At 54.6% G+C, this 56,758-nt stretch carries 54 protein-coding genes (2 of these 54 only partly in view); 34 read left to right on the forward strand and 20 right to left on the reverse strand.

Translation table 11 applies throughout. The features are described 5' to 3' along the window. Window positions 1–866 carry the 5' portion of a glycine C-acetyltransferase gene (locus GVJ63_RS20370; protein ID WP_010672085.1) on the reverse strand. It extends 331 nt beyond the left edge of the window, so only the first 866 of its 1,197 coding nucleotides appear in the window; it begins with the start codon at window positions 864–866; the stop codon falls past the left edge of the window. A 230-nt stretch (window positions 867–1,096) separates the two neighbouring features. On the opposite strand from GVJ63_RS20370, the gene rfaD reads away from it, so the two are divergent. From rfaD to coaD, 11 genes are all read left to right on the forward strand, one after another. Further along, the gene (gene rfaD / locus GVJ63_RS20375; RefSeq protein ID WP_010258257.1) at window positions 1,097–2,029 is read left to right on the forward strand and encodes an ADP-glyceromanno-heptose 6-epimerase; all 933 of its coding nucleotides are present in this window, start codon (window positions 1,097–1,099) and stop codon (window positions 2,027–2,029) included. Window positions 2,030–2,046: 17 nt separating this feature from the next. Then, a complete protein-coding gene (gene rfaF, locus GVJ63_RS20380; protein WP_010258260.1) occupies window positions 2,047–3,102 on the forward strand; it encodes an ADP-heptose--LPS heptosyltransferase RfaF in 1,056 nt (351 codons plus the stop codon). Further along, window positions 3,090–4,067: a lipopolysaccharide heptosyltransferase RfaC gene (rfaC, locus tag GVJ63_RS20385; protein WP_159227303.1), complete on the forward strand. Its 978-nt coding sequence runs from the start codon at window positions 3,090–3,092 to the stop codon at window positions 4,065–4,067. Before rfaF ends, rfaC begins: the two co-directional genes overlap by 13 nt. Beyond that, window positions 4,064–5,140, forward strand: a complete 1,077-nt coding sequence (locus GVJ63_RS20390; RefSeq protein ID WP_010258264.1) for a glycosyltransferase family 9 protein — start codon at window positions 4,064–4,066, stop codon at window positions 5,138–5,140. The genes rfaC and GVJ63_RS20390 overlap by 4 nt, the downstream gene beginning before the upstream one ends. Window positions 5,141–5,149: 9 nt before the next feature. After that, a complete protein-coding gene (locus GVJ63_RS20395; protein ID WP_064690985.1) occupies window positions 5,150–6,154 on the forward strand; it encodes a glycosyltransferase family 8 protein in 1,005 nt (334 codons plus the stop codon). Window positions 6,155–6,481: 327 nt separating this feature from the next. After that, window positions 6,482–7,468 (forward strand): glycosyltransferase, encoded by a 987-nt coding sequence (locus GVJ63_RS20400; RefSeq protein WP_191914759.1) that lies wholly within the window; start codon window positions 6,482–6,484, stop codon window positions 7,466–7,468. A gap of 73 nt (window positions 7,469–7,541) precedes the next feature. Further along, window positions 7,542–8,618, forward strand: a complete 1,077-nt coding sequence (rfaQ, locus tag GVJ63_RS20405; RefSeq protein ID WP_010672090.1) for a putative lipopolysaccharide heptosyltransferase III — start codon at window positions 7,542–7,544, stop codon at window positions 8,616–8,618. Next, window positions 8,611–9,744 (forward strand): glycosyltransferase family 4 protein, encoded by a 1,134-nt coding sequence (locus GVJ63_RS20410; protein WP_010672091.1) that lies wholly within the window; start codon window positions 8,611–8,613, stop codon window positions 9,742–9,744. The genes rfaQ and GVJ63_RS20410 overlap by 8 nt, the downstream gene beginning before the upstream one ends. Before the next feature lie 92 nt (window positions 9,745–9,836). Continuing rightward, a complete protein-coding gene (gene waaA / locus GVJ63_RS20415; protein WP_159227304.1) occupies window positions 9,837–11,111 on the forward strand; it encodes a lipid IV(A) 3-deoxy-D-manno-octulosonic acid transferase in 1,275 nt (424 codons plus the stop codon). Further along, window positions 11,111–11,887, forward strand: coding sequence for a glycosyltransferase family 2 protein (locus GVJ63_RS20420; protein ID WP_033773160.1), 777 nt, complete (start codon window positions 11,111–11,113; stop codon window positions 11,885–11,887). Before waaA ends, GVJ63_RS20420 begins: the two co-directional genes overlap by 1 nt. After that, the gene (gene coaD / locus GVJ63_RS20425) at window positions 11,884–12,363 is read left to right on the forward strand and encodes a pantetheine-phosphate adenylyltransferase (RefSeq protein ID WP_010258279.1); all 480 of its coding nucleotides are present in this window, start codon (window positions 11,884–11,886) and stop codon (window positions 12,361–12,363) included. The genes GVJ63_RS20420 and coaD overlap by 4 nt, the downstream gene beginning before the upstream one ends. Here the strand turns inward: coaD and mutM are convergent. The 4 genes from mutM to radC form a co-directional block, all read right to left on the reverse strand. Beyond that, complete coding sequence (gene mutM / locus GVJ63_RS20430) at window positions 12,360–13,169, reverse strand: bifunctional DNA-formamidopyrimidine glycosylase/DNA-(apurinic or apyrimidinic site) lyase (RefSeq protein WP_031591878.1); 810 nt, start codon at window positions 13,167–13,169, stop codon at window positions 12,360–12,362. The genes coaD and mutM overlap by 4 nt on opposite strands. A gap of 69 nt (window positions 13,170–13,238) precedes the next feature. Continuing rightward, window positions 13,239–13,406 carry a 50S ribosomal protein L33 gene (rpmG, locus tag GVJ63_RS20435; protein WP_003024094.1) on the reverse strand — a complete coding sequence of 56 codons (168 nt, stop codon included), beginning with the start codon at window positions 13,404–13,406 and terminating at the stop codon, window positions 13,239–13,241. A gap of 19 nt (window positions 13,407–13,425) precedes the next feature. Beyond that, complete coding sequence (rpmB, locus tag GVJ63_RS20440) at window positions 13,426–13,662, reverse strand: 50S ribosomal protein L28 (RefSeq protein WP_006121249.1); 237 nt, start codon at window positions 13,660–13,662, stop codon at window positions 13,426–13,428. Window positions 13,663–13,903: 241 nt separating this feature from the next. Continuing rightward, window positions 13,904–14,560 (reverse strand): DNA repair protein RadC, encoded by a 657-nt coding sequence (radC, locus tag GVJ63_RS20445; protein ID WP_010258361.1) that lies wholly within the window; start codon window positions 14,558–14,560, stop codon window positions 13,904–13,906. Between the two features lie 180 nt (window positions 14,561–14,740). Between radC and coaBC the strand changes: the two genes are divergently transcribed. The 3 genes from coaBC (at window position 14,741) to slmA (ending at window position 17,114) form a co-directional block, all read left to right on the forward strand. Beyond that, on the forward strand, window positions 14,741–15,961 hold the full coding sequence (coaBC, locus tag GVJ63_RS20450) for a bifunctional phosphopantothenoylcysteine decarboxylase/phosphopantothenate--cysteine ligase CoaBC (protein ID WP_060681328.1): 1,221 nt from the start codon (window positions 14,741–14,743) through the stop codon (window positions 15,959–15,961). After that, window positions 15,939–16,397 (forward strand): dUTP diphosphatase, encoded by a 459-nt coding sequence (dut, locus tag GVJ63_RS20455; RefSeq protein ID WP_159227305.1) that lies wholly within the window; start codon window positions 15,939–15,941, stop codon window positions 16,395–16,397. The genes coaBC and dut overlap by 23 nt, the downstream gene beginning before the upstream one ends. A 120-nt stretch (window positions 16,398–16,517) precedes the next feature. Further along, window positions 16,518–17,114 carry a nucleoid occlusion factor SlmA gene (gene slmA, locus GVJ63_RS20460; protein WP_010258372.1) on the forward strand — a complete coding sequence of 199 codons (597 nt, stop codon included), beginning with the start codon at window positions 16,518–16,520 and terminating at the stop codon, window positions 17,112–17,114. Window positions 17,115–17,149: 35 nt separating this feature from the next. On the opposite strand, the gene pyrE is transcribed toward slmA, so the two are convergent. After that, complete coding sequence (pyrE, locus tag GVJ63_RS20465) at window positions 17,150–17,791, reverse strand: orotate phosphoribosyltransferase (protein WP_031591887.1); 642 nt, start codon at window positions 17,789–17,791, stop codon at window positions 17,150–17,152. 49 nt (window positions 17,792–17,840) lie between these two features. Continuing rightward, entirely contained in the window at window positions 17,841–18,557 is a 717-nt protein-coding gene (gene rph / locus GVJ63_RS20470; protein ID WP_010258378.1) for a ribonuclease PH, read from the reverse strand. A gap of 150 nt (window positions 18,558–18,707) precedes the next feature. Between rph and GVJ63_RS20475 the strand changes: the two genes are divergently transcribed. Continuing rightward, window positions 18,708–19,892, forward strand: a complete 1,185-nt coding sequence (locus tag GVJ63_RS20475) for a NupC/NupG family nucleoside CNT transporter (RefSeq protein ID WP_010258380.1) — start codon at window positions 18,708–18,710, stop codon at window positions 19,890–19,892. 38 nt (window positions 19,893–19,930) lie between these two features. Here GVJ63_RS20475 and GVJ63_RS20480 read toward each other — a convergent pair whose 3' ends face one another. Further along, window positions 19,931–20,356, reverse strand: a complete 426-nt coding sequence (locus tag GVJ63_RS20480) for a DUF3574 domain-containing protein (protein ID WP_010672099.1) — start codon at window positions 20,354–20,356, stop codon at window positions 19,931–19,933. A gap of 155 nt (window positions 20,357–20,511) precedes the next feature. Between GVJ63_RS20480 and GVJ63_RS20485 the strand changes: the two genes are divergently transcribed. From GVJ63_RS20485 to GVJ63_RS20515, 7 genes are all read left to right on the forward strand, one after another. Then, complete coding sequence (locus tag GVJ63_RS20485; RefSeq protein ID WP_010258384.1) at window positions 20,512–21,375, forward strand: YicC/YloC family endoribonuclease; 864 nt, start codon at window positions 20,512–20,514, stop codon at window positions 21,373–21,375. Window positions 21,376–21,798: 423 nt separating this feature from the next. Continuing rightward, the gene (gene lpxP, locus GVJ63_RS20490; protein WP_010258386.1) at window positions 21,799–22,722 is read left to right on the forward strand and encodes a kdo(2)-lipid IV(A) palmitoleoyltransferase; all 924 of its coding nucleotides are present in this window, start codon (window positions 21,799–21,801) and stop codon (window positions 22,720–22,722) included. Window positions 22,723–22,956: 234 nt separating this feature from the next. Next, window positions 22,957–24,099: an alanine racemase gene (locus tag GVJ63_RS20495; RefSeq protein ID WP_061902121.1), complete on the forward strand. Its 1,143-nt coding sequence runs from the start codon at window positions 22,957–22,959 to the stop codon at window positions 24,097–24,099. Window positions 24,100–24,235: 136 nt separating this feature from the next. Then, complete coding sequence (locus GVJ63_RS20500; RefSeq protein ID WP_010258391.1) at window positions 24,236–24,631, forward strand: hypothetical protein; 396 nt, start codon at window positions 24,236–24,238, stop codon at window positions 24,629–24,631. Between the two features lie 434 nt (window positions 24,632–25,065). Next, window positions 25,066–25,266: a hypothetical protein gene (locus GVJ63_RS20505; RefSeq protein ID WP_010258393.1), complete on the forward strand. Its 201-nt coding sequence runs from the start codon at window positions 25,066–25,068 to the stop codon at window positions 25,264–25,266. A gap of 146 nt (window positions 25,267–25,412) precedes the next feature. After that, a complete protein-coding gene (locus GVJ63_RS20510; RefSeq protein WP_010258395.1) occupies window positions 25,413–26,057 on the forward strand; it encodes an oligosaccharide flippase family protein in 645 nt (214 codons plus the stop codon). A gap of 433 nt (window positions 26,058–26,490) precedes the next feature. Then, the gene (locus GVJ63_RS20515) at window positions 26,491–27,108 is read left to right on the forward strand and encodes a trimeric intracellular cation channel family protein (protein WP_010258398.1); all 618 of its coding nucleotides are present in this window, start codon (window positions 26,491–26,493) and stop codon (window positions 27,106–27,108) included. Here the strand turns inward: GVJ63_RS20515 and ligB are convergent. After that, entirely contained in the window at window positions 27,046–28,797 is a 1,752-nt protein-coding gene (gene ligB, locus GVJ63_RS20520) for an NAD-dependent DNA ligase LigB (RefSeq protein WP_159227306.1), read from the reverse strand. The genes GVJ63_RS20515 and ligB overlap by 63 nt on opposite strands. Window positions 28,798–29,036: 239 nt before the next feature. Here ligB and gmk point away from each other — a divergent pair, with 239 nt between their 5' ends. From gmk to GVJ63_RS20555, 7 genes are all read left to right on the forward strand, one after another. Next, complete coding sequence (gene gmk / locus GVJ63_RS20525) at window positions 29,037–29,660, forward strand: guanylate kinase (RefSeq protein ID WP_010258405.1); 624 nt, start codon at window positions 29,037–29,039, stop codon at window positions 29,658–29,660. Window positions 29,661–29,714: 54 nt separating this feature from the next. After that, a complete protein-coding gene (rpoZ, locus tag GVJ63_RS20530; protein ID WP_003851346.1) occupies window positions 29,715–29,990 on the forward strand; it encodes a DNA-directed RNA polymerase subunit omega in 276 nt (91 codons plus the stop codon). Between the two features lie 20 nt (window positions 29,991–30,010). Further along, window positions 30,011–32,119 carry a bifunctional GTP diphosphokinase/guanosine-3',5'-bis pyrophosphate 3'-pyrophosphohydrolase gene (spoT, locus tag GVJ63_RS20535; RefSeq protein ID WP_010258411.1) on the forward strand — a complete coding sequence of 703 codons (2,109 nt, stop codon included), beginning with the start codon at window positions 30,011–30,013 and terminating at the stop codon, window positions 32,117–32,119. Between the two features lie 2 nt (window positions 32,120–32,121). Beyond that, window positions 32,122–32,820 carry a tRNA (guanosine(18)-2'-O)-methyltransferase TrmH gene (trmH, locus tag GVJ63_RS20540; RefSeq protein WP_069025535.1) on the forward strand — a complete coding sequence of 233 codons (699 nt, stop codon included), beginning with the start codon at window positions 32,122–32,124 and terminating at the stop codon, window positions 32,818–32,820. Then, complete coding sequence (recG, locus tag GVJ63_RS20545) at window positions 32,817–34,895, forward strand: ATP-dependent DNA helicase RecG (RefSeq protein WP_159227307.1); 2,079 nt, start codon at window positions 32,817–32,819, stop codon at window positions 34,893–34,895. The genes trmH and recG overlap by 4 nt, the downstream gene beginning before the upstream one ends. A 103-nt stretch (window positions 34,896–34,998) precedes the next feature. Continuing rightward, entirely contained in the window at window positions 34,999–36,372 is a 1,374-nt protein-coding gene (locus GVJ63_RS20550) for an NCS2 family protein (protein ID WP_033773170.1), read from the forward strand. Window positions 36,373–36,490: 118 nt separating this feature from the next. Continuing rightward, complete coding sequence (locus GVJ63_RS20555) at window positions 36,491–38,170, forward strand: AsmA family protein (protein ID WP_022624891.1); 1,680 nt, start codon at window positions 36,491–36,493, stop codon at window positions 38,168–38,170. A gap of 34 nt (window positions 38,171–38,204) precedes the next feature. Here GVJ63_RS20555 and fabY read toward each other — a convergent pair whose 3' ends face one another. From fabY to typA, 5 genes are all read right to left on the reverse strand, one after another. Beyond that, window positions 38,205–39,152 (reverse strand): fatty acid biosynthesis protein FabY, encoded by a 948-nt coding sequence (fabY, locus tag GVJ63_RS20560; protein WP_010258423.1) that lies wholly within the window; start codon window positions 39,150–39,152, stop codon window positions 38,205–38,207. Between the two features lie 56 nt (window positions 39,153–39,208). Further along, a complete protein-coding gene (gene dtd, locus GVJ63_RS20565) occupies window positions 39,209–39,646 on the reverse strand; it encodes a D-aminoacyl-tRNA deacylase (protein WP_022624890.1) in 438 nt (145 codons plus the stop codon). Next, window positions 39,643–40,512: a virulence factor BrkB family protein gene (locus tag GVJ63_RS20570; protein WP_010672108.1), complete on the reverse strand. Its 870-nt coding sequence runs from the start codon at window positions 40,510–40,512 to the stop codon at window positions 39,643–39,645. Before GVJ63_RS20570 ends, dtd begins: the two co-directional genes overlap by 4 nt. 3 nt (window positions 40,513–40,515) lie before the next feature. Continuing rightward, window positions 40,516–41,112, reverse strand: coding sequence for a glucose-1-phosphatase (gene yihX / locus GVJ63_RS20575; RefSeq protein ID WP_159227308.1), 597 nt, complete (start codon window positions 41,110–41,112; stop codon window positions 40,516–40,518). Window positions 41,113–41,322: 210 nt separating this feature from the next. Then, window positions 41,323–43,146, reverse strand: a complete 1,824-nt coding sequence (gene typA / locus GVJ63_RS20580; protein ID WP_010258429.1) for a ribosome-dependent GTPase TypA — start codon at window positions 43,144–43,146, stop codon at window positions 41,323–41,325. Window positions 43,147–43,584: 438 nt separating this feature from the next. Here typA and glnA point away from each other — a divergent pair, with 438 nt between their 5' ends. The 3 genes from glnA to glnG all read left to right on the forward strand — a co-directional run bounded on the left by glnA (window position 43,585) and on the right by glnG (window position 47,600). Then, entirely contained in the window at window positions 43,585–44,994 is a 1,410-nt protein-coding gene (gene glnA / locus GVJ63_RS20585) for a glutamate--ammonia ligase (RefSeq protein ID WP_159227309.1), read from the forward strand. 139 nt (window positions 44,995–45,133) lie between these two features. Then, window positions 45,134–46,183 carry a nitrogen regulation protein NR(II) gene (gene glnL, locus GVJ63_RS20590; protein WP_008926971.1) on the forward strand — a complete coding sequence of 350 codons (1,050 nt, stop codon included), beginning with the start codon at window positions 45,134–45,136 and terminating at the stop codon, window positions 46,181–46,183. Window positions 46,184–46,190: 7 nt separating this feature from the next. Beyond that, window positions 46,191–47,600, forward strand: a complete 1,410-nt coding sequence (glnG, locus tag GVJ63_RS20595) for a nitrogen regulation protein NR(I) (protein ID WP_010258440.1) — start codon at window positions 46,191–46,193, stop codon at window positions 47,598–47,600. A gap of 44 nt (window positions 47,601–47,644) precedes the next feature. Here the strand turns inward: glnG and hemN are convergent, their stop codons facing one another. Both hemN and yihI read right to left on the reverse strand, forming a co-directional pair. Next, window positions 47,645–49,018: an oxygen-independent coproporphyrinogen III oxidase gene (gene hemN, locus GVJ63_RS20600; RefSeq protein ID WP_052271766.1), complete on the reverse strand. Its 1,374-nt coding sequence runs from the start codon at window positions 49,016–49,018 to the stop codon at window positions 47,645–47,647. Window positions 49,019–49,251: 233 nt separating this feature from the next. Continuing rightward, window positions 49,252–49,776, reverse strand: coding sequence for a Der GTPase-activating protein YihI (gene yihI, locus GVJ63_RS20605; protein ID WP_010258445.1), 525 nt, complete (start codon window positions 49,774–49,776; stop codon window positions 49,252–49,254). A gap of 551 nt (window positions 49,777–50,327) precedes the next feature. Between yihI and yihA the strand changes: the two genes are divergently transcribed. Beyond that, window positions 50,328–50,963 carry a ribosome biogenesis GTP-binding protein YihA/YsxC gene (yihA, locus tag GVJ63_RS20610; protein ID WP_010258448.1) on the forward strand — a complete coding sequence of 212 codons (636 nt, stop codon included), beginning with the start codon at window positions 50,328–50,330 and terminating at the stop codon, window positions 50,961–50,963. A gap of 417 nt (window positions 50,964–51,380) precedes the next feature. On the opposite strand, the gene polA is transcribed toward yihA, so the two are convergent. From polA to GVJ63_RS20630, 4 genes are all read right to left on the reverse strand, one after another. Beyond that, a complete protein-coding gene (polA, locus tag GVJ63_RS20615; RefSeq protein ID WP_159227310.1) occupies window positions 51,381–54,167 on the reverse strand; it encodes a DNA polymerase I in 2,787 nt (928 codons plus the stop codon). A gap of 378 nt (window positions 54,168–54,545) precedes the next feature. Next, window positions 54,546–55,175 (reverse strand): thiol:disulfide interchange protein DsbA, encoded by a 630-nt coding sequence (dsbA, locus tag GVJ63_RS20620; protein WP_159227311.1) that lies wholly within the window; start codon window positions 55,173–55,175, stop codon window positions 54,546–54,548. A 26-nt stretch (window positions 55,176–55,201) separates the two neighbouring features. Further along, window positions 55,202–56,188 carry a serine/threonine protein kinase gene (locus tag GVJ63_RS20625; protein ID WP_159227312.1) on the reverse strand — a complete coding sequence of 329 codons (987 nt, stop codon included), beginning with the start codon at window positions 56,186–56,188 and terminating at the stop codon, window positions 55,202–55,204. Window positions 56,189–56,233: 45 nt separating this feature from the next. Beyond that, on the reverse strand, window positions 56,234–56,509 hold the full coding sequence (locus tag GVJ63_RS20630) for a YihD family protein (protein ID WP_003850728.1): 276 nt from the start codon (window positions 56,507–56,509) through the stop codon (window positions 56,234–56,236). A 44-nt stretch (window positions 56,510–56,553) separates the two neighbouring features. Here GVJ63_RS20630 and mobA point away from each other — a divergent pair, with 44 nt between their 5' ends. Beyond that, window positions 56,554–56,758: the 5' end (the start) of a molybdenum cofactor guanylyltransferase MobA gene (gene mobA, locus GVJ63_RS20635; protein ID WP_010258463.1), read on the forward strand. The gene runs 401 nt beyond the window's last position; the window shows 205 of its 606 coding nt (coding positions 1–205); the start codon lies at window positions 56,554–56,556; its stop codon lies off the right edge, out of view.

The raw sequence follows: 56,758 nt of genomic DNA on the forward strand, positions 1-56,758 counted from the left end.
AGCACCCGCAGCGAGGCGGCAACAATGGCCGGGGCCAGCGAGTTAGAGAACAGATAGGGACGGGAACGCTGGCGCAGCCACTCCACCACTTCTGCTTTTGCGGCGGTGTAGCCACCGGAGGCGCCACCCAGCGCTTTACCCAGCGTGCCGGTAATGATGTCGACCCGGCCCATCACATCGCAATATTCATGGGTTCCGCGTCCGGCGTTCCCGACAAAGCCCACCGCATGGGAATCATCCACCATCACCAGCGCAGAGAACTCGTCGGCCAGATCGCAGATAGCGGGCAGATTCGCAATCACCCCATCCATTGAGAAGACCCCATCGGTGGCGATCAGAATATGACGCGCGCCTTTATCGCGCGCTTCCTGCAAGCAGGCGCGCAGCTGCGCCATATCGTTATTGGCATAGCGGTAACGCTGCGCTTTGCACAGCCGGACGCCATCGATAATGGAAGCGTGGTTCAGTGCATCAGAGATGACGGCATCCTGCGCATCGAGCAGGGTTTCAAACAGACCGCCATTGGCATCGAAACAGGAGGAGTAAAGAATGGCATCCTCCATGCCGAGAAAGTCTGCCAGCCGCTTTTCCAGCTGCTTATGACTATCCTGCGTGCCGCAAATAAAGCGCACCGACGCCATACCAAAACCATGCGAATCCATCCCCTCTTTCGCCGCCTGAATCAGCGCCGGATGGTTCGCTAAACCTAAGTAGTTATTGGCACAGAAGTTAATCACCGCCGGGTTATCGCCAACCGCGATCTCCGTCTGCTGGGCAGAGGTGATGATCCGCTCCTGTTTAAACAGTCCTTCCTGACGTGCATCATCAAGTTGCTGACGAAGTTGTTGATAAAATTGCGCAGGCATCATTGCTCTCCTCAGATGGCAAAAATCTGGCATATCTTACTGAACAGGCCGCTTCTTCACGATAAATCGCCCAACAGAATGTCATTTTTGCAGCATAGTTCACGCCACAAGGATGTACGCACAAAGCGTTACAGAGTCATCTGGCTGTCTGCACCCTGATGAAATGTTATGATGTGAGGTATTCGTGTGTGAAACCTCCTGTTTCACCCCACAACGTTGAAGGTAACAACATGATTATCGTAACTGGCGGCGCAGGAATGATTGGCAGCAACATCGTCAAAGCGCTGAACGATCGCGGTCACACCGACATTCTGGTGGTGGATAATCTGAAGGATGGCACCAAGTTTGCCAATTTAGTCGACCTGGATATCGTCGATTACATGGACAAAGAAGAGTTCCTGATGAGCGTGATGGCGGGCGATGATTTAGGCCCGATCGAAGCGGTGTTCCATCAGGGCGCCTGCTCCTCCACCACCGAGTGGGATGGCAAGTACATGATGGAGAACAACTATCAGTACTCCAAAGAGCTGCTGCACTTCTGTCTTGAGCGCGAGATCCCGTTCCTCTACGCCTCTTCCGCAGCGACCTACGGCGGACGCAACGAGAATTTCATTGAAGAGCGTCAGTATGAGCAGCCGCTTAATGTGTATGGCTACTCCAAGATGCTGTTCGACCATTACGTCCGTCAGATGCTGCCGGAAGCGAACTCGCCGGTATGCGGCTTCCGCTATTTCAACGTCTATGGACCGCGTGAAGGCCACAAGGGCAGCATGGCAAGCGTGGCCTTCCATCTGAACACGCAGATCAGCAACGATGAAAATCCAAAACTGTTTGAAGGCAGCGACGGCTTTAAACGTGATTTCATCCACGTTGATGATGTTGCGGAAGTGAACCTGTGGTGCTGGGAAAATGGCGTCTCCGGGATTTACAACTGTGGCACAGGCCGCGCCGAGTCCTTCCAGGAAGTGGCTGACGCAGTACTGAAGTTCCACCAGAAAGGTCAGATCGAGTACATCCCGTTCCCGGAAAAACTCAAAGGACGGTACCAGGCCTATACTCAGGCCGATCTCACTAAGCTGCGTGCCGCCGGCTACGACAAGCCATTTAAAACGGTGGCGCAGGGCGTCGCTGACTATATGGTCTGGCTGAACCGTAACGCATAAAGGAAGCTGCTCCGGCGATGAAAATTCTGGTAATCGGCCCGTCGTGGGTCGGCGATATGATGATGTCGCAAAGTCTCTATCGCACCCTCAAGGCCGAACATCCCGATGCGGTGATTGACGTGATGGCACCTGCATGGTGCCGTCCGTTGTTGTCACGCATGCCGGAGGTGAATCAGGCGCTGGCGATGCCGCTTGGGCATGGCGCACTGGAAATCGGTGAGCGTCGCCGGTTGGGCAAAGTGCTGCGCGCCAGTCACTACGACCGCGCTTATGTGCTGCCTAACTCCTTCAAGTCGGCGCTGGTCCCCTTCTTTGCCGGAATAAAACGCCGCGTCGGCTGGCGCGGTGAAATGCGCTATGGCCTGCTGAATGATTTGCGCGTGCTGGATAAAGCCGCATTTCCACTGATGGTTGAGCGCTACGTTGCGCTGGGCTACGACACACCTGTTGCGTCGGCGGCGCAGCTGCCCCAGCCGCTGTTGTGGCCAAAACTGCAGGTTGAAGAGCAGGAAAAAATTGAAACGGCCGCACAGTTTCAGCTCGCCGCGACCCGTCCGGTCATCGGTTTTTGTCCGGGCGCTGAATTTGGTCCGGCCAAACGCTGGCCGCACTATCACTACGCCACGCTGGCCCGCCAGTTGATTGCTGAAGGCTTTCAGATCGTGCTGTTTGGCTCCGCCAAAGATCGCCCGACCGGCGAAGAGATTATCGCGGCGCTGCCCGAAGAGGCTCGCGGCCACTGCCGTAATCTGGCGGGTGAAACCCAGCTGGAACAGGCGGTGATTCTGCTGGCACAATGCCGTGCCGTGGTCAGCAACGACTCCGGCCTGATGCATATCGCCGCGGCGCTGGATCGTCCACTGGTGGCGCTCTATGGACCAAGCAGTCCTGACTTTACGCCGCCGCTGGCAAAGCAGGCGCGAATTATTCGCCTGATTACCGGCTATCACAAAGTGCGCAAAGGCGATGCCGAACAGGGCTATCACCAGAGCCTGATCGATATTCAGCCTGAACGTGTACATCAGACGCTGAGCGAACTGCTCGCGCCACAGGAGGTGCCATGCACGTCCTGATTGTTAAAACTTCGTCAATGGGCGATGTGCTGCATTCGCTCCCGGCACTGACCGATGCAATGCATGCCATTCCCGGCATCCGTTTCGACTGGGTAGTGGAAGAGAATTTCGCACAGATTCCTGGCTGGCATCCCGCAGTAGATAAGGTGTTACCGGTTGCGATTCGCCGCTGGCGCAAACACTGGTTTGGCAGTCAGCAGCGTGAAGAGCGCGTGCTGTTTAAGCGCGCGTTACAGTCACGTGAGTACGATATCGTGATTGATGCACAGGGCCTGATCAAAAGTGCCGCGCTGGTCACCCGCTTATCGAAAGGGGTGAAACATGGGCAGGACAGCCGTAGCGCGCGTGAGCCGTTCGCCAGCTGGTGGTATGACATCCGCCATGAGGTCAGTAAGCGACAGCACGCGGTTGAGCGGACGCGCGAACTGTTCGCCAAAAGCCTGGGCTATGAAAAGCCGCAAAGTCAGGGTGACTACGCGATTGCCGGACACTTTCTGCATCATCTGCCCGCTGACGCACATCATTACCTGGTCTTTCTGCATGCCACAACGCGTGACAACAAGCACTGGCCGGAATCACACTGGCGACAGCTGATTGAGCAGATGCAGCCCAGCGGGTTGCGGGTGAAATTGCCCTGGGGTGCTGAACATGAGCATCAGCGTGCGCAGCGCCTTGCAGAAGGATTTGAGCATGTCGATGTACTGCCTAAGCTGACGCTGGAAGCGATAGCACAACAGCTGGCGGGCGCACGCGCGGTGGTCTCAGTGGACACCGGATTGAGCCATCTGACGGCGGCACTGGATCGCCCCAACCTCACGCTGTATGGTCCGACCGATCCTGGATTGATTGGCGGTTACGGGCAGAACCAACAGGCACTGAGCGCCTCGAATCATAATCTGGCAGAGCTGACTGCTGACACGGTGGCAGAGAAACTGCGGGCCGTTATTACGGAAAACATGCCATGAACTATGTGCTGATCTACCTGCTGTTGCTGCCTTTCCGGGCCATAATGCGGCTGTTTTACCGGCCAACCGGACGCAGCCTGATCATCCAGACGGCAAAGATTGGTGATTTTATTAATATCACCCCGATGCTGCGCGCACTGGGTCAGTCTGAGTTGCTGATCAGCAAAGCGGTGGAGCCGCTGGCGCGTCACGATGACACGGTCAGCCGCTATTTCCTGATTGAAGAGGCGAAGCGCAGCTTTTTTGCCAAACTGAAGCTCGCGTTCACTCTGATGAACCGCTATGACAACGTCTATCTGGTGCAGCCAAACAGCGTGAACCTGTTTTTCGCCGCGCTCTGCAACGCACCGAACAAGCAGTTTCTGCGCACCTATGTGCGTAAGTCCTACCATAAGACCTTCTATCGCAGCGCCAGCGGTATTGTCGACCACACCAAAACGGATTTAACGCTCGACAGCTACCTGAAGCTGATTAATCGTGACTACCGCTACACCGATTTCCCTAAGCATGCGACCTCACCGCTCTGGCAGCCGCCTGCGCCGCCCGCCGCGCTGCTTAATCCGCGCAGCGGTATTAAAATTGGCATCAGTATTTCTGCCGGTAACCGGGCTAAAACCATTCCTGCCAGCATCTGGCAGCAGCTGATGGCGTCGCTGGCTGACCTGCCCTGCACCTTTTATGTGTTTGGCCCACCGGCTGAGCAGCCGTGGCTGGATGAGTTACTGAGCCTGACCGGCCCGAAAGACAATATCGTCAGTCTGATTGGTGAGCTAAAACTGGAAGAGGTTCCGTGGGCCATTGCACAGATGGATTTCTACATCTCCTCTGACTCTGGCAATGCTTATATTGCGGATGCGCAGCAGATACCGGTGATCATGCTTTATGGCCCGTGTGAAGTCCGGGAACAGCGTCCGGTCAATAACGTTTTGTTTATCGGACCGGATAATATTGCTGCGTCGACGTTCGTTTTTGCCACCCGTTTTCAGTTTGATCAGCCTGCTGAAAAATTATTCGGGCTGGATCACGATAAACTGACTAGAATACAAACGTTTATTACTCATAATCTGGAATAGTGAAGCGTAATGGCAATTACCCCTCTTGCTGAGGCCGTTCAGCAAAGTCAGCTGCTGGTTAACACGCTTGCTGACACGGATGATAATCCGGTTCATGTTGCGTTTGGCATCAACTACGCCTACGCGCGTGGCCTGGGCATTACGTTGTTTTCACTTCTCAGCCATCATCCTGATACCGCTTTCCACGCCCATGTTTTTTCAGACTCGCTTTGCGAAGAGGATGTGGAAAAACTGCGTTCACTGGCCACGGGTCATCGTCTGGCGATCACGCTGCATATCTTTAACCGTGCCTGGGTTGATCAGTTGCCTGCAGTCGGACGCTATCCCAAAAGTATCCACTACCGTTTCCTGATCCCGGAAACCGTGGCGAGCTACAGCGATCGGGTGATCTATATTGATGCTGACACCCTGGTGGTGGGCGACTACTCTCCCCTGTTCACGCTGGATATCACTGATTACACGCTGGCGGCCTGTAATGACACACCGCGAGCGCGACATAACCAGTGCGCAAGGCTGGGGCTGAAGCATCACCACTATTTCAACTCCGGTTTTATGCTGATTAATATTCCACGCTGGCTCGAAAGGCAGACCACCGCGCGCATTACCGACGTGCTGGTAACGCGGGGCGCAGAGTTTGGTTTTCCCGATCAGGATGCGCTGAATATCGTGCTGGAGGATGAGGTCCTGATCCTGCCAGACCGCTATAACCACATTTATGACATCATCGCCAATAAAGTCTGGGATCACTCGGACGTGCCTGAAGAGACGGTGATGATTCACTACACCGGTAAATGCAAACCCTGGCATGCATGGGCTGGCAGCGATCTTTCCCAGCGCTACTACAGCTATTACCAGCGCTCCCCCTGGGCTTCACAACCGCTTGATACGCCAAAGCATTATAAAGAGATGAAGCGATTCGCCCGCGTAAAGTGGCATCAGAAACAGTATGCTGAAAGCCTGAGCTGGATGATGAAGTATGTCAGTCTCAAGTTTTTTAAGCAGAGTGAGCAATAGCACACTCAGGTTTATCAGATTGATACGGGCGCTGTTATTTCAGCGCCTGACTTTCCCGCCATTTATCCCGCCAGCTGTTTGCCACGACCTCTGTAATAACGGCGCTGACAGCAAGCCAGCATAATAATCTGTTTACCTGCACGGCCACATTGCGTAAAAAAAGCGCATATAGCGCATTATTATTGTCGGGCGTGGTTTTTAGTAAAGCAGGGATGCAACATCGTTTTATAATTGTGAACTCCCTGATTTCACTCTGCTGATTTGGAAATGATTTATGACGAGGCAACGCCTTTTCGCAGTGAATACAATGCTGGTGCAGATATTGTCATGAGTACTTCTCCTCTGCTGAGTATCATTACCCCGATGTACAATGCGGGCAGCATGTTTGATGAGTTCATGCAGTCACTGCTGGCGCAGACGCTGACTCTGCTTGAGATCATTATCGTCGATGACGGTTCAACCGATGGCTCAGGCGAGCGCGCCGATCAGTATGCACAGCAGCATTCTCACATTCGTGTGATACATCAGGAAAATGGCGGCGTCTCGCGCGCCCGCAACGCCGGACTGGCGATTGCCCGCGGGAAATATGTCACCTTCCCTGATGCGGATGACACCATGCAACCCGATATGTATCAGACGCTGGTGACGCTGGCGGAGGCAGATAATCTGGATGCGGCACAGTGCAACGCCGAGTGGTTTTTCAAACACAGCCAGCGGGTAAAGCCGCTGATTCCGCTGGATCGCCTGCGCAGCACGCCGGTGCTGAGCGGTGCCGACTGGCTGAATACCGCGCTAAAAACCCATCGTTATATGCATGTGGTCTGGCTGGGCATCTATCGCCGGGAACTGATTGAGCAGCATCAGTTGCAGTTTGAACCCGGCCTGCATCATCAGGATATTCCCTGGACCACCGAGTTTATGCTGCTGGCAAAACGCGTGCGTTATACCGAAGCGGTACTCTATCGCTACTATATGCACGACGCCTCAATCAGCAATCGCAAACGTACCGGCGAGCGCAACGTAGAGTATCAGCGTCACTACATGAAGATTGCGCGACTGCTGGAAGAGCTCAATGACCGCTATCGTGACCGCGTGAAGATCTACCCGTCGTTTCACTATCAGGTGACCCATGAAGCGCTCAGCGTTTGCCACAGTGTAAGACGTGAGCCTGACGCCCGCGCACGCCAGGCAATCATTGCCGAGCTGTTCGCCACCCGGACACACCTGCGCATGTTACGCAACGCCCGGGGAATTAAGCAGTGGTATCAGTTGCTGTTGTGGCTGGCCCGGCTCTATCGCTGGCGTGATAAATAACCTTTGAGGCTGGCTTTATCCTAAAAAGGGTTTGCCCTACAATCGGTTCACTGAATTCTGAGAACTCTTGTTTATGGCCAGCCTGACTCCAGCAAACATCTCTCCAAAAAATATATTACTGATTAAGCTGCGCCATCATGGTGACATGCTGCTCACAACACCCGCCATCAATGCGCTTCATGAGCGTTATCCGCAGGCCAGCATCGACGTGTTGCTCTATCAGGAGACGCGTCCGATGCTGGAAGCGCATCCGGCTATCCGCCATTTGCACGTCATCGATCGTAAATGGAAGCAGGAGGGCACCTGGCGCAAGCTGGGCCATGAGCGTGCATTAATTCGCGCCATACGTGACGCACATTATGATCTGGTGATTAATCTGGCCGATCAGTGGCGGGCTGCCCTGATTACGCGGCTCTCTGCGGCACCCGTTCGCATCGGTTTTGCCTATAAAAAACGTGATAACGTCCTGTGGCGATGGTGTCACAATCAGCTGGTCTCCACACACAATCACAGCAAGCTGCATACCGTTGAGCAGAATATGTCGGCGCTGGCACCCCTCGGCATCAGCAGCGACGGCGCACGTGTCTCAATGCACTACAGCGACGCTGACCAGCAAATTGTGCTGACCCGACTGGCAGAACACCAGGTAACCGCGCCCTATATTGTGGTGCAGCCGACCTCACGCTGGGGCTTTAAATGCTGGGAAGAGGAGAGCGTTGCTGCCACGCTCGATCAGCTGGCGCAGCCGGGCCGCAAAGTGGTGCTGACCGCCGGGCCGGACAAACAGGAGCTGGCAATGATCAACCGCATTCGGGCACTGTGTGCGTCGCCGGATGTGGTTTCGCTGGCCGGTCAGTTTACTCTGCCGCAGCTGGCGGCGCTTATCGATCATGCCCGGCTGTTTATTGGTGTCGACTCTGCACCAATGCACATGGCCGCCGCACTTGAAACGCCCTGTATTGCGCTGTTTGGCCCGACCAAGCTGCAGCACTGGCGGCCATGGGGCGACAATAATCATGTCATCTGGGCGGGGGATTATGGCCCGCTGCCCTCACCCGATTCCATCGACACCAAAACAGACCAGCGTTATCTGTCGGCCATTCCGGTGAAGGATGTGGTCGCGGCAGCGAGGAGCTATCTGAATGAGTAAGTTACGGCTGGCGATTGTCCGGCAGAAATATCGTCCGGATGGCGGTGCCGAGCGTTTTATCTCGCGCGCGCTGGAAGCGCTGGGCAGCGAGCAGCTCGATCTCAACATCATTACCCGCAGCTGGCAGGGCACACCCAATCCTGACTGGCATCTGCATATCTGTAATCCTGCAAAGCTGGGCCGGGTATCCCGTGAGCGCGGTTTTGCCCTTGCAGCACGCGCCTGCTGGGAGCGCGAAAAGTTCGATATTGTGCAAAGCCACGAGCGCATCGCGGGCTGTGATATTTTTCGCGCGGGTGATGGTGTTCATCGCGTCTGGCTGGAACAGCGCGCCCGCATCGTCTCATCGTGGCAACGACTGAGTGCTGTGCTCAGCCCTTATCATCGCTATGTCCTGCAGGCGGAAGCGGAGATGTTTAACTCTCCGACGCTGAAAGCGGTGATCTGTAATTCTGAGATGGTAAAGCGCGATATCCTGCGCTGTTTCTCGCTCGACGCCGGAAAAATCCACGTTATTCATAATGCTATCGACGCCAGCCGTTTCCAGCCCGCCACGGAAGCAGCACGTCGCGCCACCCGTCAGCAGCTGGCGCTGCCCGATGCGGCCACCGTACTGATTTATGTCGGCTCCGGCTTCGAACGCAAGGGCTTGAAAGCGGCGATACAGGCGCTGGCTGCCAGCGACCGTTATCTGATTGTGGTGGGTCAGGATAAGCAACTGCAGCGTTATCAGCAGCTGGCAAATCAGCTTAACTGTCTGGACCGCCTGCGCTTTGTCGGCGTACAGCAGGATGTGCAGCCGTTCTATCACGCGGCTGATGGCCTGCTGCTGCCCACCCTCTACGATCCTTTTCCTAATGTGGTACTGGAGGCGATGGCCTGCGGCTTACCGGTGATTACCAGCACTGGCTGCGGTGGCGCAGAATTTATTACCGCTGGTCAGGAAGGCTTCGTCTGTGATGCGTTGGATATCAACGGGTTAAATCAGGCTGTTAATGCATTACCGGCGCTTTCCGTCGATTCACGAATGGGTGACGCGGCGCGGCGCAAAATTGAACCTTATGGTCCACAACGGCTGGCGCAGGCGCTGACTTCGCTTTATCAGCAGGTCCTGAGCAGCAACTGACAATGTGGGATGAGTGCATGCGGGGTTTCTGATAACATGCCGCCATCTGATTTTAATCTGCTTTTAGACGCGAATTTGCTGTAACGGTAACTATGACGACCTTTTACACCGCATTGCTCTACTTAATTCAGCCACTGATTTGGCTGCGCCTGTGGCTGCGCGGTCGTAAAGCGCCTGCCTATCGCAAACGCTGGGCAGAACGCTATGGCTATTGTGTCGGCAAAGTTAAGCCCGACGGCATTGTGCTGCACTCGGTCTCTGTGGGTGAAACCCTGGCCGCGATCCCGCTGGTGCGTGCTCTGCGTCATCGTTACCCGACCCTGCCGATTACCGTCACCACCATGACGCCTACCGGCTCTGAACGCGCGCAATCTGCATTTGGCAAAGATGTGCATCACGTCTATCTGCCTTATGATCTGCCGGGTTCGATTAATCGTTTTCTGGATACGGTCAACCCACGCCTGGTGATCATCATGGAAACCGAGCTGTGGCCGAATATTATCCGCATTCTGCACCAGCGTAATATTCCGCTGGTGATCGCCAATGCCCGCCTCTCGGCCCGATCGGCCAAAGGCTACCGCAAGCTGGGTAAATTCATGCGCCAGCTGTTGCAGAGCATCACGCTTATCGCGGCGCAGAATGCGGAAGATGGCGACCGTTTCCTGAGCCTGGGCCTGAAACGTTCTCAACTAACGATTACCGGCAGCCTGAAGTTTGATATTTCCGTGACGCCAGAACTGGCCGCCAGAGCGGTGACGCTGCGTCGTCAGTGGGCGCCGCGCCGTCCGGTGTGGATCGCCACCAGCACGCACGAAGGTGAAGAGGCCATTGTGCTGGATGCCCATCGCCGCCTGCTGCAGACCTTCCCGGATCTGCTGCTGATTCTGGTGCCCCGCCATCCCGAGCGTTTTAACGATGCCCGTGAACTGACGCAGGAACGCGGCTTCAGTTTTATCCTGCGCAGCAGCGGCGAGATCCCGTCTGGCTCAACGCAGGTGGTCATCGGAGATTCAATGGGCGAACTGATGCTGCTATACGGCATTGCCGATCTGGCCTTTGTCGGCGGCAGCCTGGTTGAACGGGGTGGACACAACCCGCTGGAGCCTGCTGCCCATGCGCTTCCGGTTCTGATGGGACCCCATATCTGGAACTTCAAAGATATCTGCAGCAAGTTGCAGGAAGGCCAGGGGCTGATCACCGTCACCGACGTGATTTCGCTGGAAAAAGAGGTCACCAACCTGTTACAGGATGATGATTACCGCCGTTATTACGGACGTCATGCGGTAGACGTGCTGCACCAGAATCAGGGTGCGCTACAGCGTCTGCTACAGTTACTCGAACCGCATCTGCCACCACGGGCCCACTAATGTCAGCACGCCAACGTCTTTCCGTGGTGATGATCGCCAAAAACGAAGCGGAACTGCTGCCTGAATGCCTGGCCTCGGTCAGCTGGGCCGATGAAATTATCGTGCTGGACTCAGGCAGCCATGACAACAGTGTCGAGATCGCCACGCAGGCTGGGGCGAAGGTCTACCTCAATGATGACTGGCAGGGCTATGGTATCCAGCGCCAGCGCGCGCAGCACTATGCCACCGGCGACATGATTCTGATGATCGATGCGGATGAACGCGTGACACCTGAACTGCGCGCCGCGATTGAGCAGGTGCTGGTCGCGCCACCCAGCCGTACGGTTTATAGCCTGGGCCGCAGTAATCTGTTTCTCGGCCGCTTTATGCGCCATAGCGGCTGGTATCCTGACCGCGTCATGCGACTCTACCCACGCACCTTCCGCTACAATGACAATCTGGTGCATGAATCACTGCAAAGTGACGGCGCGCCGGTGGTGGCATTACCCGGCGATCTGCAGCATCTGACCTGCCGCGATTTAATCGCCTTTCAGCGCAAGCAGCTGGCTTATGCCGAAGCCTGGGCTACGGAACGCCATCGGCGCGGTAAGCGTTGCAGCCTGTTTTCTCTGTTCAGCCATACGCTGGGCGCGTTTATGAAAACCCTGCTGCTGCGTGCCGGTTTTCTCGACGGAAAGCAGGGCTGGATTCTGGCGGTGGTCAATGCGCAATATACCTTCAATAAATATTCAGCCCTCTGGGCGCTGAATCATGCTTCGGCAAAAGGGCGAGTATGATCACGAAAGCCATCTATCCCGGAACGTTCGATCCTGTGACGCTCGGCCATCTCGACATCGTGACGCGGGCAGCGCAGATGTTTGATCAGGTCATTCTGGCCGTTGCCGCCAGCCCCAGCAAAAAACCAATGTTCAGCCTGGATGAGCGCGTGGCGCTGGCCGGTGAAGTGATAGCCCATCTGCCCAACGTTGAGGTGGTCGGATTCAGCGACCTGATGGCGAATTTCGCCCGTGACCAGCAGGCGAATGTGCTGGTTCGTGGCTTGCGTGCGGTGTCAGACTTTGAATATGAAATGCAGCTGGCGCAGATGAATCGTCACCTGCTGCCAACGCTGGAGAGTGTTTTCCTGATGCCGTCTGAAGGCTTCTCGTTTATCTCATCTTCGCTGGTCAAAGAGGTGGCGCGTCACGGCGGCGATGTTACCGCCTTCCTGCCCGCGCCGGTGCATCAGGCATTGCTGGCTAAACTGGCTTAATGCTGGCAGTTCGGGCACCAGTAGGTGCTGCGCTGCCCGTGTCTGCCGCTGACAATCGGCGTACCGCATGCCCGGCAGGGTTCGCCTGCCCGCCCATAAACCTGTAACTGCTGTGCAAAATAGCCGGGTTTACCGTCGCTCTGTAAGAAGTCACGCAGTGTGGTTCCGCCCTGCTCAATGGAGCGTAACAGCACCGCTTTGATGGTATTGACCAGCAGTTCCGCTTCGGCCTGCGACAGACTGCCGGCAGCACGATCGGGAATGATCCCGGCGGTAAACAGTGACTCGCTGGCGTAAATGTTGCCCACGCCCACCACCACTTTGTTATCCATCAGCCACTGCTTGATGAGCGTCCGCTTGCCGCGTGACTTCTCAAACAGGTAAGCGCCGTCAAACTCCTCGCTAAGCGGCTCCGGCCCGAGATGTGCCAGCACGCTGCTGCCCGCCAGATCGCTGCTCCAGAGCCATGCACCAAAGCGGCGCGGGTCGGTGTAGCGCAGCACTTTGCCGTTGCTCATGACCAGATCAACATGGTCATGCTTCGCCGCTGGCAGCTCTTCTGACAGCACGCGCAGGCTACCGGACATGCCAAGGTGGATAATGATCCAGCCATGCGGCAGCTCCAGCAGCAGATATTTCGCCCGGCGCTGCACACTGAGCACCGGCTGATCGCTCAGCGCCAGGATCTCCTGCGAAACAGGCCAGCGCAAACGTGAATTACGCACCACGGCGTGAAGGATGGTTTCACCGACCAAATGCGGTTCGATACCGCGACGGCTGGTTTCAACCTCTGGCAACTCTGGCATACCCTCTCCTCAGCGTTTTACACAAACAAAAAACCCGGCCGGAGCCGGGTTTTTAGCAGAACACTAAAATTACTTAATTTTAGCTTCTTTGTAGAGCACATGCTGACGTACAACCGGATCGAACTTTTTCAGTTCCAGCTTCTCTGGTTTAGTACGTTTGTTCTTCGTGGTGGTATAGAAGTGACCTGTACCAGCAGAGGAAACCAGCTTGATCTTCTCACGAATACCTTTAGCCATGATTCAGTTCCTTAGTACCTTAGTACTTCTCACCACGGGCACGCATATCGGCTAACACCGTATCAATGCCCTTTTTATCAATAATACGCATACCTTTAACAGATACACGCAGAGTAACGAAGCGCTTCTCGCTCTCAACCCAAAAACGGTGTGAGTGCAGGTTCGGAAGGAAACGGCGTTTCGTCGCGTTCATTGCGTGGGAACGGTTGTTACCCGTCACCGGACGCTTTCCAGTTACCTGGCAGACTCGTGACATGTCAATATCTCCAAAAATCAAATCAGCTCGAGCTTTAAAAATTAGGTTTGGGCCGCCTCGTCAGGCTTGCAGCCCGCCAGGCGAATTCCATGGAACCCGCTAAGCTGGCCTAACCGCCAAACCCGAGATTCTCAAAGGTGGCGTAGTATACGCCGCTCAGCCCAAGTGCTCAAGTCCCGAACAGATAAAGATCCCGAATGATCGGGCAAAAAGCCGCCACCTGGCGTGAAATTCCCCCCTGTCAGAGCCATCCCCGCTCGGCAAAGGAGACATATTCGCCATGCCCAATCACCAGATGATCGAGCAGACGGATGTCGAGTAGCTGGCAGGCTTCGCTGACTTTATGGGTCACTTCACGGTCTGCACGGCTCGGCTCCGCCATGCCCGACGGGTGATTATGCGCCAGTATCAGAGCGGCAGCATTGAGCTTCAGCGCTTCCCGGACGATCTCGCGGGGGTGAACTTCCACGCTGTTAATGGAACCAGAGAACATATTTTGTGCCCGTAGCACCCGATGCTGATTATCCAGAAACAGTGCCATAAAGATCTCACGCTCCTGATGGGCTAACAGACTTTGCAGATACTGGCGCGTGATTTGTGGATTTTCCATTGCGCTTTCGCGGGCCAGCTTACTGGCGAAAAAACGCTTCGCCAGTTCGGCAATCGCATGAAGTTGTGCCAGCTTGGCATCGCCGACCCCTTTAATTTCACCGAATGCCGCTTTGTCTGACGTCATGAGCTGATAAAGCGAGCCAAAACCGTCCAGCATCTGTCCGGCCAGCTCCAGGACGTTCTGTCCAGGCGATCCGGTACGGAGAAAAATGGCCAGTAGTTCGGTATCGCTGAGGGCATGCGCACCCAGCTTCCGGAGTTTTTCCCGTGGTCCCTTTATTTTCATGTCCGCTCTCCCTGAGATGAGCCTCAGCATGGCCCATCATGAAGAGTGCAGCTATCAGTGAAGCTGCAATCTACGAGACGGCTCGCAAACGCAGTCAGTGAAAAGGCGCATCCGCGCTTTTGTGATAAAGTCCGTGCATTCGCCGCCGCGAGCGGCAGAGAGCTTAGTGAGGCCAACATCATGATGGGATTAGCCGGCAAAAAAATTCTTCTTGGCGTGAGCGGCGGTATTGCTGCTTATAAAGCACCTGAGCTGGTGCGCCGCCTGCGCGATCGCGGTGCTGATGTCCGCGTGATGATGACAGAGGGTGCGAAAGCATTTATTACTCCGCTCAGCCTGCAGGCTGTCTCCGGCTATCCGGTATTTGACGATCTGCTTGATCCGGCAGCGGAGGCGGCGATGGGTCATATTGAACTGGCAAAATGGGCCGACCTTATTGTGCTGGCACCGGCCACTGCTGACCTGATTGCCCGTATTACTGCCGGTATGGCAAACGATCTGGTGACGACCGCCGTGTTAGCGACGGCCTCACCCGTGGCAGTGGTGCCCGCTATGAATCAGCAGATGTATCGTGCGGCGGTGACCCAGCATAACCTGCAGAGCCTGCAGGCGCGTGGCGTGCTGATTTGGGGACCGGACAGCGGCAGCCAGGCCTGCGGCGATGTCGGGCCGGGCCGGATGCTCGACCCGCTGGTGATTGTTGACCATGCGGTGCAGTGGGCCACGCCCGTCAACGATCTGCAACATCTCAACATTATGATTACCGCCGGCCCTACCCGTGAGGCGCTGGACCCGGTGCGCTACATCACTAACCACAGCTCCGGCAAAATGGGCTTTGCTATTGCCGACGCCGCCGCCAGACGCGGTGCACAGGTCACGCTGGTCAGCGGCCCGGTCAACCTGTCTGCGCCAGCGGGTGTGCGGCGAATTGATGTGACCAGCGCGCTGGAGATGCAGGCCGCCGTCATGAGTGAGATAGATAAACAACATATTTTCATTGCAAGCGCAGCCGTGGCAGACTACCGGGCAGCCGATATTGCGGCCGATAAAATCAAGAAACAGGGCGGCGATGATAACGTCACGCTGAACCTGGTAAAGAATCCCGATATTGTTGCCGGCGTCGCTGCACTTCAGGAAAACCGGCCGTTCGTCGTTGGATTTGCTGCTGAAACACAGAATGTGGAAGAATACGCCCGGCAAAAACGGGTGCGCAAGAATCTGGATCTGATCTGCGCTAACGACGTCGCTAAAGCCGGACAGGGGTTTAATAGCGACACCAATGCTCTTCACCTTTTTTGGCAGGATGGAGAAAAACGCTTACCGCTCAGCGATAAGTCTCTCCTTGGCCAACAATTAATAGACGAGATTGTCAGCCGTTATGATGAAAAAAATAGACGTTAAAATTCTGGATCCGCGCGTCGGCAAAGAGTTTCCACTGCCGACCTACGCGACTTCAGGTTCCGCTGGGTTAGATTTACGCGCCTGCATTGATGATGTTCTCGACATCGCACCAGGCATCACAACGCTGGTTCCGACCGGCCTGGCGATTCATATTGCCGACCCCGACCTGGCCGCTGTGATCCTGCCGCGCTCAGGCCTTGGCCATAAACATGGCATCGTGCTGGGCAACCTGGTGGGTCTGATTGACTCCGACTATCAGGGACAGCTGATGGTCTCGGTCTGGAATCGCGGCCAGGAAAGCTTCTCGCTGCAACCCGGCGATCGCATGGCACAACTGGTCTTTGTACCGGTGGTGCAGGCGGAATTTAACCTGGTCGAAGATTTCGACGCCAGCCTGCGCGGCGAAGGCGGCTTCGGCCACTCCGGTCGCCAGTAACCCGCATTACCGACTTTCACTTACGCCCGTTATTTTTTCCTCATCGCCACAGGACGCGTTCCTGTGGCAGATGCGTAGGTGTTGCCTGTTTTTAGGTGAATTTCAGGGGTCTTTAAGGTCATGGCAGAAAAAAAAGTCGCGAAGCGGAATCGTCGCGAAGAGATTTTGCAGGCGCTGGCGCAGATGCTGGAGTCGGGTGATGGCAGCCAGCGCATTACCACAGCCAAACTGGCAGCCACGGTGGGCGTTTCCGAAGCGGCGCTGTATCGTCACTTCCCGAGTAAGACACGAATGTTCGATAGCCTGATTGAGTTTATCGAAGACAGTCTGATTACCCGCATCAATCTGATCCTCAAGGATGAAAAAGAGACCATGACGCGTCTGCGTCTGATCGTGCAACTGATTCTGGGATTTGGTGAGCGTAATCCGGGACTGACGCGCATTCTGACCGGCCATGCATTGATGTTTGAGCAGGACCGACTGCAGGGACGCATCAATCAGCTGTTTGAGCGGATTGAAGTGCAGCTGCGACAGGTGATGCGGGAACGGAAAATGCGCGAGGGCGAAGCCTTTCAGGCTGATGAGGCGCTGCTGGCAAGTCAGTTGCTGGCTTTCTGTGAGGGTTTACTGTCACGGTATGTTCGTTCTGAATTTCGTTTCAGTCCTACCGCAGACTTTGAGGCTCGCTGGCCGCTGATTGCCGCCCAGCTGGCGTAAAGCGTAAAAGAAGGCGGGCATTGCGCCCGCCTCTGTTAAATCCCGTACGCTTTCTGATAGGCACGTACCTGGGCCAGATGATCAGCCATCTCAGGCTTCTCTTCCAGCCAGGCAATCAGATCTGCCAGCGTTATAATCGCGGTCACTTTGCAGCCGTAATCACGTTCCACTTCCTGAATCGCCGACATTTCTCCGCGTCCACGCTCCTGACGATCAAGCGAGACCAGCACGCCTGCCAGAGTGGCGTTGTGCGCACCGATAATATCCATCGACTCACGAATCGCGGTGCCTGCGGTGATCACATCGTCCACCAGCATCACTTTGCCCTGCAGCGGACTGCCAACCAGCAGGCCACCTTCGCCGTGATCTTTCGCTTCTTTACGGTTAAAGCAGTAAGGCACATCGCGGTCATGATGATCCGCCAGCGCCACCGCCGTGGTGGTGGCAATCGGAATGCCTTTATAGGCCGGGCCGAACAGCAGATCAAAATCAACAGCGCCATCCACCAGCGCCTGCGCGTAGAAGCGTCCCAGCAGCGCTAAATCCCGTCCGCTGTTAAACAGACCAGCATTAAAGAAATAGGGGCTTTTACGCCCGGACTTCAAAGTGAACTCACCGAACTTCAGCACCTGCTTGTTCAGGGCAAATTCAATAAACTGACGCTGCCAGGCTTTCATTTCTCACTCCTCAAATAAAGAAAAGGCGACTCTGAGGTCGCCTGTTACATCAATTTTCCAGCGCTGCTTTCTGCGCCTGAATTAATTCCTCAATTCCGCCCCGAGCCAGCGCCAGTAGCGTCAGCAACTCTTCATGGCTGAACGGTTCGCCTTCGGCAGTGCCCTGCACCTCGATCATGCGGCCATCTTCCAGCATCACGACGTTCATGTCGGTTTCTGCGGCTGAGTCTTCAACATACTCCAGATCGCACAGCGCTTCGCCTTTGACGATGCCCACTGAAATCGCCGCGACCATGCCCTTCATCGGGTTCGCTTTCAGTTTGCCGCTGGCCACCAGCTTGTTCAGCGCATCAGCCAGCGCCACGCAGGCTCCGGTGATTGATGCGGTGCGAGTGCCGCCATCGGCCTGGATCACGTCACAGTCGAGCGTAATAGTAAATTCACCCAGCGCTTTAAGATCAACCGCGGCGCGCAGTGAACGGGCGATCAGACGCTGAATCTCCAGCGTACGGCCGCCCTGCTTGCCTTTTGCGGCTTCACGCGCCATACGGCTGTGGGTCGAACGCGGCAGCATGCCATATTCGGCCGTTACCCAACCCTGGCCCTGGCCTTTGAGGAAACGCGGAACCCCTTCGTCTACCGAGGCAGTGCAAAGCACTTTCGTTTCGCCGAATTCCACCAGAACGGAACCCTCTGCGTGTTTGGTGTAATTGCGGGTCAATGTGACTGGACGCACCTGTTGTGCGCTACGGCCTGCTGGACGCATGGGTATTCTCCGGCTTGCTAATGATTGGCTGCGCATTATACGGACTTCCTTGTCCGCTGTCTCTTACGCTGGTCTGACGCAGGCATCAGATGAAATTCCCCGCCAGCTGTGGCTAAATGCGCGTTCCTTTCTCTCTGATAAAAAAGACATATGGCCACCATTCTTCATTTCCTGCTGGCGCTGGTGGTGATCTTCGCCCTTGCGCTGCTGGTCAGTCATGACCGTAAACAGATTCGTCTGCGCTTTATTGTTCAACTGATTGTGGTGGAAGCCGCGCTGGGTTGGTTCTTCCTTCACTCTGCCGGGGGTCTGGCGCTGGTCGGCTCGTTCGCCGGTTTCTTTGAGACGCTGCTGGGTTTTGCCGCACAAGGCACGGAGTTCGTGTTTGGCGGAATGAGTAAGCAGGGGCTGGCATTTATCTTCCTTGGCGTGCTCTGCCCGATTGTCTTTATTTCGGCACTGATCGGCATATTGCAGCACTGGCGCATCCTGCCGCTGCTGATCCGTATTTTCGGGACGCTGCTGTCGAAGATTAACGGCATGGGCAAACTGGAGTCGTTCAACGCCGTCAGCACGCTGATTCTTGGGCAGTCGGAAAACTTCATCGCTTATAAAGGGATTCTGGGTGATATCCCGCCGCGCCGGCTCTACACCATGGCGGCGACCGCGATGTCTACCGTTTCGCTGTCGATTGTCGGTGCTTATATGTCGATGATCGAACCGAAGTATGTGGTTGCGGCACTACTGCTTAACATGTTCAGCACCTTTATTATCCTGTCGATCATCAACCCGATGAAAAGCCAGGATGAGCAGCCTATCGCGCTGGATAAACTGCATGAAGAGCAGAGCTTCTTTGAGATGCTGGGTGAGTACATCCTGGCAGGCTTCAAAGTCGCGATGATTATTCTGGCCATGCTGATTGGCTTTATTGCCCTGATTGCTGCCGTCAACGCGCTGTTTGCGGCGGTGTTCGGCTACAGCTTCCAGCAGCTGCTCGGCTACCTGTTCTATCCTCTGGCCTGGCTGATTGGCATTCCCAAAGCCGATGCCCTGCAGGCGGCCAGCATCATGGCAACCAAACTGGTGGCGAATGAGTTTGTGGCGATGATTGAACTGCAGAAAGTCGCGGCGGGCATGAGTGCGCGTGGGCTGGGTATTCTGTCGGTGTTCCTGGTCTCGTTCGCTAACTTTGCCTCTATCGGCATTGTGGCGGGCGCAATAAAAGGACTGAATGAGAAACAGGGAAATGTAGTTTCCCGTTTTGGCTGGAAGCTGGTCTATGGCTCCACGCTGGTCAGTCTGCTCTCCGCAGCCTTTGCCGGTCTGTTTATCTGATTATTCAACGGGCGGCAGTTCTGCCGCCCGCTTTCGCCTTAGAATCCGACGCAGACGGGTGCATCCACCCGCATAACCGACTCCTGACCAAACCGTTTTTTATAGAGGCTGCGTAACGCCTCAATATCAACGTTGGTGGCGGGGTCGATCCCGTGGATCAGCATCAACGCCTTACTGTTCTCCCGTGCCAGCTGACCGTTCTCGCCCAGCCATTGCCCTTTGGCATCATAGACCGACAGGCCCGCTTTAAACCGTGGCGTGACCTCATTATCCACGAAGTTCATCCAGTCGAGTGAACTCACCCTGCCGCCATCAGGCTTGCTCAGTCCAAACCACAACGTGGTCTGCATCATCATGTCGCCACCCGCACAGATGGGTTGCGGTTTAGTGGGCGGCGAGTGGCGTGCCTGGCAACCTGCCAGCAGCAGAGCCATCACAACAGGAAGGGCAATAACGCGAGACATAGATCAGTCATCCTCACAAAGGGTCAATGGTCATCATAAGTGGCTGTCGCTGAAAGCGGAAATGGTTCGTTATTTTCCTGTGCGACGCTTATGCCTGTTATGCCGTGGCTCGCCTCGCTATACTTCACCCATCTTTCCGCAAATGAGTACCGCTTATGATCCGCAGTATGACCGCTTATGCCCGCAGCGAAGCCAAAGGCGAATGGGGCAGCGCCGCCTGGGAGCTGCGTTCCGTGAACCAGCGTTATCTGGAAACCTACATCCGCCTGCCGGAACAGTTTCGTGGGCTGGAGCCGGTTATCCGCGAGCGCATTCGCCAGCGTCTGACGCGCGGTAAAATTGAGTGCAACCTCCGTTATGATGCCGATCCCAGCGCACAGGGCGAACTGATGCTCAACGAAACGCTGGCGAAACAGCTGGTGCAGGCTGCCAACTGGGTAAAAATGCAGAGCGACGAAGGCGCGATTAATCCGCTGGATATTCTGCGCTGGCCGGGTGTGATGTCTGCGCAGGAACAGGATCTGGATGCCATCAACACCCAGTTGTTGCAGGCACTGGATGGTGCGCTTGATGACTTTATTGCGGCACGTGAAAGCGAAGGTACCGCCCTGAAAGCGATGATTGAGCAGCGTCTGGAAGGCGTCTCGCAGGAAGTCAGCAAAGTGCGCGCGCAGATGCCTGAGGTGATCAAATGGCAGCGTGAGCGGCTGGTCGCCAAACTGGAAGATGCTGAAGTCCAGCTGGAAAACAATCGCCTTGAGCAGGAACTGGTGATGATGGCGCAGCGTGTTGACGTTTCTGAAGAGCTGGATCGTCTGGATGCGCACGTTAAAGAGACTTACAACATCCTGAAAAAGAAAGAAGCAGTTGGCCGCCGTCTCGACTTTATGATGCAGGAGTTCAATCGTGAGTCGAACACGCTGGCTTCGAAGTCGATCAACGCCGAAATCACTACGTCAGCTATTGAACTGAAGGTGCTGATTGAGCAGATGCGCGAGCAGATTCAGAATATCGAGTAATTTCCACTCAACAAAGCGCTCGCAGTAGCGCTTTGTTCCCCTCTCAGGCGCTGTCAGCACTTAAAGAGTTAGCTCCTTCCGCGAATTGATCGCTTTTTCAGCGCGGCCAGCATCAGAATCAGGTAAAGATAAATAAATAATCATTTCCAGACTGTTCCTGAAACGGCCTCGCTTACAATTAAAGCTGCTTTCAGGCTTAGATTAAGCAGTTGAAAAATAATGATTTTATATGATTAATGTACTTTTATAGCCGGTATTAACTCCTCTCCATGAAACAGGTCAATCCTGTAGATGCCGGAGTTTCCCTTTCTTTGAAGGCACTTTTTGATAAAATGTTGGTCGAAATCAGTACAGCTGTACCGCCTTAAGACTCATGGAAGTGCTCTTTGTGCGATGCATCCCTCTATCCCATGAAGGTTGTTAATGAAAAACACCGGAAAATTTAGCAGTTCGCTGCTGCATCCGCGTTATTGGTTTACCTGGTTTGGCCTTGGCGTACTCTGGCTGCTGGTCCAGCTCCCCTATCCTGTTCTTATGCGTCTCGGTGCCGGTGCCGGCAAAATCTCTCGCCATTTCCTGCAGCGCCGCGAGCGTATTACCCGTCGTAACATCGAACTCTGCTTTCCGGGCATCAGCGAAGAAAAAACAGAACATATGATTGCCGGCAATTTTGCGTCGCTCGGGATGGCGCTGGCTGAAACCGGTGTTGCCTGGTTCTGGTCTGACCGTGCGGTAAGACGTCTGTTTAAAGTGTCGGGAATGGAAAACCTGCATGCCGCGCAGAAAGAAAAGCGAGGCGTGATGCTGATTGGTGTGCATTTCATGTCACTGGAGCTGGGCGGCCGCATCAGCGGACTCTGTCAGCCAATGATGGCGATGTATCGCCCACACAATAACCAGGCGATGGAGTATGTGCAGACCAAAGGGCGGATGCGCTCAAATAAAGCGATGATCGACCGTCGTGATCTACGCGGTATGGTTAATGCCCTGAAACAGGGTGAATCGGTCTGGTTTGCGCCTGACCAGGATTACGGCCCTAAAGGCAGCACCTTTGCGCCGCTGTTTGCGGTGGAAAAAGCCGCCACGACTAACGGGACTTTTGTTTTGTCGCGTCTGGCGAAGCCAGCGATGGTGCCGATTATGCTGATTCGTAATCCAGGAAATGATGGCTACCATTTGATCATCGAACCGATGCTGGAAAATTATCCTCATACGGACGAGGCTGCTGCTGCAGCTTATATGAACAAAGTGATCGAAAATCAGATCCTTCGCGCACCCGAACAGTACCTTTGGCTGCATCGTCGCTTCAAAACCCGGCCACCGGGTGAAAAGTCGCTCTACGTCTGAGTTAACTGATAAAGCAGGCCTCGTGCCTGCTTTGTTGTTTTAATCTGCTGAACGACATCTGCTTTACGTCCACTCTCTCATTCTCGTTTGCTATGCTCTTATACTGCCTCTGCCGTTATAGCTACCTCTACAGTTTCTGCTGTTCAGCACACCTGTCTGCGTCCGGCAGGCTGGTATCAAAGAGATAATTAAGGAATGATGAATCCTCTTACCTCGTCAATGCCGGACAATCTTATGGATATCAACGATACACAGCAGTGGCAGCGTCCGCTGATTGATGATCGCCTTACGCCCTATATTGAAGTGGATGCAGAGCGCCTGGAGCAGAACCTGCAGCATATGCAGCGCAAAGCCAGTGCGGCAGGCGTCGCGTTGCGACCCCATATCAAAACGCATAAAAGCGTCTGGATTGCGCAGCGTCAGATCGCGTCCGGTGCCCAGGGTGTTACCGTCTCTAAGCCCAGCGAAGGCATCAGCTTTATTCAGGGCGGTGTTCGTGATCTGCTATTAGCCTACCCGATTGTGCAACCGCAAAGCGTGGCTGAATTGCTGCGCCACGCCGTGCTTCATCAGGCAAAGCTCACCCTGATTGCGGACAGGCTGCAGGGCGTGGCGGCTATTGCTGATGCCTGCCAGCAGCAACCGGAATGCGACCTGGCGGTAGCGATTAAGGTGGATGTTGGATTACATCGGATAGGTGTCAATCCTGATACAGATGAAGCGGTGCTGATTGCTCAGGCGCTGCAGGACAAAGGGTTACGCTTTGCCGGATTAGTGTCACATGCTGGCCACGCTTATGGTGCCGGGAATGCCGCGGCCATTGCGGATGTCGCCCGGCAGGAAACGGCATTGATGCAGCGAGTACAGGCAAAACTGCAGGCGGCTGGTTTTACCGACTGCCCTCTCTCTGTAGGTTCAACGCCTACGGCGCTGGCAGCAGAGATTGCACCCTGCATTAATGAAATCCGGCCCGGAAACTATGCACTACTGGACCTTACCGCCTGCCGTCTCGGATTAAGTCACGTCGATCAGCTGGCAATGAGCGTCATTACCCGTGTCGTGGCGGTGAACGATCATTTCGCGATTGTGGATGCCGGGTCAAAAATGCTGAGTTCGGATAAAGGGCCACACGGCACCAATGCCAGCGGCTTTGGTGTGGCAGCCGACGAAGCGGGTCAGACTTATGAAGTGACAAAATTATCTGAGGAGCACGGTTTTCTGCTTTATCAGGATCGCCGCCCTGAAGTCGGCACGCTGCTGCGTATCTTCCCTAATCACAGTTGTGCCGTGATGGCGCAGTCGGACGGATTTGTTCTGCGGCACGCTAACGGCCATAGCGAAGATCATGTGGTTTCTGCGCGCGGCAATTTCATCTGAGTCAGTGGCAGACAGCATCATCCGTTGTCTGCCATTTGTACGAAACCCTTTCAACACCACACTTCTGCTGTTACAGCGTTTTAACAAGCCTGGCCTCATGCTTTAATGCTTTTTTAGCTTATTCACTGGAGGTTACATGCTCTCCTCTCGCACTCTGAGCCTGACGATTCCACGTCACTGGTTAGATCTTTATGAAACCATCTGGAAGCCAGAGTTTTTCCCAAAGTGGGCTTCCGGGCTGACGCACAGTGCGTTAGAACCCGATGGCAATCGCTGGCGTGCTAAAGGCCCCCAGGGCAATGTGAAGATCCGGTTCTCGCCACATAATCCGTTTGGGGTAATGGATCACTGGATTGATAGCGGCTCGGGAAAGGAGATCTACGTACCGATGCGCGTGATAGCAAACGAACAGGGCGCCGAGGTGATGGTAACGGTTTATCGCCAGCCATTTACTTCAGATGAGAAATTTAAGCAGGATATTGAATGGGTTAGCAACGATCTTGAGAAACTCAACCAGCTTCTTACACAATAAATCAATGACTTAGCGCGCCTTTTTCTCTGCATTTATCACTGGCCGTTAATGAAAAAAAATAGAAAAACTTTCGACGATAAAGCATAAAGCGCTTATCTGATTACTCATCATCCTTACGCATTTATCACCAACCCTGCTTAAGCATCGCTGCCAGGAAAAATCCTGGCAAAATCCTCTGAAAGGCAGGCGCCCCCCTCTGATTTCGGGCCTCCTTGTTTGCCGCACAAACAATTTCTGACTGACCCATACATTAATCATTAACAATCGTTTATTAGCAATCTGCTGAGGATTTAATATTTATCATGCATAAAGTGAAACCATTTATTTCTGCGGTCGCGTAATCAGACTTTTCTTATGGTGTTAAATTAAATAAAACAATGTATAAATCATTCCACACACAGCAATACCCATAATGATAAAGCAGGAAAAAAGTCATGGACCGCTCAACGTATCCTTTGTTATCAGAAAAAGAATGCGTTGAGATTGCCGCAAGGATGCTGGCAGGAGAATATAAAACTACAACAGGATTTATTCGTGATCTGGCGGAATTCTTATTCGCTGAAGGGAATTCCGCCATGACACGAAACAGCGATTTTACCAGGGATATCTTTTTTATCCAGGCATCATTTGATTGAATCCATAATAACATGGCAAGCCTGTAAAGCGTTTTCAGGACTTCGGCCGGAAAAATTGCACTAACTAACGGTGTTACAGCAACCTCTCCTTGCCGTTACACAACTATTTAATTCTCACAGAGTCGATGGACTCTAACGAGTATATTATGGCAATACGTGAAAGCAGTCTGAATGGCGCAAAATGGTCTCTGCTCTCTTCAATCAAAATTATTGGCATCGGCGTATTACAACTCTCGTTGCTGGCGCAGATTCTGCAGGCGAATGAGCTCAATCTGCTGGCGATCGCCGTGATAGCTTTACTGGCTATCGATACTCTGGCCGATCGGGGCTTCTCAAATACGCTGATCCGCCGCTCGATTCTCTCTATCAATGACCTCTCCACGATCTACTGGGGTAATATGTTGATGGGGGTCGCGGTGTTTGGTCTGTTATTTACTGGCAGCCACCTGCTGACCAGCCTTTTTGATCAACCTGAACTGGCATTAATGCTGCAGATGGTCTCAGTGGTGTTTATTATCATCCCACAGGGTCAGCATTACCGTGCGATATTACAGCGCGAAAAACAATATACCCGTATCGCTTTTGCTGAAACCTCCTCGGTATTAGCCGGACTTGCCGTCACCTTATTTACCGTCTGGCTGACCCCTTCAGTATTGTGTGCGATCTGGGGTTACCTGGCGATGGCATCCATTCGTATGCTGATTTACTGCTACTACGGTCGTTCATGGTTCCAGCCGGAATACCGTTTTAGCCTGAATGCATTTTCTAAAATTCGTGCAAGAAACAAATAATAAAATAAGTCTGTATGGTGGGCTCTGAGCATCCGAAACGATGCGTTGGCGTGCTGTTAACCAGCACGCCTTTTCTTTTTATTTAGTCTGTCGCAATATTTACCTGATCGATTCTTTTCCCGCAGCATCCAGCCCTTTTTTATCTCCTGTATAAACTGGTTTTCGACCAGCGGCTATCTGGCGATCGTCGTCAGTTCACCGCCCGCCCTGAGTGGGAAAACCCCACGCCGGAACGCGCAAACCCTCTGTACGTTGTTTCCTCTCAACTTTTTCAATCACCTGCCGCAGTCCCTTCGCAAAAAAGTCTTTCTATGATGACGCCAGCGCTGGCTGGTATAAACTGCGCTCATCCCGGACGCCGATCGCCAGAAAATCTTCGGCGCCGTCTCTCAAGCAATGCCGTAGTCTTGCCGCCGTCTTACTGGAGTCTGCTATGTTACTGACCGTTCTCTACATTATTGGTATTACTGCTGAAGCCATGACGGGTGCGCTGGCGGCGGGGCGTCGCAAAATGGATCTGTTCGGTGTCATCATTATCGCGTCCGTGACCGCCATTGGTGGCGGTTCGGTGCGCGACATCCTGCTGGGTCACTATCCGCTGGGCTGGGTGAAACATCCCGAATACATCATGATTGTTGCAGCGGCGGCGGTAGTGACCACTTTCCTGGCACCCCTGATGACGCATCTGCGCAAAGTGTTTCTGGTGCTCGATGCGTTAGGACTGGTGGTCTTTTCTATTATCGGCGCGCAGGTTGCGCTCGATTCAGGACACGCCATGATTATTGCCGCGATAAGTGCGGTCATTACCGGCGTCTTTGGCGGCGTACTGCGTGACATGTTCTGTAATCGCATTCCGCTGGTGTTTCAGAAGGAACTCTACGCCGGTATCGCTTTCGCCTCTGGCTGGATGTATATCCTGCTGCTGAAAACCACACTGGCGCATGAAGCGGTGATTATCATTACCCTGCTGTTCGGATTCTTCGCGCGTTTACTGGCGCTGCGCTTCCGTCTTGGTTTGCCGATTTTCAACTATCCCCATCCCGAGCATTGAGGATGCGGGAATTCCCTGCTGTCTCAGGAAAGCGATCAGCGCCTGCAGGCGGTCATCATGGAACTGCGTAACCAGGCGCTTTGCCAGCGCCGCCCCGACACCCGGTAAAGCTTGCCAGTCCCTGACATCCCGCTGCGTTAAGCTCTCCCACTGCTGATCGGGCAGCGCATTGAGGGCCTTCCGCGGCAGTGAAACACCTAAGGCATCCACCCAGCGACGAAGCGGCTGCTGACGGGTGAGATTAAAACGGTGCCAGAGCTGACCCGCCCGCTCCCGAGAGAGGCCCGTTGCGGCGGCGATCTGTTCCGGTGTTAACGTCAGCCAGCCGAACAGGTGCGTCATACTGCCGGTTTCCAGTAAGTGCAGCCAGGTGCTGCGCTCAACGCCAGGAATATTCAGCACCGTTTTCTGACTGAGCCAGCGTAATTTTGCCAGTAGCTGCTTCTGGCATTCAGCGCTGAAGGTGTAACAACTCAGCGGCGTGTAGCGCGACGCGTCGGGAGGCTGAGGATAGTGCCGCTCTGCCACGCGCCAGATCACCCGCTCCAGCCGGGGAATGCCCTGGCCTGCCAGACTCAGTGTGATGACATCTCCCGCCACGATATCGCTCTCCTGCCAGCGGCGCAGCGATCCAACATTGACCCGCCTGACCGTCTTATCATCCAGCTGTACCGGCTGCAGATTAAGTACCGCGGCTATCTTCCCGGTTCGGCCGACTGGAAAATCGACGGAGAGCACTTCAGCGCTGACTTCCGGAGGCTGATATTTCCAGGCAACGGCCCATGTTCCCTCTCCAGGCAGCCAGTTTTTGCCCACAGGTCGCAGGCTCTGATGAACGACGACACCGTCAGTGACAAAGGGCAGCTCAGCATGAAACCAGCGCTCCCGCCACGCTGCAACCTCCTCTTCGTCTTTAACGCTGTGGCTCCATTTTGCGGCAACGCCCAGTCCCCAGCGGCTGAGTTGCTGAAGGCGTTCCGTCATCGTGGCGGGGCCATCTGGCCAGGCCCAGATAAAAATATCGAGCGAGTCCAGCAGAGGAACCCGCTGCTTGCTCATCATGGCGCCTGCTACCTGTGAGCGCGCATTCCTGCCGCCATCAACCGCCTGCTGATGACCGGTCATCGACAGAAACAGCTCACCCTGTAGCACAACCTCTTCAAGTCCGGTCTCGATCTGCAGCGGAATCGCAGGGATCCAGGCGGCTTTAGCCAGCCACTCTTCACCGCGTAATCCATCACCACGACTCAACAGTGAAACCAGTCTGCCGTGGCGATAAACCAGGGAAATGGCAATGCCATCCACTTTCGGCTGCACCCAGAGATCGTGCCGCCCCTGCATCCAGTAAGCCAGGGCCAGCTTGTCGCGCATCTTTTTTACGCCCGTGTGGGCGACCGGATGCAGGTGCTCACCCTCACCCGGCAGTTGCGGTGCGTAAGCGGGCTGCAGAAGGTTAAAGCAGTGCTGCCAGTGATTCAGTCGCTGCTGCAGACTGTCATAATCGGCATCAGCCACCGGACTCTGCCCCTGACGATAGTAAGCATCATCCCAGTGCTGCAGCTGCTGTTGCAGACGACGGATCTCTTCTGACGCCCGGGTGGGAGTCCAGACCGGACAAAGGGCGCTATGCGCAGGCCATAGGACGATCCACAGAGCAGCCGCAAACAGCGGCCAGCCGAATCCTTTCATGATCTCTCTCCTGACGTTTTGCAGCATTCAATACCGGTGCTTCAGCGTCAGCCAGAGGTGATGTTCAGCTATGGAAGGGATGCCGTCGCAATCAGGGAATAATTACAGTCGTCCGACAGAGATTTGCGCGAAGATGCGCAAAAGTTGGGTGTTGCCGCTGCGCAAACGCTGCGTGGCGGCGGGAAGCTGTGTATACTGTGCAGGAAATCGACTCCGCTTTTAATCAATTCAAGAAAACCATGGCTCAAGGCACGCTCTATATTGTTTCTGCTCCCAGCGGCGCAGGTAAATCCAGCCTGATTCAGGCGCTGTTAAAGACCCAGCCGTTGTATGATACGCAGGTCTCTGTTTCGCACACGACGCGCGGTATGCGTCCGGGTGAAACCCATGGCGAACATTACTTTTTTGTTGAGAAGCATGAATTTGAGCAGATGATCGCGGAAGAGGCTTTCCTCGAACATGCCAAAGTTTTCGACAACTATTACGGTACCTCGCGCCATGCTATTGAGCAGGTGCTGGCAACCGGCGTTGACGTGTTTCTCGACATCGACTGGCAGGGTGCGCAGCAAATTCGCACCAAAATGCCTGGCGCACGCAGCATCTTTGTTTTGCCGCCTTCGAAAGAAGAGCTCGATCGCCGTCTGCGCGGTCGTGGCCAGGACAGCGAAGAGGTGATCACGCGTCGCATGGCTCAGGCGGTAGCGGAAATGAGCCACTACGCCGAGTATGACTATTTAATTGTGAATGATGATTTCGATCTGGCGCTGTCCGATCTGAAAACCATTATTCGCGCAGAACGTCTGCGTATGGCGCGTCAGAAGGCGCGTCACGATGCTTTAATCAGCAAACTGTTGGCAGTCTGAATACAGTTTCAGTATGATGCGCAGTCATTTCTTCATCTGTGGAGTAGCACACCTATGGCACGCGTAACCGTTCAGGACGCAGTAGAAAAAGTTGGTAATCGTTTTGACCTGGTGTTGGTCGCTGCACGTCGTGCACGTCAGATGCAGGTAGGCGGCAAAGATCCACTGGTTCCGGAAGAGAACGATAAACCTACCGTTATCGCCCTGCGCGAAATCGAAGAAGGTTTGGTCACCAATCAGATTTTAGATGTGCGTGATCGTCAGGAACAGCAAGAGCAGGAAGCCGCTGAGTTACAGGCCGTTACCGCTATCGCTGAAGGTCGTCGTTAACAGCCACCTGCAGGTCGCCCTTGTATCTGTTTGAAAGCCTCAATCAACTGATTGAAAAATACTTGCCAGAGGAGCAGATCAAGCGCCTCCAGCAAGCCTACCTTGTCGCACGTGATGCCCACGAGGGACAGACACGCTCCAGCGGTGAGCCTTATATCACCCATCCGGTTGCCGTGGCCTGTATTCTGGCGGAAATGAAGCTCGACCATGAAACTCTCATGGCCGCGCTGCTGCATGACGTGATCGAAGATACGCCTGCCACTTACCAGGACATGGAACAACTGTTCGGTAAAAGCGTGGCGGAACTGGTCGAAGGCGTTTCCAAGCTGGATAAGCTGAAATTCCGCGACAAGAAAGAAGCGCAGGCAGAGAACTTCCGCAAGATGATTATGGCGATGGTGCAGGATATCCGCGTCATTCTCATCAAGCTGGCTGACCGCACCCACAATATGCGCACTCTCGGCGCATTACGCCCGGACAAACGTCGCCGCATCGCGCTGGAAACGTTAGAGATTTACAGTCCGCTGGCGCACCGCCTGGGTATTCATCATCTTAAAACAGAGCTGGAAGAACTCGGTTTTGAGGCCCTCTATCCGAACCGTTATCGGGTCATTAAAGAGGTGGTGAAAGCCGCGCGCGGTAATCGTAAAGAGATGATCCAGAAGATTCTTTCTGAGATCGACGGCCGTTTGCAGGAAGCGGGCATTCCCTGCCGCGTCAGCGGGCGTGAAAAGCATCTTTACTCGATTTACCGCAAAATGACGCTGAAAGAGCAGCGTTTTCACTCGATCATGGATATCTATGCCTTTCGCGTCATCGTGAAAGATCTGGATACCTGCTATCGCGTTCTGGGCCAGATGCACAGTTTGTATAAACCGCGTCCGGGCCGCGTCAAAGATTATATCGCCATCCCCAAAGCGAACGGCTATCAATCGCTCCATACCTCAATGATTGGTCCGCATGGCGTGCCGGTCGAAGTACAGATTCGCACCGAGGATATGGATCAGATGGCGGAAATGGGGGTCGCTGCGCACTGGGCTTATAAACAGGCGGGCGAAAGTGGCACCACCGCACAGATTCGCGCTCAGCGCTGGCTGCAAAGCCTGCTGGAGCTGCAACAGAGTGCGGGCAGTTCGTTTGAATTTATTGAAAGCGTGAAGTCCGATCTCTTTCCCGATGAGATCTACGTCTTTACACCTGAAGGCCGTATTGTTGAACTGCCAACCGGTGCGACGCCGGTGGACTTCGCTTATGCGGTCCACACCGATATCGGCCATGCCTGCGTTGGCGCACGCGTTGACCGCCAGCCTTATCCGCTGTCGCAAACCCTGACCAGCGGTCAGACGATTGAGATCATCACCGCGCCTGGCGCCCGTCCTAACGCCGCCTGGCTCAACTTTGTCGTCAGCTCCAAAGCCCGCGCAAAAATTCGTCAGCTGCTGAAAAACCTCAAGCGCGAAGACTCCGTCAATCTGGGTCGCCGCCTGCTCAGCCATGCGCTGGGCGGCAGCCGTAAACTGGCTGAGATTCCGCCTGAGAATATCAGGCAGGAGCTGGATCGTATGAAGCTGACCTCGCTTGACGATCTGCTGGCAGAAATCGGTCTGGGCAATGCGATGAGCGTGGTGGTGGCGAAGAACCTGTTGCAGGCTGACAGCAACGCCATCAGCAGCAACAGCAAGCGCGGTAAACTGCCGATCAAAGGTGCAGATGGCGTGTTGATTACCTTCGCCAAATGCTGCCGTCCGATTCCCGGTGACCCGATTGTTGCCCATGTCAGTCCCGGCAAAGGGCTGGTGGTGCATCATGAATCCTGTCGGAATATTCGCGGCTACCAGAAAGAGCCTGAAAAATTCATGCCGGTCGAGTGGGATAAAGTCACCGAGCAGGAGTTCGTGGCGGAAATCAAAGTCGACATGTTTAACCATCAGGGCGCACTGGCTAACCTGACGGCGGCAATCAACACGGCCGGTTCCAATATTCAGAGCCTGAATACCGAAGAGCGTGATGGCCGCGTTTACAGCGCCTTTATCCGCCTGACCGCACGTGATCGCGTACATTTGGCGAATATCATGCGTAAAATTCGCGTGATGCCGGATGTGATCAAAGTCCATCGTAACCGTAATTAGGCATGAACGATCAACGATTTGCCCGGATTCAGGCGATGCTGGCACTGCGCCAGCACGATCTCACGGTCTGTATGGAGCAGGTGCATAAACCGCACAATGTTTCCGCAGTGATCCGCACGGCGGACGCCGTCGGCATCCACGAAGTGCACGCCGTCTGGCCGAGCCAGCGAATGCGCACTCAGGCTTCCGCATCTGCCGGAAGCAACAGTTGGGTTAAAGTGGTCACCCATCCCACCATCGGCGATGCTGTAAAAAAGCTCAAACAACAGAAGATGCAGGTTTTAGCGACCCATCTCTCTGCCGATGCCGTGGATTTCCGTGAGATCGATTATACCCTTCCGACCTGCATCCTGATGGGCCAGGAAAAAACCGGCATCACCGAAGAAGCGCTGGCGCTGGCCGATCGGCAGATCGTGATTCCTATGGTGGGTATGGTGCAGTCGCTGAATGTCTCTGTCGCCTGCGCGCTAATCCTCTATGAAGCCCAGCGGCAGCGACAGAACGCCGGTCTTTACCTGCGTGATTACAGCCTGCTGGATGAAGATGAACAGCAACGTCTGCTGTTCGAAGGCGGATTCCCGGTGCTGGCGCGGGTCGCAAAACAGAAAGGTCTGCCTTATCCGCGCATCAATGCGCAGGGTGAAGTCGAGGCCGATCCCAGCTGGTGGGCAACCATGCAGTCGACCGGTAAAAGAAGATGAAAGGCCGTCTGCTGGATGCCATCCCGCTCAGTACCCTGACCGGCGTCGGTGCCAGCCAGGCAGCTAAACTGGCCAAAATTGACCTGCACACCATTCAGGATCTCCTGCTCCATCTCCCGCTACGCTACGAAGATCGCACCCAACTCTATGCCATTGATGATCTGCTGCCCGGTATCTGGGCCACCGTAGAAGGCGAAGTGCTGCACACAGATATCACCTTTGGTCGCCGCCGGATGATGGTGTGCCAGATCAGCGATGGCAGCGGTGTGCTGACGATGCGCTTCTTCAATTTCAATGCCGGGATGAAGAACAACCTGTCGCCGGGCCGCCGCGTCACCGCCTATGGTGAGATTAAGCGCGGTCAGCGTGGCGCCGAGATTATTCATCCCGAATACCGCATCCAGGGCGAACAGAGCAATGTGACGCTGGAAGAGACCTTAACGCCGGTTTATCCCACCACCGAAGGCATCCGACAGGCCACGCTGCGTAATCTCACCGACCAGGCGCTGACGCTGCTGGAAAGCTGCCCGATTGCCGAGCTGCTGCCGAAGGAACTGAGCGGCGGCTTGATCAGCCTGCCTGATGCGCTGCGCACACTGCATCGTCCGCCGCCCGATCTCCGGCTCAGCGAGCTGGAAAGTGGCCGTCATCCTGCTCAACGCAGGCTGATTCTGGAAGAGCTGCTGGCGCACAACCTCAGCATGCTGGCGGTGCGCGCCGGTGCGCAGCGCTATTACGCGTTACCGATGCCGCCGCGACACAATCTCAGTGATCAACTGCTGGCCGCGCTGCCCTTCTCGCCAACGAATGCGCAGAAACGCGTGGTGGCGGAGATAGAGAAAGATCTGGCCAATGATTTCCCGATGATGCGGCTGGTGCAGGGCGACGTCGGCTCGGGCAAAACACTGGTTGCTGCGCTCTCTGCGCTGAACGTTATCGCCCATGGCAAACAGGTTGCGCTGATGGCGCCGACCGAACTGCTGGCTGAACAGCACGCCAGTAACTTCCGCCAGTGGTTTGCGCCACTGGGCATTGAAGTAGGCTGGCTGGCCGGGAAACAGAAAGGCAAAGCCCGCCAGGCCCAGCAGGAAGCGATAGCCAGCGGTCAGGTGGCGATGGTCGTGGGCACACACGCTCTGTTTCAGGAGCAGGTGCAGTTCAACGGCCTGGCGCTGGTCATTATTGATGAGCAGCACCGGTTCGGCGTCCACCAGCGACTGGCCTTGTGGGAAAAAGGCGAGGAGCAGGGTTTCCATCCGCATCAGCTGATCATGACCGCCACACCGATTCCGCGCACCCTGGCGATGACCGCGTATGCCGATCTCGATACCTCAACCATCGATGAGCTGCCGCCGGGTCGAACACCGGTGACGACCGTCGCCATCCCCGATACGCGACGCGAGGAAATTGTGGCGCGGGTTGAGCATGCCTGCCGCGAAGGTCGTCAGGCCTACTGGGTCTGCACGCTGATTGAAGAGTCGGAACTGCTGGAAGCCCAGGCGGCAGAAGCCAGCTGGGAATCCCTGAAAACCGCGCTGCCCGACTTAAATATCGGACTGGTGCATGGCCGTATGAAACCCGCGGAAAAACAGGCGGTGATGCAGGCGTTTAAAGCCAATGAACTGCAGCTGCTGGTAGCGACGACCGTGATTGAGGTCGGCGTGGACGTGCCGAATGCCAGCCTGATGATCATCGAAAACCCGGAGCGGTTAGGGCTGGCGCAGCTGCATCAGCTGCGGGGCCGTGTGGGTCGTGGTGCCGTGGCATCACACTGTGTACTGCTCTACAAAGCGCCGCTGAGCAAGACGGCGCAGAAGCGTTTACAGGTACTGCGCGACAGCAATGACGGCTTCGTCATTGCCCAGTTCGATCTGGAGATTCGCGGGCCGGGTGAACTACTGGGCACGCGTCAGACCGGCAATGCCGAATTTAAAGTGGCCGACCTGCTGCGCGATGCGGCGATGGTGCCCGAAGTTCAGCGTGTGGCGCGCCACATCCACCAGCACTATCCCGAACAGGCCAGCGCATTGATTGAACGCTGGCTGCCAGAGAACACCCGTTATACCAACGTCTGAACGCCCCCCTCTGATTCGGCTTTTTTATCCCTGCCGGGCAAACGATTGCTTTTAGCCTGCGGATGATTACAATCGCCACATTATTTTTTGGGAAGAACAGAAGATGTCCACTAATCCGCAGCCAGAACAGCCTTCCGCCACGCAAAGCGAACTGATTTATCGTCTTGAAGATCGTCCTCCCCTGCCACAAACGCTGTTTGCCGCCGGTCAGCATCTGCTGGCGATGTTTGTCGCGGTCATTACCCCCGCGATTCTGATTTGTCAGGCGTTAGGGCTGCCCGCAGAGGATACCCGGCACGTGATCAGCATGTCGCTGTTTGCATCGGGTGTGGCATCACTGCTGCAAATCAAAACATGGGGACCGGTGGGTTCGGGCCTGCTGTCGATTCAGGGCACCAGCTTCAACTTCGTTACGCCCTTGATTATGGGCGGCATGGCGCTAAAAAATGGCGGCGCTGACGTGCCCACCATGATGGCGGCGCTGTTTGGTACGCTGATGCTCGCCTCCTGTACCGAAATGGTGCTGTCACGCGTATTGCACCTGGCGCGCCGGATTATTACGCCGCTGGTTTCCGGTATCGTGGTGATGATTATCGGCCTGTCGCTGATTCAGGTAGGGCTGACCTCCATTGGCGGCGGTTTCAGCGCAATTAACGATCATACTTTTGGTGCGCCGAAAAATCTGATGCTGGCAGGAGCTGTGCTACTGGTGATCGTACTACTTAACCGGCAGAAGAACCCCTACCTGCGCGTTGCCTCCCTGGTCATTGCCATGGCGGTGGGCTATCTGCTGGCCTGGGCGATGGGCATGCTGCCTGCCGCCGGCATCCCCACCGATCAGCCGCTAATCGTGGTGCCGACCCCGCTCTATTACGGGCTGGGCTTCGACTGGAATCTGCTCATCCCGCTGATGCTGGTGTTTATGGTGACCTCTCTGGAGACCATCGGCGATATCACCGCCACCTCGGATGTGTCAGAGCAGCCGGTCAGCGGACCCCTCTATATGAAACGCCTGAAAGGCGGCGTGCTGGCGAATGGCCTCAACTCCTTTGTCTCCGCGCTGTTTAATACTTTCCCGAACTCCTGCTTCGGTCAGAACAATGGCGTGATCCAGTTGACCGGTGTTGCCAGCCGCTACGTCGGCTTTGTTGTCGCGCTGATGCTGATTGTGCTGGGGCTGTTCCCGGCGGTCAGCGGACTGGTGCAGATGATCCCTGAACCGGTACTCGGCGGCGCCACCATTGTGATGTTCGGCACCATCGCCGCTTCGGGTGTCCGCATTGTGTCACGCGAGCCGCTTAACCGCCGCGCCATCATGATTATTGCGTTGTCGCTGGCGGTGGGCCTGGGCGTTTCCCAGCAGCCGCTGATCCTGCAGTTTGCGCCTGACTGGCTGAAAACCCTGCTCTCTTCCGGTATTGCGGCGGGCGGCATTACCGCTATCGTACTCAACCTGATTTTTCCGCCAGAGAAGTAAGGCCAGAGGCAGGCTTCGGCCTGCCTGCTAATTATTCGGATTTACATCCAGGCTGTTGAGCTGTAACGGTAATTCAGGCATAACAACCTCTCACCGGATTTAACTCGGGAAGGATGCTATGAAATTTATTGGAAAGTTTTTCCTCACCTTACTTTTGCTGCTGCTTTTCACCCTGGTCGTGATCTATGTTCTGTTGCAGACACAGTGGGGTGCAGGCTGGTTTAGCCGTTGGGTGAGTGACAAAACCGAATGGCATCTCTCCCTGAGTAAAATTGAACACAATTTCTCCTCTCCCTCTCACATCATTCTGGATGACTTCAGCTTTGGTCACGATGGACAGCCTGCAGTTCTGGTGGCGAAACGGGTCGATCTCGGTCTGGCACTGATTCAGTTCAGCGATCCGCTGCATTTCAGCAGCCTTGAGCTGCGCGACGGAGAAGTGAATCTGGCCAATCTGGCGCCAGGCAGCGCGCTACCGATTCAGGCCGATCGCCTGCAACTCAACAATATGCGTATCGACAGTCCCAACAGCGCGTTACCGCTGTTTGCTCAGCAGGTTAATGGCGGCATTTTGCCGTGGAAACCCACTGCCCTTGATATGCTGGGTCGCGATGCCCGCTTCCAGATGAGCGCAGGCAGCATGACACTGAATAATGTGCCGGGTGAAAACGTACTGATCCAGGGCAGTGTTGCCCAGGGTCGGATGCGCTTTGACAATATTGGTGCCGACCTGGCGCGTGGCTCTATGACCGGCAACGGTGAGCGCGATGCCCAGGGCAACTGGAAAATTAATCAGCTGCGACTGAACGACATCCGTCTGCAGACCACCAGTAGCCTGAAAGATTTCCTGCATAGCCTGCAGGTTGTCCCCTCGATCGCCATTACGCGGCTCGACATGACCGATGCCCGCCTGCAGGGGCCTGACTGGGCGGTAACGGATCTGGATCTGACGCTGAGAAACGTTAACTGGCAGGGTGATGACTGGCAGAGTAACGATGGTTCGCTGGCGCTGAATGCCAGCAATTTTATCAACGGTGGATTCGAACTAAATGACCCCATCGTTAACCTGGACTTCTCACCGCAGGGCGTGGCGCTGACGCAGTTCAGTTCACGCTGGGCAAATGGGGTAATTCGGGCTGACGGTGACTGGTCGCGTAGCGATAAGCGCCTGACACTGAAAAACCTGGCGGTGGCGGGACTGGAATACACTCTGCCGCAGGACTGGCGCGATCGCTGGCAGGCGACACTGCCCGCGTGGCTGGATAGCGTAGAGGTGACGCGCTTCACCTCTAACCGAAACCTGATTATCGACATCAATCCGGCTTTTCCCTTCCAGCTGACCTCACTGGATGGATCCGGTGAAAACCTGCTGCTGGCGCAGCAGCACCAGTGGGGGATCTGGTCGGGTAAGCTCAGCCTGAACGCGGCAGAATCAACCTTTAATCGCACCGACCTGCGTCATCCGTCGATTGCGCTGAGCGCTGACCAGCAGCAGATTCAGGTTACGGAGCTGAGTGCGTTCAGTAATAAGGGTCTGCTCGAAGGGACGGCCACCGTAGGCCAGCAGCCAGCCCGTCCGCTGACGCTGCAACTGACAGGTCGTGCTGTACCGGTGAATGTGTTGCAGAACTGGGGATGGCCCGCGTTGCCGTTAACCGGTGACAGTAATATGCAGCTGCAGCTGAACGGTGCATTAACCGCAAATCAGCCGCTGCGCCCGACGGTTAATGGCAGTTTGTCGGTGACAACCGACAGTCAGCAACTGCAGCAGACCATGCAGGCTGGCGAGGTACGTTAACAACAGATCAGGGCCGCTGAAGCGGCCCTGATGATTAGTTGATACGCGCGCCGGACCCCCCCTCTTCCAGCGGCCCATCAGGATCGGCGGGCAGGACGATATAGACCCCTTCAAACACAGCGCCACACTCATCATTGCCAAACAGCTCAACTTCGAGCTGCACACGCGCTTTACGTCCGCGCGCCAGGCGGTCGAGATCGCCGCTTAATGAGCCCAGATCGGCAATCGCGCCAGGCCGTCCGCTGATGGGGTGGCTATAGCGAATGTGCGCATCCGCCAGAATAATGGTGCCACCCAGATGACGCTCGCGCAGCAGCAACCAGATCAACCCCCAGCCGGTCAGCGTTGCCAGCGAAAACAGGCTGCCAGCGAACAGCGTCTGGTGTGGATTCTGGTTGCCCGCTTCCGGCATGGTGGTGATAAATTTTTGCCCGGTAAACTGCAGAATACGGACGCCCATCTTTTCGCTGAGCGGGATATGATCATACCAGGCCTGTTGCAGCTGACCGCACCAGTCGGCGCGATGCAGGATATCGTCAAGCGTGACGACCGGTTTGATCATCAGAAAGTGACGAACCGGCGTCGTCTGCGGCGCGGTAATCTCGCCCTGATTGATGTAGCCGAGTTTAGCGAAGAAAGCGACAGCATCTTCGCGGGCGCTGCAGGTGACCCGCTTAGCCCCTTCCTGACGCGCCACGGATTCCAGCGTCATCGCCACCAGAGTACCCAGTCCCTTGCCCTGAACCGAGGGATGAACGGCCATGAAGCGGATAGCGGCCTCATTGTCGGCATTAATATAGAGACGCCCGATGGCGACCGGATTTCCCTGCTCATCAACCACCATCTGATGATGCGCCAGCGCATCCCAGGCGTCACGTTCCGACCCCTGCGGCTGACGCAGAGGTTTACGCAACATCTCCCAGCGGAACTGATAATAGATATCCAGCTCTTCCGCCGTCTGTGGCACGCGAAGGTGATACATGTAATGTTTCTCCCGCTCGGATGTGTGGCCAGTTCCCTGCCGCTCAGCTGAAGTTCTCACACCTGTAACCAGAACGTCACAGGACCATCATTCACCAGCGAGACCTGCATATCCGCAGCAAAACGGCCATTAGCCGTGGTGATGCCCTGCTTGCGACAGCAGTCGCTGAAATATTCATACAGCCGCTCGGCTTCAGCGGGCTCGGCGCCACCCGAAAAGGAGGGACGCATCCCTTTTTGGGTATCTGCGGCCAGCGTAAACTGTGACACCACCAGCACGCTTCCGCCCGCCTGGCGAACACTCAGGTTCATTTTGCCCTGCTCATCACTAAAGATGCGATAGCCCAATACGCGTTCTGCGAGACGTTCCGCACGCGCGTTGTCATCGCCCTTTTCCACGCCCAGCAAAACCAGTAAACCGGCATCGATTTCACCGACCACTTCCTGATTGACGCTGACGCTGGCGCGCTGTACGCGTTGAATCAATGCAATCATGTTTCCTCGCGTTGCTCCTCTTTGTGTTGCTGCTTTAACTGCCGATAGTCGGCTAACGCAACGGTGATTTCAGCGCCTAACAACACAATACACCAGGTCCAGTAGACCCAGAGAAACAGAATGGGGATCACGGCCAGTACGCCGTAGATCAGCTGATAAGAGGGAAACATAGTAACATAGAGCGCAAAGCCCTTTTTGCCCAGCTCAAACAGCGCACCGGCAACCAGCGCGCCAATCAGCGCATCGCGCGGCGGCACTCGCTGGGTAGGAACGATGCTGTAGAGCAACCAGAAGGCGAGCCACGACAGCAGGAGCGGGAAAATTCGCAGCATCTGATCGACCAGGCTGGTGACGCCTGTCGCGTTAATCCAGCGCAGCGACAGCAGATAAGAGCTGATTGCCAGACTGGCACCGGCCAGTAACGGGCCTAGTGTCAGGATCATCCAGTAGACCGCAAAGGAATAGACCATCGGCCGCTTCTTGTTGCTGCGCCAGATGGTGTTTAACGCGGTATCGACGGAATGCATCAGCAGTAAGGCGGTAACGATCAGGCCGACCGCTCCGACCGCCGTCATCCGGTTTACGTTAGCCACAAACTGCTCAAGATAGCGTTGCAGCGTGTTACCTGCAGCCGGCATCAGATTGGTAAAGACAAAGTGCTTTAACTGCACGCTGATATCTGAAAAGACCGGAAACGCCGCAAACAGGGCAAACACCACCGCAATCAGCGGCACCAGCGCCAGCAATGAGACATAAGCCAGATTACCGGCCTGGGTCGTCATGCCATCCTCATCAATGCGTTTCCACAACAGTTTGAGCCACAACCAGAACGCATGCAGCCCGGGACGAAATTTACGTGACATCATGAATTACTGTTGACCTGCAAACCAGTTGGGTACCGTTTTACTGTCAGTAACCAGTACACTTTCAATACCCAGGGCGCGGGCCGCCTCAATGTTTTGTGGATTATCGTCAAAAAATACCGCCTGATCGGCAGCCACACCTTCTGCGTCCAGCACATGCTGATAAATCCGGGCTTCCGGTTTACGCATGCCCAGCTCCTGGGAGAGGTAGAGCTTGTCGGCTGCCTGCTGCACGTCCGGATACTGTGTTGGCCAGAATTCGCAATGCAGTTTGTTGGTGTTAGAGAGGATCACCACCCGATGGCCCTCCAGCCGCAGCCGGTTCATCAGCGGCAGGATTTCCGGACGCACGTCAACGAATACCGCCTGCCAGCCAGCGGCAAACTGTTCATAGCTCAGCGCGATTTCCAGCTTTTCACACAGCGCCAGCGCGAAATCTTCATCGCTGATCTCGCCACGTTCGTGTTGTTCAAACGCCTCATCCATCTGGAAATGGCTTTGCAGCGAGGCCAGCGGCACACGACTAAGGTCACTCCAGACACCCAGCACGCGGTTAAAGTCGATATCGATAATCACATTGCCCAAATCAAAGATATACAGCATGGTGTGTCTCCTTCTGTTCCCTGGAGTATTCACTCTAGCGGCAAAAGGGCAGGCTGAACAGGCACTCGCGGAGAGAAAAGCGTAAACGGCAGCGGGCAGGTAAAAAGCGCGACATATCCCACAAATAATCGCTGGCCCGGCTGAAGAGGCAGGAATTTCAGGCAAAAAAAAAGCCCCGCAGGCGGGGCTCTTTATCAGTTAAAGGCGCAATTATGCGTCTTTAGGACCACGTGATGCACGTTTACGGTCATTTTCAGTCAGGTGACGTTTACGGATACGCACTGACTGTGGTGTAACTTCTACCAGTTCGTCATCATCGATGAACTCGATCGCCTGCTCAAGGGTCATCTTGATTGGCGGAACCAGCGTCGTGGCTTCATCAGTACCTGAAGCACGCATGTTGGTCAGTTTCTTACCGGTCAGGCAGTTAACTGTCAGGTCGTTAGAACGGCTGTGAATACCGATGATCTGGCCTTCATAGACTTCTGCACCGTGACCCAGGAACAGCTTACCGCGGTCCTGCAGGCTGAACAGTGCAAACGCAACTGCTTTACCCTGACCGTTGGAGATCAGTACGCCGTTCTGACGCTGGCCCACTTCGCCCGCACGAATGTCATCGTAGTGGCTGAAGGTAGAGTAGAGCAGACCGGTACCGGAAGTCATGGTCATGAATTCGTTACGGAAGCCGATCAGGCCACGGCTTGGGATCACGTAGTCGAGACGTACGCGGCCTTTGCCATCCGGATCCATGTTTTTCAGATCGCCCTTACGCTCACCCATGGCTTGCATGACTGAACCCTGGTTGTTCTCTTCGATATCCAGCGTAACGTTCTCGAATGGCTCCTGTTTACGGCCATCGATTTCGCGGAAGATAACTTTCGGACGGGATACTGCCAGTTCGAAACCTTCACGACGCATGTTTTCGATCAGAACTGACAGGTGAAGCTCACCACGACCTGATACGCGGAACGCGTCAGCATCTTCAGTTTCTTCAACGCGCAGTGCCACGTTGTGAACCAGTTCTTTGTTCAGACGCTCAAGGATCTGACGTGAAGTCACGTACTTACCTTCTTTACCGCAGAACGGTGAGGTGTTGACGTTAAAGAACATGGTAACTGTTGGCTCATCGACACTCAGTGCTGGCAGCGCCTGCACGTTCTGTGGATCACAGATGGTGTCAGAGATGTTCAGCTCGCCCAGACCGGTGATAGCAATGATATCGCCCGCTTCTGCCAGGTCGCTGTCGATACGCTCAAGACCCAGGTGAGTCAGGACTTTACCGACTTTACCGTTACGGGTTTTGCCTTCGCTATCGATGATAGTGACTTGCTGGTTAGGCTTAACTTTACCGCGCTTGATACGGCCGATGCCGATCACGCCCAGGTAGTTGTTGTAGTCCAGCTGAGAGATTTGCATCTGCAGTGGGGCGTCAGCCTCAACCTGCGGAGGTGCAACGTGGTCGACGATCGCCTGATACAGCGGGGTCATATCGTCAGCCATGTCGGTGTGCTCAAGACCAGCAATACCATTCAGCGCAGAGGCGAAAATGATAGGGAAGTCGAGCTGCTCATCAGTAGCATCCAGGTTAACGAACAGGTCAAAGACCTGATCAACAACCCAATCCGGACGCGCACCAGGGCGGTCTACTTTGTTGATAACCACAATCGGCTTCAGACCATGCGCGAACGCTTTTTTGGTCACGAAGCGGGTTTGCGGCATAGGGCCATCCATCGCATCTACAACCAGCAGCACCGAGTCCACCATGGACATGACGCGCTCAACTTCACCACCGAAGTCGGCGTGTCCCGGGGTATCAACGATGTTGATACGGTAGTCATTCCACTTAATGGCGGTGTTTTTTGCGAGGATGGTAATCCCACGCTCTTTCTCCAAATCATTGGAGTCCATCACGCGCTCTGTTGCTTCGGTACGGGCATCAAAAGTACCGGATTGTTGCAGCAGTTTGTCAACCAGGGTGGTCTTTCCATGGTCAACGTGCGCGATGATGGCGATGTTACGCAAATTTTCGATCACAGCTTTGCCTCAGGCATTAGAAATAGCGCGTTATTGTACACTGATTAAGCGGAAGACTGAACACGATCACACTTTTCACTGAAAGTTTATTGCATGGAGGCCAATTTGCCCTGTTACCGGTGCAGAAAATGCACTAAGTTGGTCTGATGCACCAAAATAGTGCCACCAGATGACCGCTAAGCACCACAATGGTGCAATAAAACGATCGTGGTGCAGCCGCTTTATGACAAAAAGGTGCACCACAAGGCGATTTAAGCATCATCAAAAAAGTTGGCACAGAATTCGCTTTATCTAAATCAAGCGTAAACGCCAGACAGATGTCGGTTGAAGAGCGTGCCGGAAGAGGTTGGTCAGGGAGTTGTTTTCCCGCAACGTATTCCGGAAACGACGTTTCCTCGCCATGTAGATAATGAAAGACCATTTCCAGGAGAGTTGAGTATGTCCGCTGAACACGTTCTCTCGATGATGAACGAGCATGAAGTTAAGTTTGTTGACCTGCGTTTTACCGATACCAAAGGTAAAGAACAGCACGTTACGATCCCTGCTCACCAGGTTAACGCTGACTTCTTCGAAGAAGGCAAAATGTTCGATGGTTCGTCTATCGGCGGCTGGAAAGGCATTAACGAATCAGACATGGTGCTGATGCCTGACGCCACCACGGCGGTCATGGATCCTTTCTTCGAAGATTCTACGCTGATCATCCGTTGTGACATCCTCGAGCCAGGCACCATGCAGGGCTACGACCGCGATCCACGCTCTATCGCTAAGCGCGCTGAAGATTTCCTGCGCTCTTCCGGCATCGCTGATACCGTACTGTTTGGACCAGAACCAGAATTCTTCCTGTTCGATGACATCCGTTTCGGCTCATCGACGTCCGGTTCACACGTTGCTATCGACGATATAGAAGCGGCATGGAACACCGGTAAAGAGTACGTAGGCGGTAACAAAGGTCACCGTCCAGGTCTGAAAGGCGGCTACTTCCCGGTTCCACCAGTTGACTCATCACAGGACATTCGTTCTGCCATGTGTCTGACCATGGAGCAGATGGGCCTGGTTGTTGAAGCGCATCACCACGAAGTGGCGACCGCGGGTCAGAACGAAGTGGCAACCCGCTTCAATACCATGACCAAAAAAGCGGACGAAATTCAGATCTACAAATATGTGGTTCACAACGTTGCGCACGCTTACGGCAAAACCGCGACCTTTATGCCGAAGCCTATGTTTGGCGACAACGGTTCAGGCATGCACTGCCATATGTCACTCTCCAAAGGTGGCCAGAACCTGTTTGCCGGCGATAAGTACGGCGGCCTGTCTGAAATGGCGCTGTTCTACATCGGCGGTATCATCAAGCACGCTAAAGCGATCAACGCCCTGGCGAACCCGACCACCAACTCTTACAAGCGTCTGGTCCCGGGTTACGAAGCACCGGTTATGCTGGCTTACTCTGCCCGTAACCGTTCAGCCTCAATCCGTATTCCGGTTGTTGCCAGCCCGAAAGCGCGTCGTATCGAAGCGCGCTTCCCGGATCCAGCGGCTAACCCATACCTGGCGTTCACCGCACTGCTGATGGCTGGCCTGGATGGCATCATCAACAAAATCCATCCTGGCGATGCGATGGACAAAAACCTGTATGACCTGCCACCGGAAGAAGAAGCTGAGATTCCAAAAGTTGCAGGCTCTCTGGAAGAAGCGCTGAATGCACTGAACGAAGACCGCGAGTTCCTGACCCGCGGCGGAGTATTCACTGACGAATCGATCGATGCTTACATCGAACTGCGTAAAGCAGAGATGGATCGCGTTCGCATGACGCCACACCCGGTTGAGTTCGAGCTCTACTACAGCGTTTAACTGGTCAGACGTTTTTTGTTGCCGTGGAAACTTTTAGCCCATCTTCGGATGGGCTTTTTTCTCCGCGAATTCACCGTTCATTCGCCCTCTTTTCGGCTTAAAGACTAAAATGCACCTCTTTAGTGCAGAGGAACGTTGTATGGCAACTGGCTCTCTGCCCGATGCAGGGCAGATTCTCAACGCGTTAATCAACAGTATTTTGTTGGTGGATAACGATCTGGTTATTCATTACGCCAACCCGGCGGCGCAGCAATTACTGGCGCAAAGCTCACGCAAATTGTTCGGCACGCCGTTACCGGAGTTAACCGGCTACTTTTCGCTGAATATCGAGGTGATGCGCGAGAGTCTTGAGGCTGGCCAGGGATTTACTGACAGTGAGGTCACGCTGGTGGTAGATGGTCGCGCGCACATTATGTCGCTGACCGCCCAGCGGTTACCCGATGGCTTAATCCTGATGGAAATGGCGCCGATGGATAATCAGCGTCGTCTCAGTCAGGAGCAGTTACAGCACGCCCAGCAGGTGGCCGCTCGCGATCTGGTTCGCGGCCTGGCCCATGAGATTAAAAATCCGCTGGGAGGATTGCGCGGCGCGGCACAGCTTTTATCCCGCGCCCTGCCCGATCCCTCGCTGAATGAATATACCAAAGTGATTATTGAACAGGCCGACCGGTTGCGGAATCTGGTTGATCGTCTGCTGGGGCCGCAGCAGCCGGGCATGCACATCACGCAGAGCATTCATCAGGTGGCCGAACGGGTGGTCAATCTGGTGTCAATGGAGCTGCCGGAGAATGTTTCGCTGGTACGGGATTATGATCCCAGCCTGCCGGAACTGCCGCACGATCCCGATCAGATTGAACAGGTGCTGCTTAACGTGGTGCGCAATGCGCTTCAGGCGCTGGGCGACGATGGCGGCACCATTATTATCCGCACCCGCACGGCTTTCCAGCTGACGCTGCACGGCACGCGTTATCGGCTGGTGGCACGTATTGATATTGAAGATGATGGCCCCGGCATTCCGGCCCAGCTGCAGGATACGCTGTTTTATCCGATGGTCAGCGGACGCGAAGGCGGTACCGGTTTAGGCCTCTCCATCGCCCGTAGCCTGATTGATCAACATTCAGGAAAAATAGAATTTAACAGTTGGCCGGGACACACCGAATTCTCGGTTTACCTGCCTATTCGCCAGTGAGGTTTCTATGCAACGAGGGATAGTCTGGATCGTCGATGACGATAGCTCCATCCGCTGGGTGCTTGAACGCGCGCTCACTGGAGCCGGTTTGAGCTGTGCGACTTTTGACAGCGCAAGCGAGGTGCTGGATGCCCTCTCAACCAAGACCCCGGACGTTTTACTGTCAGACATTCGCATGCCCGGTATGGATGGCCTGGCGCTGCTGAAACAGATTAAACAGCGTCATCCGATGCTTCCGGTCATCATAATGACGGCGCATTCAGATCTGGACGCTGCCGTCAGCGCCTATCAGCAGGGTGCCTTTGATTACCTGCCTAAGCCGTTCGATATCGATGAAGCGGTTGCGCTGGTCGAGCGTGCTATCAGCCACTATCAGGAGCAGCAGCAGCCACGTAATCAGCCGGTCAGCGGACCCACCACCGATATCATCGGTGAAGCGCCCGCGATGCAGGATGTGTTCCGCATCATCGGACGATTATCGCGCTCGTCGATCAGTGTGCTGATCAACGGCGAGTCCGGTACCGGTAAAGAGCTGGTGGCCCATGCGCTGCATCGCCACAGCCCGCGCACCAAAGCGCCCTTTATCGCGCTCAACATGGCGGCGATCCCCAAAGATTTAATTGAATCAGAACTGTTTGGTCACGAAAAAGGCGCCTTTACCGGGGCGAACCAGATCCGTCAGGGCCGTTTTGAGCAGGCGGATGGCGGCACGCTGTTTCTGGATGAGATCGGTGATATGCCGCTGGATGTGCAGACCCGTCTGCTGCGCGTGCTGGCCGATGGCCAGTTCTATCGCGTTGGTGGCTATGCGCCGGTCAAAGTGGATGTACGTATTATCGCGGCGACCCATCAGAATCTGGAATTACGCGTACAGGAAGGCAAGTTCCGTGAGGATCTGTTTCACCGCCTGAATGTGATTCGTGTGCATCTGCCACCGCTGCGTGAGCGTCGTGAGGATATCCCGCGTCTGGCGCGTTATTTCCTCCAGGTAGCGGCGCGTGAGCTGGGTGTGGAAGCGAAGATTCTGCATCCGGAAACCGAGACAGCGTTAACCCGACTGCACTGGTCAGGTAATGTGCGTCAGCTGGAGAACACCTGTCGCTGGCTGACCGTGATGGCTGCGGGTCAGGAAGTCCTGATTCAGGACCTGCCCGGAGAACTGTTTGAATCCAGTACGCCGGAGAATCCGGTGCAGTCGCTGCCTGACAGCTGGGCAACGCTGCTGGCACAGTGGGCCGATCGCGCTCTGCGTTCCGGTCATCAGAATCTGCTTTCAGAAGCCCAGCCGGAGATGGAGCGCACGCTGCTCACCACTGCGCTGCGTCATACGCAGGGCCACAAACAGGAAGCGGCACGTTTGCTGGGCTGGGGACGAAACACGCTGACGCGCAAGCTCAAAGAGCTGGGCATGGAATAAGCGGTTCAGTACGGGCTGGTGGTGAAGTCTGCCAGCCCGTTTCTTCAGATAACGCGGGAGAACTGCTGCTGACGTGCTTTCTGACGCAGATAGCGATCAAAGCACATGCAGATATTGCGGATCAGTAACCGGCCAATTCCCGTCACCTCCAGCCCCGTAGCGGTTTGTTCCACCAGCCCATCAGCTATCAACGGCTTCAGCAGCGCCAGGTCCTCAGCAAAATAGTCGCTGAAGCGAATGCCCCATTGCGCTTCTGTCGCGGCAAAATTCAGCGAGAAGTTACAAATCAGCGTTTTTATCACGTCCCGACGCAGGCAATCATCGTCGGTTAAGGCGATGCCACGCCACAGGCCATTTCCCTGCTGTTCCACACAATTGTACCAGGTATTAAGGTCTTTCTGGTTCTGCGCATAACTGTCGCCAATCATGCTGATGGCAGAGACGCCAAGCCCCAGCAAATCGCTGTCGCCCTGCGTCGTGTATCCCTGGAAATTGCGATGCAGCTGGCCTTTGCGCTGCGCGATAGCCAGTTCATCCTGCGGCTTCGCAAAGTGATCCATTCCAATGAACTGGTAGCCCTGCTGAGTCAGGGTTGCGATGGTCTGCTGTAAAATATCCAGCTTTTGCTGAGCCGATGGCAGTTCACCCTCTTTGATTTTACGCTGTGCCGCGAACATCGCCGGCAGATGCGCATAGTTAAAGACGCTAAGACGATCCGGGCTCAGCGCCAGTACCCGCTCCAGCGTCCAGGCGAAGCTGGCGGGCGTCTGCAGGGGTAAACCATAGATGAGGTCAATGCTGGTCGAGCTGAACCCCTGTTCACGGGCACGCGCCATCAGCCCGAAAATCACCTCTTCATCCTGTACCCGGTTAACCCGCTCCTGCACCGATTTGTTGAAGTCCTGCACCCCCATGCTCAGCCGGTTGAATCCCAGCGATCGCAGGTGATCAATCACATCCAGCGCAATTTCCCGGGGATCCACTTCAATCGACATTTCGGCATCATCGGCCACGCTGAAATGCTGCTTCAGTAAACCCACCAGCCGGGAAATCTGCGCATTGTCGAGGAAGGTTGGCGTGCCGCCGCCCCAGTGAAGCTGCGTGACCTGACGCTGACGAAACAGCGGCGCACGCTGAATAATCTCCTGCTCAAGCACATCCAGATAGCGATCCGCTTTGTGGCGCTGACGCGTCACTATCTTATTGCAGCCGCAGAAGTAGCAGAGACGATGGCAGAAGGGAATATGGACATAGAGCGACAGCGGACGATCAGGGTAACGCGCCACGGCACGCTGGAAGTCGTTTTCCGCGTACTGCTCGCTGAACTCCAGCGCAGTGGGATAGGAGGTGTAACGCGGGCCGGCATAATTGTATTTTTCAATTAACGCCTGATCCCACTCAATCTGCTGCGATGGCATGCTCACTCCTTCCGGGAACGTCGTCTGAGAGAAGGTCGCGAAGAAGAGGAGACAAAAGGTGAGCGGGATGAGACCCGACGTAAACGTTGCTTCAGACGCGACAGGCGTCGTAGTTTAAACAATAACCACAGCAGATAACATGTCGCCAGCAGCGCGAAAATTGATCCAGGCCAAAACATTGTCGTTTACCTGTTAAGCGCGGCATGCGGATAGCGCATGCCGATCAAATTTGCTTAGTTGCCTTTCAGCAGACGGTACATATCTTCTTCAGCCTGCTCATCTTCGGCATCATCCATCACAATGCCTAACTGCTCCATCAGTTCGTCGATACGATCCAGCGAGGCATCCAGCCAGCCCTGATCTTCAGCCGACAGCGTTTCGCCATTTTCCAGCCGATCCAGCAGCGCATCCAGACGTTCGTCATTTTCCAGCTTCGCCAGCTCTTCTTCTGGTGTCAGACGCACTTTCTTCTCTGCTGCCGGTTTTTCTGCGCTTTTCTTTGGTTTAACGGCGGCGGTTTTTCCTTCAGCGATCAGGGCCACCGGTTTTTTACTCCCGATGCGCGGATCTTTGACGCTGTCCGCCTGACGTCCGCCATTGTTTTCGGACGCCGCCGGATTAGCACGGCTGCCAGATGCATGTCCGCGATGCTTTTTATCACGTTTGCGATCGCGTGCTTCATGGTTGATATCGTCACGCGATTTGCGTTTGGCTTTGACGGCAGGTTTGCCGTTAGCAGCTCGTGCAGGTTGCTTCATAGTATTCGGTCCCGGCTTTTTTTATTCAGTATAGAATTGCGGCGAAATCTAGCAGAAAGTAGACAAAGAAAAAAGGCGACAGCTCAAGCTGTCGCCTTATTTCATACCTTCATAAGAAGGAATCATGTTTTAAATCCTTTTCGGCTCGTAACATCCCGGTTAATCCCGCGCCTGCTCAACTCCTGAGCTATTCCTTATCCCTGTCTGGCCGCATCCCTGACCCTGTTCCATTCCATCGCTCATAACCCTCCTGGTATCCCTGAGCGCATCATCCTGATGTGTGCTGCCGTGCACTGCACACTAATGTAGACCAACTGGTAAAAGCCTCAAGTCAGTGTCAAAAATAGTTAGTTCAAAAAAAGAACGTTTTAAGATAATTGGTTGAATTACATATTTTTTTATTTTTAGTAATTAAAGTAAAAAGCGAAATAACCCGCACCGTGAATGGCAAATCTCTTACAAAGTTTGTTACCGAGATGCGATTGAGCACTTTCGCGTCATAACGCGTATAATCGCCCGCATTGCCTTAATGCGTTTTCTGGAGTGTCACCTTGTCTGAATTGAATTACCACGTTACCCACTTTGTCATGAGCGCGCCGGATATCCGCCATCTGCCTGCCGATACCGGAATTGAGGTGGCTTTCGCTGGCCGCTCGAACGCGGGAAAATCGAGTGCGCTGAATACGTTAACCAATCAGAAGGGTCTGGCGCGTACCAGTAAAACGCCGGGACGTACGCAGCTGATTAACCTGTTTGAAGTGAAAGAAGGTAAGCGTCTGGTCGACCTGCCCGGTTACGGTTATGCCGAAGTCCCGGAAGAGATGAAGCTGAAGTGGCAGCGCGCGTTAGGTGAATACCTGCAAAAACGTCAGGCGCTGAAAGGACTGGTTATCCTGATGGATATCCGTCATCCGCTGAAAGATCTCGACCGGCAGATGATTCAGTGGTCAGTGGAAAGTGGCATTCCGGTGCTGTTGCTTCTCACTAAAGCAGACAAACTGGCCTCAGGTGCCCGTAAAGCGCAGCTCAATGTCGTGCGTGAAGCCGCACTCGAATTTGTTGGTGATGTGCAGGTAGAGCTCTTCTCATCGCTGAAGAAAATCGGCGTGGATAAGGTTCGTCAGAAGCTGGACAGCTGGTTTAATACGCTTGAACCTGCGGTTGAAGATCAGGACGCGGAAGAGTGAGTGGCAACCTTGTGCCGGTGATGCTGACGGTACAAAAAGCCCAATAAAAAACGCCCCAGTCACAGAATGACTGGGGCGGCTAAATTCAGCCAAATCCGATTACGTGAAGTAAAAGGTCTGAAAGATAGAACATCTTACCTCTGTACCCTACGCGACGAACTTTACCTGATTTTCTGTGCGTGACAAAGGCTTTTTTGTTGCTTACTTACATGAAACAGGACTTTTTTTACCATGCACGTCACAAAAATAGCGTTGCGATGTAGTTTAATGACGAAAAAAGTGTTTAGACCATAAGCAGTTAGAAAAGCGTTTTCTCTCAGTGCCAGCGTTAACCACGCTAAACCGGTCAACTAAACGATTTTCTTATACCTGATTCAGGGCCGGTTCTGTTCTTCAGAACCGACCACACGCATCGAATCAGTGGGCTTCATCCCAGTTGTCACCCACACCGACTTCAACCAGTAAAGGTACGTCGAGTTGCACGCTACCTTCCATCAGCGCACGGATTTTCTGGCTCGCCTCTTCAACCGCCCCGGCTTTGACTTCGAACACCAGTTCATCGTGAACCTGCATGATCATTCTGACGGCATTGTCGTTTTGCTGTTCCAGCCAGTTATCCACGGCAATCATTGCCCGCTTAATGATATCCGCTGCCGTTCCCTGCATCGGCGCATTGATCGCGGCACGTTCAGCGGCTTTCCGGCGAATGGCGTTACCGGATTTAATATCGGGCAGCCACAGCCGACGGCCTTCCAGCGTTTCGACATAGCCTTTACTCGCCGCCAGCTGGCGTGTGTTCTCCATATAGCGCAGGACGCCCGGATAGCGTTCAAAGTAGAGATCCATATACTTTTTCGCTTCACCCGCACCGATATTCAACTGACGTGACAGACCAAAGGCGCTCATGCCATAAATCAGACCAAAGTTGATCGCTTTGGCGCTGCGACGCTGTTCGCCGCTGACCTTATCCAGCGCCACGCCAAACACTTCGGATGCCGTCGCGCGGTGGATATCTTCGCCCTGGGCAAAAGCGTCCAGCAATCCTTTGTCCTGAGAGAGATGCGCCATGATACGCAGTTCGATTTGTGAATAGTCTGCCGCCACAATGCGATGGCCTTTGGCCGCTACAAATGCCTGACGGATTCGGCGTCCTTCATCATTACGCACCGGAATGTTTTGCAGATTCGGATCGGCAGAGGATAAGCGTCCGGTTGCGGTGACGGCCTGATGATAAGAGGTATGTACCCTGCCACTGATCGGATTGATCATCAGCGGTAATTTATCCGTATAAGTAGACTTAAGTTTGGATAAGCCGCGATGCTCCAGAATCACTTTGGGTAACGGATAATCAAGTGCCAGCTCGGCTAACACCTCTTCGCTGGTTGAAGGCGCGCCGCCTGGTGTTTTCTTCGTGGGCTTGATGCCCTGTTTTTCAAACAGGATCACCTGAAGCTGCTTGGTGGATGAGAGGTTGAAGGGTTCCCCCGCCAGCTCATGCGCTTTCAACTCAAGCTCAGCCAGTCGGGCCGTCAGCTCTTTCGAATGCTGCGCCAGAATAGACTGATCGATCAACACACCGTTGCGCTCTATGCGCGAAATCACCGTCAGTAACGGCATCTCAATCTGTTCGAAGACTTTTTTCGGGCCCGCTTCTTTCTCCAGCTCTGGCCACATCTTCAGATGCAACTGCAGGGTCACATCTGCATCTTCGGCAGCGTAATGGGATGCCTGCTCTAACGCGATTTGATTGAACGTCAGCTGATTTTTGCCTTTACCGGCGATCTCCTGGAAGGTCACGGTTTTATGGTTAAGCCAGCGAGCGGCCAGGCTATCCATGTCATGTTTGCCCACCACGCTGTTGAGGATATAGGACTCAAGCATGGTGTCGAATTTGATACCGGCCAGTTCAATGTCGTAGTTTTTCAGCACGCCGCGATCGTATTTCAGGTTCTGGCCAACTTTCCATGCGCTCTCATCTTCCAGCAAGGGCTTGAGCTGTGCCAGAACGGTAGCGCGATCCAGTTGATCAGGCGCATCAAGATAGTCATGGGCAACCGGCAGATAGGCGGCTTCACCGGGCGCCACCGCGAAGCTGATGCCGACGATATTAGCGCTTAGGGTATCCAGCGCGTCGGTCTCCAGATCAAACGCAAAGACTTCGCTGTTTTTCAGCTTCTCCAGCCAGCTATCAAAGAGATCCTGATCCAGAATGGTGACATAACCCTCGGTCGGTAACACGCTGCTGGTTTCAACCACCGGGGCCGGTTCATCGGCCTGCGCTTTTTGCGCCTGCGTAGTGCTCTTTTTACCCTGCAGCCATTTACCGTCCTGCAGGTCACTCAGCCAGCGTTTGAACTCGTAACGACTGAACAGGGCCTGCAATGCCTCTGTATCGGGTTCAGTGACTGTGAGCTCTTCACAGGGCAGCGCCAGCTCAACGTCTGTCTTAATGGTCGCCAGCTGATAAGAGAGAAACGCCACATCACGATTCTGCTCAAGTTTGGTCGCCATGGTTTTGGCACCACGAAAGCCGAGATCGGCCACTTTGTCCAGATTGTCATAGATCGTCTGCATGCTGCCCAGCCCCTGCAGCAACGCCTGTGCCGTTTTCTCACCGACGCCTGGCACGCCAGGAATGTTATCAGAGCTATCACCCATCATGGCAAGGAAATCGATGATCAATGCGGGTGGAACACCATATTTCTGCTCAACCTCTTCTGGTCCCAGAATGGTGTTGCTCATAGTGTTAATCAGCGTGATGGCGGGCGTGACCAGCTGCGCCATATCTTTGTCGCCGGTGCTGATCAGCACTGAGAGACCCTTTTTCTCCGCTTCCAGCGCCAGCGTACCGATGACATCATCAGCCTCGACGCCGCTCACAGCCAGCAACGGCAGCCCCATCGCCCGCACCATCTCATGCAGTGGTTCAATTTGTGCACGGAGCTCGTCAGGCATCGGGGGACGATGAGATTTGTAATGCTCAAACAGCTCGTCCCTGAAGGTTTTGCCTTTGGCATCGAACACCACAGCAACGTGACTCGGATTGTATTGCGCCAGCAGGCTTTTCAGCATGTTGAGCACGCCGTACATGGCACCAGTGGGTTCACCTGCACTATTGGTCAGCGGCGGAAACGCGTGATACGCGCGATAAAGGTAGGATGAGCCATCGACCAGAATCAGGGGATTTTCTGCTATTTGCGCCATAAGTCTGTGTAGTCTTCGTTGCTATGAGTTGGGCTATAAGGATGCCACAACCAGGCAGAAATGGTGAACTAAGGCGTGCCACGTCTGGAGTTTTTCACGCTTTTGGGGACAGGATCGCAACGATCGTTCTGTGGATAACTTTGTGCGTAAAAATTATAACGCGCTGTTTTTCAGGAAAATAAATAATCGACACTTGAATAAAAACCATAAATTTCATTGGCTTATTTAATTTCCGTGACCCGATCGCTATTTTTAATAGCGCGATCCCTTGTGTGGATATTAAATTTATGCCCTGGAGATGGACAAAAATTGGCCCGTTGTTCAAAGGCATAAAAAAAACGCCAGCAGAGCTGGCGTTTAACGGGGGTGTGAGGCTGATTACTTCTGGCTTACCAGGAATTTAACCACGTTCGCATAGTCTGCGACGAAATTATCCATAGTGCTGGTATCAAGACCGCCGTTGTTAACCATGTATTTGCCATTCACGAAAATAGCAGGCACACCACGCAGATCAACATCAGCAGCGGCTTTTTGCTGCTGCGCAACCAGCGCTTTTACGGCGAAGCTGTTCCAGGCTGCATCATAGTCCGCCGCAGAGATACCGGCCGCTTTGACAAAGGTCTCTTTCAGACTGGCAGGATCGGTGATGGTCTGCGTTTTCTGAATGCCATCGAAGATCGGTGCTGTCACTTTATCTTCAACGCCCAGCGCCATCGCGACAGCCCAGGCCTGGGTCACGACCGGCCCCAGCTCTCCACCGAGAAAATCGACGTGGTATTTCACCATCTTAGTGTCAGCAGGCAGATTCTTTTTCACCGCGTCATTGACGTGATAAATACGTTCAAACTGATAGCAGTGCGGGCAGAAGAAGGAGAAGAACTCCATCACCTGAGGTTCGCCGGCCACAGGTTTAGGCAGACTCACATATTGTTTACCTTCAGTGAACTGGGCAGCAGATGCGCTGAATGCCAGCACTAAACCCATCAGTGCAAACCAAATTTTTTTCATCGTGAAAAATTCTCCTGACTACGTCATTAATATTGCGGTGTCAGCTGCAGAGGAGGTTCCTGCAACAGCTTCTCCTGCTCGGTAAAGAGTGAAATTTGCCTGCGCCAGAAATCTTCATCTGTCATCCAGGGGAAAGCGCGCGGAAAAGCGGGATCCTGCCAGCGTCGGACAACCCAGGCCAGATAATAAACCATGCGCATGGCGCGTAAAGGTTCAATCAGTGACAATTCATTAATATCAAAATCACTGAACTCACTGTACGCCTCCAGCAGTATATCCCATTGAATACGCTGTTCCTGACGATCGCCGCTGACCAGCATCCAGAGATCCTGCACGGCCGGGCCATTACGGGCATCATCCAGATCGACAAACAGCGGTCCGTCACGCCACAGGATATTACCCGGATGGCAGTCGCCATGTAATCGTAGCGGCTGCCACGTGGTGTGCCACTGTTGTTGCAGCGTGTTTCCCAGCTTATCGATAGCCTGTAGCAGTGCGACTTTAAGCGATGCAGGCACTAACAGAGAGTGCTCCAGCACCTGCCGGGGTTCATGCAGATATTCATCCAGACCGATGGCAGGCCGATGCCTGAACAGCGCTTTACGCCCGGTCTGATGAATGCGGCCCAGGAAGCGGCCTACCCACTCCATCTGATCTTCGTTGTCTGTCTCATATTGCCGTCCGCCCAGGCTGGGGAATACGGCAAAGAAGAAGCCAGCGTGACTGTGCAATGTCTCACCCTTTAACCGCAGCGGCGCCGCGATGGGCACTTCGTCAGCCAGCAGATCAAGTGCGTACTGATGTTCTTCAGCAATCTGTTCGGCACGCCAGCGCTGTGGGCGATAAAACTTCGCAACATAGCGGCGTTTTTCGTCGTCGCTGAATTGATAAACCCTGTTCTCATAGCTGTTCAGGGCTGTCAGACCCGATTCGACGCGAATTCCTGTTTCCCAGAGCGCATCAAGCAACACGTCGGGATTCAATGTCTGGAAGTTAAAAGCAGCGTCGCTCATCATGTTACCTGTAGTTGCCCTTGCAAATAGCAGCCAAGGATAACACTACTCGTCCTGTTTAATGACACCCCGTGCGCGGAGCAGTGCTGTTTTGAAATCAACTTCATAGTCTTTTTTCAGGCCTGGGATCTCATCATCGCTGGCTGAATCACGCATCTTGAGATGGTAAATTAATACATCATCGGTTAATTCACTTAACGGGCCACGGAAACCAGATTCCTGAGCCAGTTTCTGCAAAAATGTGACCAGATTAAGATCAGGCTCTTTTTGCCAGGCGGGTTGCAGCAACGCGATTAACTCGTTTAAACGATGGCATTTCATTCAGATTTCTCCTTTCACAGTGCGTCATCAGCGAGGGCACAGTCATGACAATATTAACCGGCATCATTCTGGCCGGTGGTCAGGGCCGCCGTATGGGTGGTCAGGACAAAGGGCTAGTACAGCTGGATGGCAGGCCGCTTTATCAGCATGTCCTTGAACGGCTCAGGCCACAAGTCGACATTGTCATGATTAATGCGAATCGTAATATTGATCGCTATCAGTTAAGCGGATGTCGGGTTATTCAGGATG

Origin of the sequence: Pantoea sp. 18059 (assembly GCF_902706165.1) — a bacterium.
In the GTDB taxonomy this organism is placed as follows: domain Bacteria; phylum Pseudomonadota; class Gammaproteobacteria; order Enterobacterales; family Enterobacteriaceae; genus Pantoea; species Pantoea agglomerans.

What these genes read in the sequence shown, in the direction of transcription:
- rfaD (WP_010258257.1), top strand. Translation starts at nt 1,097, where the DNA reads ATGATTATCGTAACTGGCGGCGCAGGAATGATTGGCAGCAACATCGTC.
- rfaF (WP_010258260.1), top strand. Translation starts at nt 2,047, where the DNA reads ATGAAAATTCTGGTAATCGGCCCGTCGTGGGTCGGCGATATGATGATG.
- rfaC (WP_159227303.1), top strand. Translation starts at nt 3,090, where the DNA reads ATGCACGTCCTGATTGTTAAAACTTCGTCAATGGGCGATGTGCTGCAT.
- GVJ63_RS20390 (WP_010258264.1), top strand. Translation starts at nt 4,064, where the DNA reads ATGAACTATGTGCTGATCTACCTGCTGTTGCTGCCTTTCCGGGCCATA.
- GVJ63_RS20395 (WP_064690985.1), top strand. Translation starts at nt 5,150, where the DNA reads ATGGCAATTACCCCTCTTGCTGAGGCCGTTCAGCAAAGTCAGCTGCTG.
- GVJ63_RS20400 (WP_191914759.1), top strand. Translation starts at nt 6,482, where the DNA reads ATGAGTACTTCTCCTCTGCTGAGTATCATTACCCCGATGTACAATGCG.
- rfaQ (WP_010672090.1), top strand. Translation starts at nt 7,542, where the DNA reads ATGGCCAGCCTGACTCCAGCAAACATCTCTCCAAAAAATATATTACTG.
- GVJ63_RS20410 (WP_010672091.1), top strand. Translation starts at nt 8,611, where the DNA reads ATGAGTAAGTTACGGCTGGCGATTGTCCGGCAGAAATATCGTCCGGAT.
- waaA (WP_159227304.1), top strand. Translation starts at nt 9,837, where the DNA reads ATGACGACCTTTTACACCGCATTGCTCTACTTAATTCAGCCACTGATT.
- GVJ63_RS20420 (WP_033773160.1), top strand. Translation starts at nt 11,111, where the DNA reads ATGTCAGCACGCCAACGTCTTTCCGTGGTGATGATCGCCAAAAACGAA.
- coaD (WP_010258279.1), top strand. Translation starts at nt 11,884, where the DNA reads ATGATCACGAAAGCCATCTATCCCGGAACGTTCGATCCTGTGACGCTC.
- mutM (WP_031591878.1), bottom strand. Translation starts at nt 13,169, where the DNA reads ATGCCAGAGTTGCCAGAGGTTGAAACCAGCCGTCGCGGTATCGAACCG.
- rpmG (WP_003024094.1), bottom strand. Translation starts at nt 13,406, where the DNA reads ATGGCTAAAGGTATTCGTGAGAAGATCAAGCTGGTTTCCTCTGCTGGT.
- rpmB (WP_006121249.1), bottom strand. Translation starts at nt 13,662, where the DNA reads ATGTCACGAGTCTGCCAGGTAACTGGAAAGCGTCCGGTGACGGGTAAC.
- radC (WP_010258361.1), bottom strand. Translation starts at nt 14,560, where the DNA reads ATGAAAATAAAGGGACCACGGGAAAAACTCCGGAAGCTGGGTGCGCAT.
- coaBC (WP_060681328.1), top strand. Translation starts at nt 14,741, where the DNA reads ATGATGGGATTAGCCGGCAAAAAAATTCTTCTTGGCGTGAGCGGCGGT.
- dut (WP_159227305.1), top strand. Translation starts at nt 15,939, where the DNA reads ATGATGAAAAAAATAGACGTTAAAATTCTGGATCCGCGCGTCGGCAAA.
- slmA (WP_010258372.1), top strand. Translation starts at nt 16,518, where the DNA reads ATGGCAGAAAAAAAAGTCGCGAAGCGGAATCGTCGCGAAGAGATTTTG.
- pyrE (WP_031591887.1), bottom strand. Translation starts at nt 17,791, where the DNA reads ATGAAAGCCTGGCAGCGTCAGTTTATTGAATTTGCCCTGAACAAGCAG.
- rph (WP_010258378.1), bottom strand. Translation starts at nt 18,557, where the DNA reads ATGCGTCCAGCAGGCCGTAGCGCACAACAGGTGCGTCCAGTCACATTG.
- GVJ63_RS20475 (WP_010258380.1), top strand. Translation starts at nt 18,708, where the DNA reads ATGGCCACCATTCTTCATTTCCTGCTGGCGCTGGTGGTGATCTTCGCC.
- GVJ63_RS20480 (WP_010672099.1), bottom strand. Translation starts at nt 20,356, where the DNA reads ATGTCTCGCGTTATTGCCCTTCCTGTTGTGATGGCTCTGCTGCTGGCA.
- GVJ63_RS20485 (WP_010258384.1), top strand. Translation starts at nt 20,512, where the DNA reads ATGATCCGCAGTATGACCGCTTATGCCCGCAGCGAAGCCAAAGGCGAA.
- lpxP (WP_010258386.1), top strand. Translation starts at nt 21,799, where the DNA reads ATGAAAAACACCGGAAAATTTAGCAGTTCGCTGCTGCATCCGCGTTAT.
- GVJ63_RS20495 (WP_061902121.1), top strand. Translation starts at nt 22,957, where the DNA reads ATGGATATCAACGATACACAGCAGTGGCAGCGTCCGCTGATTGATGAT.
- GVJ63_RS20500 (WP_010258391.1), top strand. Translation starts at nt 24,236, where the DNA reads ATGCTCTCCTCTCGCACTCTGAGCCTGACGATTCCACGTCACTGGTTA.
- GVJ63_RS20505 (WP_010258393.1), top strand. Translation starts at nt 25,066, where the DNA reads ATGGACCGCTCAACGTATCCTTTGTTATCAGAAAAAGAATGCGTTGAG.
- GVJ63_RS20510 (WP_010258395.1), top strand. Translation starts at nt 25,413, where the DNA reads ATGGCAATACGTGAAAGCAGTCTGAATGGCGCAAAATGGTCTCTGCTC.
- GVJ63_RS20515 (WP_010258398.1), top strand. Translation starts at nt 26,491, where the DNA reads ATGTTACTGACCGTTCTCTACATTATTGGTATTACTGCTGAAGCCATG.
- ligB (WP_159227306.1), bottom strand. Translation starts at nt 28,797, where the DNA reads ATGAAAGGATTCGGCTGGCCGCTGTTTGCGGCTGCTCTGTGGATCGTC.
- gmk (WP_010258405.1), top strand. Translation starts at nt 29,037, where the DNA reads ATGGCTCAAGGCACGCTCTATATTGTTTCTGCTCCCAGCGGCGCAGGT.
- rpoZ (WP_003851346.1), top strand. Translation starts at nt 29,715, where the DNA reads ATGGCACGCGTAACCGTTCAGGACGCAGTAGAAAAAGTTGGTAATCGT.
- trmH (WP_069025535.1), top strand. Translation starts at nt 32,122, where the DNA reads ATGAACGATCAACGATTTGCCCGGATTCAGGCGATGCTGGCACTGCGC.
- recG (WP_159227307.1), top strand. Translation starts at nt 32,817, where the DNA reads ATGAAAGGCCGTCTGCTGGATGCCATCCCGCTCAGTACCCTGACCGGC.
- GVJ63_RS20550 (WP_033773170.1), top strand. Translation starts at nt 34,999, where the DNA reads ATGTCCACTAATCCGCAGCCAGAACAGCCTTCCGCCACGCAAAGCGAA.
- GVJ63_RS20555 (WP_022624891.1), top strand. Translation starts at nt 36,491, where the DNA reads ATGAAATTTATTGGAAAGTTTTTCCTCACCTTACTTTTGCTGCTGCTT.
- fabY (WP_010258423.1), bottom strand. Translation starts at nt 39,152, where the DNA reads ATGTATCACCTTCGCGTGCCACAGACGGCGGAAGAGCTGGATATCTAT.
- dtd (WP_022624890.1), bottom strand. Translation starts at nt 39,646, where the DNA reads ATGATTGCATTGATTCAACGCGTACAGCGCGCCAGCGTCAGCGTCAAT.
- GVJ63_RS20570 (WP_010672108.1), bottom strand. Translation starts at nt 40,512, where the DNA reads ATGATGTCACGTAAATTTCGTCCCGGGCTGCATGCGTTCTGGTTGTGG.
- yihX (WP_159227308.1), bottom strand. Translation starts at nt 41,112, where the DNA reads ATGCTGTATATCTTTGATTTGGGCAATGTGATTATCGATATCGACTTT.
- glnA (WP_159227309.1), top strand. Translation starts at nt 43,585, where the DNA reads ATGTCCGCTGAACACGTTCTCTCGATGATGAACGAGCATGAAGTTAAG.
- glnL (WP_008926971.1), top strand. Translation starts at nt 45,134, where the DNA reads ATGGCAACTGGCTCTCTGCCCGATGCAGGGCAGATTCTCAACGCGTTA.
- glnG (WP_010258440.1), top strand. Translation starts at nt 46,191, where the DNA reads ATGCAACGAGGGATAGTCTGGATCGTCGATGACGATAGCTCCATCCGC.
- hemN (WP_052271766.1), bottom strand. Translation starts at nt 49,018, where the DNA reads ATGCCATCGCAGCAGATTGAGTGGGATCAGGCGTTAATTGAAAAATAC.
- yihI (WP_010258445.1), bottom strand. Translation starts at nt 49,776, where the DNA reads ATGAAGCAACCTGCACGAGCTGCTAACGGCAAACCTGCCGTCAAAGCC.
- polA (WP_159227310.1), bottom strand. Translation starts at nt 54,167, where the DNA reads ATGGCGCAAATAGCAGAAAATCCCCTGATTCTGGTCGATGGCTCATCC.
- dsbA (WP_159227311.1), bottom strand. Translation starts at nt 55,175, where the DNA reads ATGAAAAAAATTTGGTTTGCACTGATGGGTTTAGTGCTGGCATTCAGC.
- GVJ63_RS20625 (WP_159227312.1), bottom strand. Translation starts at nt 56,188, where the DNA reads ATGAGCGACGCTGCTTTTAACTTCCAGACATTGAATCCCGACGTGTTG.
- GVJ63_RS20630 (WP_003850728.1), bottom strand. Translation starts at nt 56,509, where the DNA reads ATGAAATGCCATCGTTTAAACGAGTTAATCGCGTTGCTGCAACCCGCC.